57 protein-coding genes, 1 pseudogene and 1 other annotated feature (1 of these 59 running past the window's edge) are annotated in these 57,671 nt (G+C 35.5%); of the genes and pseudogenes, 7 read left to right on the top strand and 51 right to left on the bottom strand.

Features of this window, described 5'->3' with window-relative positions; all coding sequences use genetic code 11:
* The 30 genes from HNR52_RS06985 to HNR52_RS06840 form a co-directional block, all read right to left on the bottom strand.
* Window positions 1-405 carry the beginning of an iron-containing alcohol dehydrogenase family protein gene (locus HNR52_RS06985; RefSeq protein ID WP_435620100.1) on the bottom strand. Its footprint begins 711 nt before the window's first position, so only the first 405 of its 1,116 coding nucleotides appear in the window; its start codon is at window positions 403-405; the stop codon falls past the left edge of the window.
* A 335-nt stretch (window positions 406-740) separates the two neighbouring features.
* Window positions 741-2,135: an ABC transporter substrate-binding protein gene (locus tag HNR52_RS06980; RefSeq protein ID WP_435620099.1), complete on the bottom strand. Its 1,395-nt coding sequence runs from the start codon at window positions 2,133-2,135 to the stop codon at window positions 741-743.
* Window positions 2,136-2,224: 89 nt separating this feature from the next.
* Window positions 2,225-3,115 carry a dihydrodipicolinate synthase family protein gene (locus HNR52_RS06975; protein ID WP_435620098.1) on the bottom strand — a complete coding sequence of 297 codons (891 nt, stop codon included), beginning with the start codon at window positions 3,113-3,115 and terminating at the stop codon, window positions 2,225-2,227.
* A gap of 52 nt (window positions 3,116-3,167) precedes the next feature.
* Entirely contained in the window at window positions 3,168-4,079 is a 912-nt protein-coding gene (gene dapA, locus HNR52_RS06970) for a 4-hydroxy-tetrahydrodipicolinate synthase (protein WP_435620097.1), read from the bottom strand.
* Between the two features lie 111 nt (window positions 4,080-4,190).
* Complete coding sequence (locus HNR52_RS06965; RefSeq protein ID WP_435620096.1) at window positions 4,191-6,860, bottom strand: family 78 glycoside hydrolase catalytic domain; 2,670 nt, start codon at window positions 6,858-6,860, stop codon at window positions 4,191-4,193.
* Window positions 6,860-8,272 carry a rhamnulokinase gene (locus HNR52_RS06960; RefSeq protein ID WP_435620095.1) on the bottom strand — a complete coding sequence of 471 codons (1,413 nt, stop codon included), beginning with the start codon at window positions 8,270-8,272 and terminating at the stop codon, window positions 6,860-6,862. The genes HNR52_RS06965 and HNR52_RS06960 overlap by 1 nt, the downstream gene beginning before the upstream one ends.
* A gap of 28 nt (window positions 8,273-8,300) precedes the next feature.
* A complete protein-coding gene (locus HNR52_RS06955) occupies window positions 8,301-9,578 on the bottom strand; it encodes an L-rhamnose isomerase (RefSeq protein ID WP_435620094.1) in 1,278 nt (425 codons plus the stop codon).
* A 222-nt stretch (window positions 9,579-9,800) separates the two neighbouring features.
* Window positions 9,801-10,349, bottom strand: coding sequence for a BMC domain-containing protein (locus HNR52_RS06950; RefSeq protein ID WP_435620093.1), 549 nt, complete (start codon window positions 10,347-10,349; stop codon window positions 9,801-9,803).
* Window positions 10,324-11,691 (bottom strand): 4Fe-4S dicluster domain-containing protein, encoded by a 1,368-nt coding sequence (locus HNR52_RS06945; protein ID WP_435620092.1) that lies wholly within the window; start codon window positions 11,689-11,691, stop codon window positions 10,324-10,326. The genes HNR52_RS06950 and HNR52_RS06945 overlap by 26 nt, the downstream gene beginning before the upstream one ends.
* 18 nt (window positions 11,692-11,709) lie before the next feature.
* Window positions 11,710-11,988: a EutN/CcmL family microcompartment protein gene (locus tag HNR52_RS06940; RefSeq protein WP_435620091.1), complete on the bottom strand. Its 279-nt coding sequence runs from the start codon at window positions 11,986-11,988 to the stop codon at window positions 11,710-11,712.
* Window positions 11,989-11,993: 5 nt separating this feature from the next.
* Window positions 11,994-12,644 (bottom strand): phosphate propanoyltransferase, encoded by a 651-nt coding sequence (gene pduL, locus HNR52_RS06935; RefSeq protein ID WP_435620090.1) that lies wholly within the window; start codon window positions 12,642-12,644, stop codon window positions 11,994-11,996.
* A gap of 4 nt (window positions 12,645-12,648) precedes the next feature.
* A complete protein-coding gene (locus HNR52_RS06930; RefSeq protein ID WP_435620106.1) occupies window positions 12,649-12,927 on the bottom strand; it encodes a BMC domain-containing protein in 279 nt (92 codons plus the stop codon).
* A 94-nt stretch (window positions 12,928-13,021) separates the two neighbouring features.
* Complete coding sequence (locus HNR52_RS06925) at window positions 13,022-13,339, bottom strand: BMC domain-containing protein (protein ID WP_435620089.1); 318 nt, start codon at window positions 13,337-13,339, stop codon at window positions 13,022-13,024.
* 26 nt (window positions 13,340-13,365) lie between these two features.
* Complete coding sequence (gene pduA / locus HNR52_RS06920; RefSeq protein WP_435620088.1) at window positions 13,366-13,644, bottom strand: propanediol utilization microcompartment protein PduA; 279 nt, start codon at window positions 13,642-13,644, stop codon at window positions 13,366-13,368.
* Window positions 13,645-13,670: 26 nt separating this feature from the next.
* Complete coding sequence (locus HNR52_RS06915; protein WP_435620087.1) at window positions 13,671-13,976, bottom strand: BMC domain-containing protein; 306 nt, start codon at window positions 13,974-13,976, stop codon at window positions 13,671-13,673.
* A gap of 8 nt (window positions 13,977-13,984) precedes the next feature.
* Complete coding sequence (locus HNR52_RS06910; RefSeq protein ID WP_435620086.1) at window positions 13,985-15,196, bottom strand: zinc-dependent alcohol dehydrogenase; 1,212 nt, start codon at window positions 15,194-15,196, stop codon at window positions 13,985-13,987.
* Between the two features lie 11 nt (window positions 15,197-15,207).
* Window positions 15,208-16,611 carry an aldehyde dehydrogenase family protein gene (locus HNR52_RS06905; protein WP_435620085.1) on the bottom strand — a complete coding sequence of 468 codons (1,404 nt, stop codon included), beginning with the start codon at window positions 16,609-16,611 and terminating at the stop codon, window positions 15,208-15,210.
* Window positions 16,608-17,579: a cob(I)yrinic acid a,c-diamide adenosyltransferase gene (locus HNR52_RS06900; RefSeq protein ID WP_435620084.1), complete on the bottom strand. Its 972-nt coding sequence runs from the start codon at window positions 17,577-17,579 to the stop codon at window positions 16,608-16,610. Before HNR52_RS06900 ends, HNR52_RS06905 begins: the two co-directional genes overlap by 4 nt.
* Window positions 17,580-17,590: 11 nt before the next feature.
* Window positions 17,591-17,929 (bottom strand): glycerol dehydratase reactivase beta/small subunit family protein, encoded by a 339-nt coding sequence (locus HNR52_RS06895; RefSeq protein ID WP_435620083.1) that lies wholly within the window; start codon window positions 17,927-17,929, stop codon window positions 17,591-17,593.
* 4 nt (window positions 17,930-17,933) lie between these two features.
* Window positions 17,934-19,751, bottom strand: coding sequence for a diol dehydratase reactivase subunit alpha (locus HNR52_RS06890; protein ID WP_435620082.1), 1,818 nt, complete (start codon window positions 19,749-19,751; stop codon window positions 17,934-17,936).
* A gap of 13 nt (window positions 19,752-19,764) precedes the next feature.
* Window positions 19,765-20,169 carry a diol dehydratase small subunit gene (locus HNR52_RS06885; RefSeq protein ID WP_435620081.1) on the bottom strand — a complete coding sequence of 135 codons (405 nt, stop codon included), beginning with the start codon at window positions 20,167-20,169 and terminating at the stop codon, window positions 19,765-19,767.
* 10 nt (window positions 20,170-20,179) lie between these two features.
* Window positions 20,180-20,806, bottom strand: coding sequence for a propanediol/glycerol family dehydratase medium subunit (locus HNR52_RS06880; RefSeq protein WP_435620080.1), 627 nt, complete (start codon window positions 20,804-20,806; stop codon window positions 20,180-20,182).
* 13 nt (window positions 20,807-20,819) lie between these two features.
* Entirely contained in the window at window positions 20,820-22,484 is a 1,665-nt protein-coding gene (locus tag HNR52_RS06875; RefSeq protein ID WP_435620079.1) for a propanediol/glycerol family dehydratase large subunit, read from the bottom strand.
* A 32-nt stretch (window positions 22,485-22,516) separates the two neighbouring features.
* Window positions 22,517-23,299: a class II aldolase/adducin family protein gene (locus HNR52_RS06870; protein ID WP_013788842.1), complete on the bottom strand. Its 783-nt coding sequence runs from the start codon at window positions 23,297-23,299 to the stop codon at window positions 22,517-22,519.
* A gap of 185 nt (window positions 23,300-23,484) precedes the next feature.
* The gene (locus HNR52_RS06865) at window positions 23,485-24,246 is read right to left on the bottom strand and encodes a DeoR/GlpR family DNA-binding transcription regulator (RefSeq protein WP_013788843.1); all 762 of its coding nucleotides are present in this window, start codon (window positions 24,244-24,246) and stop codon (window positions 23,485-23,487) included.
* A gap of 181 nt (window positions 24,247-24,427) precedes the next feature.
* Window positions 24,428-25,294, bottom strand: coding sequence for an Rpn family recombination-promoting nuclease/putative transposase (locus HNR52_RS06860; protein ID WP_435620105.1), 867 nt, complete (start codon window positions 25,292-25,294; stop codon window positions 24,428-24,430).
* A gap of 304 nt (window positions 25,295-25,598) precedes the next feature.
* Window positions 25,599-25,742, bottom strand: a complete 144-nt coding sequence (locus HNR52_RS06855; RefSeq protein ID WP_013788845.1) for a nucleotidyltransferase domain-containing protein — start codon at window positions 25,740-25,742, stop codon at window positions 25,599-25,601.
* A gap of 41 nt (window positions 25,743-25,783) precedes the next feature.
* Window positions 25,784-27,037, bottom strand: coding sequence for a nickel-dependent malate racemase, LarAH6 family (gene larAH6, locus HNR52_RS06850; protein ID WP_435620078.1), 1,254 nt, complete (start codon window positions 27,035-27,037; stop codon window positions 25,784-25,786).
* A gap of 26 nt (window positions 27,038-27,063) precedes the next feature.
* Window positions 27,064-29,526 (bottom strand): MBL fold metallo-hydrolase, encoded by a 2,463-nt coding sequence (locus HNR52_RS06845; RefSeq protein WP_435620077.1) that lies wholly within the window; start codon window positions 29,524-29,526, stop codon window positions 27,064-27,066.
* An 11-nt stretch (window positions 29,527-29,537) separates the two neighbouring features.
* The gene (locus HNR52_RS06840) at window positions 29,538-30,266 is read right to left on the bottom strand and encodes a fumarylacetoacetate hydrolase family protein (RefSeq protein WP_435620076.1); all 729 of its coding nucleotides are present in this window, start codon (window positions 30,264-30,266) and stop codon (window positions 29,538-29,540) included.
* Window positions 30,267-30,406: 140 nt separating this feature from the next.
* Window positions 30,407-30,637: a binding site (T-box leader), on the top strand.
* A gap of 48 nt (window positions 30,638-30,685) precedes the next feature.
* On the opposite strand from HNR52_RS06840, the gene aroF reads away from it, so the two are divergent.
* Window positions 30,686-31,693, top strand: coding sequence for a 3-deoxy-7-phosphoheptulonate synthase (gene aroF / locus HNR52_RS06835; protein ID WP_435620075.1), 1,008 nt, complete (start codon window positions 30,686-30,688; stop codon window positions 31,691-31,693).
* A gap of 132 nt (window positions 31,694-31,825) precedes the next feature.
* Here aroF and HNR52_RS06830 read toward each other — a convergent pair whose 3' ends face one another.
* From HNR52_RS06830 to HNR52_RS06780, 11 genes are all read right to left on the bottom strand, one after another.
* Window positions 31,826-33,472 (bottom strand): hypothetical protein, encoded by a 1,647-nt coding sequence (locus tag HNR52_RS06830; RefSeq protein WP_435620074.1) that lies wholly within the window; start codon window positions 33,470-33,472, stop codon window positions 31,826-31,828.
* 353 nt (window positions 33,473-33,825) lie between these two features.
* Complete coding sequence (locus HNR52_RS06825; protein ID WP_435620073.1) at window positions 33,826-34,296, bottom strand: tRNA (cytidine(34)-2'-O)-methyltransferase; 471 nt, start codon at window positions 34,294-34,296, stop codon at window positions 33,826-33,828.
* Window positions 34,297-34,311: 15 nt separating this feature from the next.
* Window positions 34,312-34,818 carry a DUF6106 family protein gene (locus HNR52_RS06820; protein WP_435620072.1) on the bottom strand — a complete coding sequence of 169 codons (507 nt, stop codon included), beginning with the start codon at window positions 34,816-34,818 and terminating at the stop codon, window positions 34,312-34,314.
* 68 nt (window positions 34,819-34,886) lie between these two features.
* Complete coding sequence (locus tag HNR52_RS06815) at window positions 34,887-36,254, bottom strand: MATE family efflux transporter (protein ID WP_013788854.1); 1,368 nt, start codon at window positions 36,252-36,254, stop codon at window positions 34,887-34,889.
* 10 nt (window positions 36,255-36,264) lie between these two features.
* Window positions 36,265-37,404, bottom strand: a complete 1,140-nt coding sequence (locus tag HNR52_RS06810; RefSeq protein WP_013788855.1) for a DNA polymerase IV — start codon at window positions 37,402-37,404, stop codon at window positions 36,265-36,267.
* A gap of 314 nt (window positions 37,405-37,718) precedes the next feature.
* A complete protein-coding gene (locus tag HNR52_RS06805; RefSeq protein ID WP_013788856.1) occupies window positions 37,719-38,498 on the bottom strand; it encodes a serine hydrolase in 780 nt (259 codons plus the stop codon).
* A gap of 121 nt (window positions 38,499-38,619) precedes the next feature.
* Entirely contained in the window at window positions 38,620-39,249 is a 630-nt protein-coding gene (locus tag HNR52_RS06800; RefSeq protein ID WP_013788857.1) for a TetR/AcrR family transcriptional regulator, read from the bottom strand.
* An 18-nt stretch (window positions 39,250-39,267) separates the two neighbouring features.
* Window positions 39,268-40,068, bottom strand: a complete 801-nt coding sequence (locus HNR52_RS06795; protein WP_435620071.1) for an ABC transporter permease subunit — start codon at window positions 40,066-40,068, stop codon at window positions 39,268-39,270.
* A gap of 12 nt (window positions 40,069-40,080) precedes the next feature.
* The gene (locus HNR52_RS06790; protein ID WP_435620070.1) at window positions 40,081-40,878 is read right to left on the bottom strand and encodes an ABC transporter permease subunit; all 798 of its coding nucleotides are present in this window, start codon (window positions 40,876-40,878) and stop codon (window positions 40,081-40,083) included.
* A gap of 12 nt (window positions 40,879-40,890) precedes the next feature.
* The gene (locus HNR52_RS06785) at window positions 40,891-41,766 is read right to left on the bottom strand and encodes an ABC transporter ATP-binding protein (protein WP_435620069.1); all 876 of its coding nucleotides are present in this window, start codon (window positions 41,764-41,766) and stop codon (window positions 40,891-40,893) included.
* 96 nt (window positions 41,767-41,862) lie between these two features.
* Entirely contained in the window at window positions 41,863-44,346 is a 2,484-nt protein-coding gene (locus HNR52_RS06780) for an ASKHA domain-containing protein (protein WP_435620068.1), read from the bottom strand.
* A gap of 173 nt (window positions 44,347-44,519) precedes the next feature.
* On the opposite strand from HNR52_RS06780, the gene nikR reads away from it, so the two are divergent.
* From nikR to HNR52_RS06755, 5 genes are read left to right on the top strand one after another with little or no spacing between them, the layout of a single operon-like run.
* Window positions 44,520-44,945, top strand: a complete 426-nt coding sequence (gene nikR, locus HNR52_RS06775) for a nickel-responsive transcriptional regulator NikR (RefSeq protein WP_013788862.1) — start codon at window positions 44,520-44,522, stop codon at window positions 44,943-44,945.
* A gap of 12 nt (window positions 44,946-44,957) precedes the next feature.
* Window positions 44,958-45,650 carry a cobalt transporter CbiM gene (gene cbiM, locus HNR52_RS06770; protein WP_013788863.1) on the top strand — a complete coding sequence of 231 codons (693 nt, stop codon included), beginning with the start codon at window positions 44,958-44,960 and terminating at the stop codon, window positions 45,648-45,650.
* Window positions 45,647-45,964, top strand: a complete 318-nt coding sequence (locus HNR52_RS06765; protein ID WP_013788864.1) for a PDGLE domain-containing protein — start codon at window positions 45,647-45,649, stop codon at window positions 45,962-45,964. Before cbiM ends, HNR52_RS06765 begins: the two co-directional genes overlap by 4 nt.
* Entirely contained in the window at window positions 45,957-46,787 is an 831-nt protein-coding gene (gene cbiQ, locus HNR52_RS06760; protein ID WP_435620067.1) for a cobalt ECF transporter T component CbiQ, read from the top strand. Before HNR52_RS06765 ends, cbiQ begins: the two co-directional genes overlap by 8 nt.
* Entirely contained in the window at window positions 46,778-47,506 is a 729-nt protein-coding gene (locus HNR52_RS06755; RefSeq protein ID WP_435620066.1) for an energy-coupling factor ABC transporter ATP-binding protein, read from the top strand. The genes cbiQ and HNR52_RS06755 overlap by 10 nt, the downstream gene beginning before the upstream one ends.
* Window positions 47,507-47,532: 26 nt before the next feature.
* Here the strand turns inward: HNR52_RS06755 and HNR52_RS06750 are convergent, their stop codons facing one another.
* From HNR52_RS06750 to HNR52_RS06740, 3 genes are all read right to left on the bottom strand, one after another.
* A complete protein-coding gene (locus tag HNR52_RS06750) occupies window positions 47,533-48,678 on the bottom strand; it encodes an MFS transporter (protein ID WP_435620065.1) in 1,146 nt (381 codons plus the stop codon).
* A gap of 264 nt (window positions 48,679-48,942) precedes the next feature.
* Complete coding sequence (locus HNR52_RS06745) at window positions 48,943-49,533, bottom strand: TetR/AcrR family transcriptional regulator (RefSeq protein WP_013788868.1); 591 nt, start codon at window positions 49,531-49,533, stop codon at window positions 48,943-48,945.
* Between the two features lie 19 nt (window positions 49,534-49,552).
* Window positions 49,553-51,550 carry an oxidoreductase gene (locus HNR52_RS06740; RefSeq protein ID WP_435620064.1) on the bottom strand — a complete coding sequence of 666 codons (1,998 nt, stop codon included), beginning with the start codon at window positions 51,548-51,550 and terminating at the stop codon, window positions 49,553-49,555.
* A gap of 153 nt (window positions 51,551-51,703) precedes the next feature.
* On the opposite strand from HNR52_RS06740, the gene HNR52_RS06735 reads away from it, so the two are divergent.
* A complete protein-coding gene (locus HNR52_RS06735) occupies window positions 51,704-51,856 on the top strand; it encodes an anti sigma factor C-terminal domain-containing protein (RefSeq protein WP_268257773.1) in 153 nt (50 codons plus the stop codon).
* Window positions 51,857-51,910: 54 nt separating this feature from the next.
* Here the strand turns inward: HNR52_RS06735 and ulaA are convergent, their stop codons facing one another.
* The 7 genes and pseudogenes from ulaA to HNR52_RS06700 form a co-directional block, all read right to left on the bottom strand.
* Window positions 51,911-53,185 (bottom strand): PTS ascorbate transporter subunit IIC, encoded by a 1,275-nt coding sequence (ulaA, locus tag HNR52_RS06730; protein WP_435620063.1) that lies wholly within the window; start codon window positions 53,183-53,185, stop codon window positions 51,911-51,913.
* A 25-nt stretch (window positions 53,186-53,210) separates the two neighbouring features.
* Window positions 53,211-53,486, bottom strand: coding sequence for a PTS sugar transporter subunit IIB (locus HNR52_RS06725; RefSeq protein WP_435620062.1), 276 nt, complete (start codon window positions 53,484-53,486; stop codon window positions 53,211-53,213).
* A gap of 34 nt (window positions 53,487-53,520) precedes the next feature.
* Entirely contained in the window at window positions 53,521-54,255 is a 735-nt protein-coding gene (locus tag HNR52_RS06720; protein WP_435620061.1) for a sugar isomerase domain-containing protein, read from the bottom strand.
* Window positions 54,233-56,395, bottom strand: a complete 2,163-nt coding sequence (locus HNR52_RS06715) for a BglG family transcription antiterminator (RefSeq protein ID WP_435620060.1) — start codon at window positions 56,393-56,395, stop codon at window positions 54,233-54,235. Before HNR52_RS06715 ends, HNR52_RS06720 begins: the two co-directional genes overlap by 23 nt.
* A gap of 141 nt (window positions 56,396-56,536) precedes the next feature.
* Window positions 56,537-56,833: a colicin immunity domain-containing protein gene (locus tag HNR52_RS06710; protein ID WP_013788877.1), complete on the bottom strand. Its 297-nt coding sequence runs from the start codon at window positions 56,831-56,833 to the stop codon at window positions 56,537-56,539.
* A 70-nt stretch (window positions 56,834-56,903) separates the two neighbouring features.
* Entirely contained in the window at window positions 56,904-57,167 is a 264-nt protein-coding gene (locus tag HNR52_RS06705; protein WP_435620059.1) for a hypothetical protein, read from the bottom strand.
* A 171-nt stretch (window positions 57,168-57,338) separates the two neighbouring features.
* Window positions 57,339-57,671: pseudogene (locus HNR52_RS06700) on the bottom strand (hypothetical protein); the annotation flags it as partial.

Raw genomic sequence — 57,671 nt, 5'->3', positions numbered from 1 at the left:
ACACGTTGCAGCAGAAGTAGGTACAGTTATTATTCTTTTATCAAGTAGATTAGATACTGCCTTGGCTGTATCAATAGCTTTACCTCCACCTACTCCAACTATTACATCAGCATCGAATTTTCTTGCTTCTTCACTTAACCAGTTTATCTGATTCATTGAGCAAAAACCTTTAAAAATGTTAATCTTATAATTAATTCCTTCTTTTTCAATACTTTTCCTTATCTTTTCTAAAGATATTTCTAAAGCTGTTTTTCCACCAATTATATACGCTCTTTTACCTAATCTTAAAATTTCCTTACCTATAAAATCAAGTGCATTTTGAACCTGTATATAACGTCCTGCTCCAAGAAGTATTGGTTCTCCCTTTCTCAATATTATCACTTCTTCCTTTTTAATCTCATTCATTTCCAAATTCTCTTGATCCTCAAAGAAGTCCTCATATATATTAATAGTAATACTATTTATTCATTAACATTTTGGTTATACTTCATATCAGGTATCTCCTTGTTATTTAAGAATCGTATTCATGAACACTCGTCATCTTGTATTTTATGAGGAGGTACTTTTTATTTCAATTCAAATCTTACATTTTTTCATTTCAGGAATGCTCCTAGTTTATAATTAGATCCCAAGTTATTTTTTTCTGTTTTGCATATATATTCAATATCTTTATACTTCTTGTCGGTAGGCATATAAATTTATTATTACCTACCAACAAGAATGCTATCTCCAATTTTTAATTACTTATTTGTATTGTTATATTCATCTAACAACTGTTGACATTTTTGAGCAGCTTCATCTAGACCCTGTTTAGGTGGCAAATTACCAACAACTATTTGTGTAACATAAGTTGAAAGAGTCTTTTCAATTTGAGAAACTCCAGCATAAGTTTCTTTCGGAGACGCTCCAGCTGTAAGTGTTTTTTCATCATACTCTTTTACTAAATTAGGAAATACTTTTTCTGTTTCTGCTCTAAGTTTTGGATCAGTATATGATGCTATATCTACTGGAGTTCTTGCTTTTACATCTGTAACCCAATAATGCCAGTAATCATTGTCTACTAACCATGTAAGGAATTTTACAACAGCATCCTTTTTCTTACTTGAACTTATTATATGCAAATCACCATTTCCAATTATTAATTTAGATTTTACTTTATCAGGATGCACAATTAAATTTGGCTCAGGTTTTGGCATTGGCGCGTAAATAAAGTGAAAATTATTAGGAACATTTAAATCTTTCATAATTCCCGGTAAATAAGTGTAACCAATCGCGGTAGCTATTTTCCCACCAAAAAATAGTTCTAATCTATCCATATATGTTATATCAGGTGCATTGGGTAAAAATGTTTTATACTTTTTATTTAAGTCAACTAAAAATTGAATAGCATTTAAGCCCGCTTGATCATTAAATGTTATTTTCTTTTGATCATCCGACATTATACTTCCTCCAACTTGCCAAAGATACCATATGAATTCAGTTGCAGGATCAGCTTGATTCTTAATACTTAAATTTGATGTATATCCAGACACACCACCTGACGTCATTTTTTGTGCTGCTATTTCAAATTCATGCCATGTTTTGGGAGGATTATTCGGATCTAACCCTGCCTTTTTCATAATATCAGTATTATAAAGCATCCAAGGTGCAAGATCAACCCAGGATGGAATAGCCCATAACTTCCCGTCTCTTGTATCCATTTTTACTACATCAGGCAAAACATCTTTTCTTACTTTTTCTGCAAGTTGTGGTGATACATCATCAATAGGTGTTATTATTCCCATTCTCTTATATTCATCAATTGCGGGCCCCAATGATATTAAATCAGGTGCAACTCCGCTATTAAATGAAGTAATCATTTTCTCTTCCCTAGATGCCCAGTCTTGCAAAGTCAAATTTACATGAACTTCGTTTTGAGATTGATTAAATTCATATGTAAGTTTTTTCCAAAGAGCTTGTTCTTGTCCCAAACCTCCAAAAGCCCAAAATTCAATTGTTACCTTTTTATTAGCTGAACTAGAAGTAATCTGATTTTCTTCTTTTTGATTTTGGTTATTTGAATTACACCCTATAAGCAATAATCCAGAAATGACACAGATTAACATAACTGAAATTATCTTTTTGTAATTTTTCATTTAAAACTCTCCTTTCCAAAATATACTAACCATTTAATTTTTATGGCAGTATATTCATTAGTTTTCCATTAATAATTATTATAAATTTTTTATTCTGACTTAATGTATGAGGCTATAATCTCTTTTATTTCCTTAGCTTCATGTTCTGTACATCCAGAAACAGGGCTCCTAGGTATACCTACATTCCTTCCAATTATATTTAATGCTTCTTTAACTCCTCTGGGAAATCTTGCAGCCTTAATTTTGCTCCATATTGGGTAAAGTTTGTCTTGCAAAGCTCTCCCTGTTTTAAGATCACCTCTTGCTACTGCATCCCATATTCTTACACTTTCTTCTGGAAAAACAGTTAAAATTGCTGCAATTGCCCCGTCAGCTCCAAGCTCAAAACCAGTACATAGCATATCATCTGTTGCACAATATATGTTAGCTTTATCACCACATGCAAATTTCATATCCAACATTGCCTGTATGCCACCTACACTTTGCTTTATTCCTATCACATTTGGACATTCTTCTAGTATTTTAACAAAAATATGAGGTTTAATTTCATTTTGAGGTATAACATTATATATAATAATGGGCATTTCAGTTTCTTCAGACACTCTTTTGTAAAATTCTACATTGCCTTTATCATCAGTACCGCCTAAATAAGATATTGGTGTTACCATTAAAGCTGTTGCACCAGCTTTTTTAACTGCTAAACCAGCTTTAATAGCCGCTTTAGTAGAGTGTCTAATAATACCCACTACAACAGGAATTTGATTGGTATTCTCCTCTTGTATAATCTCTGTCATTTTGCAAAGTTCATCATCTGTTATAGCACATCCTTCACCCGTACTACCACCCGGACTTATTCCATGAATTCCAGTAGTTAATAAATATTTTACCTCCTCTCTAAAAATTTTCTCATTTAATTCTTCATTAGCATCAAAGGGTGTAACAACTGGTGCAATAATTCCTCTCAATTTATTATTTTTCAATTTCTATCACTCTTTCCTTATGAAAAATAAGTTATAAATGTTTTTACATCGCTTATAATAAACCTAATTTTTTCAGCACATCAACTAAAACTTTTCTCTCTTCTTCCGTAATACCATTAAGAGGTCTTCTAGGTTTTCCAATTTTTATTCCTGTAACTAATTCAATAGCTTCTCTTAACATTGGATTAGGATGTATTCTGTTGTTTATACCATTAGCTTTAAAAAGAATGAATATTTTTCTATAAATTTCAAGAGCTTCTTCTACTTTGCCTTCATAATATTTATCGAATACTGCTCTTATTTCTTTCGATACAAGATGTGCTCCACCACTTACAATACCAACTGCTCCTTGCGCTATAGTAGGCATCAGCATAAGATCATCACCATTAAATAATAAGAAATCAGGATTTATATCTTTTACTGCATAATAATAATCTGTAATTTGGATTGGATTCATTCCCGCTTCATCTTTAACACCTATAAATTTTTTGTTTTTAGCAAGACTTCGCAAAGTATCAGGTTCTATATTTACCCCTGTAAATATAGGTATATTGTATATTATAATATCCGTATCACAATTTTCCGCTACTGCTAAATAATGTTCTTTAATAGCCTCTTGTGTAGGTTTGCAATAATACGGAGCCACTATCATACATGTTTCTATACCTGCTGCTATTGCTTCTTTTGTTAATTCTATAGTTTCTTTAGTAGAGGCACAACCAGTACCTGCTATTATAGGTTTTTTATTACCTACAACTTTTACAGCAGTTTTATAAAGTTTTACTCTTTCATCAAAAGTTAATGTATTAAATTCTCCAGTAGTTCCTGTAACGATTAATGTATCAAAGCAATCATTCTTAAGCAAATACTTAATTAATTCTTCAAATGCTTCATAATTCACCTCCTCATTTTCATAAAATGGTGTAACAATAGGTAATAAGATTCTTCCAAATTTGTTTTCCATTTTATTTTCTCCTTTCTTTTCTATTTATTTATGTGAAGTATTTATTACTTCCTAACAAATTTATTTTATAGTAATCATTTTGTATATTTATTTCTATCTTAATTGTAAATTTCAATTTTTATATAGGTAAACAAACCTATAAGTTCCAGACCCTATTTCAGCTTCAGCATCATCATTACAATTTTCAAAATGAACATTTTCACCCTTTATTGTTTCAATAGCTTCACTTGATGCATGTGGCAGTATTATTTTAGCTTTTGTATTTGGTGGTATTGCGACATCAACAGTTATATCACCCCCTCTAATAGACCAACTAGCGAAAACTCTACCATAAGCACTTAAGTATTCGGCTTCAGCATAGGTCAAATCACCACCCGGTTTTGGTTTTATAATAATATGTTTAAAACCTGGTATTTCAGGATCTACATTCAATCCTGCAGTCTCACGATAGAACCAGCTGCCGATAGAACCATACGCATAATGATTAAATGAATTCATATCAGCACTCCACATTGAACCATCAGGTTTTATACCATCCCAATGTTCCCAAACGGTTGTAGCCCCTTTTTTAACTTGATATAGCCATGATGGATAATCTTCTTTAAGTAGCAAACTATAAGCTTCTTTAGTCTTGCCATTATTGCTCAGAACATGGCATATATACGGTGTGCCAAGAAAACCTGTAGTAAGATGACCATTATTTTCATTTATTAAATCAATTAATGTTTGTATAGTTCTGGCACGATATTTGTCAGGAACAAGATTGAACATTAATACTAATACATGCGCAGTTTGAGTTCTAACAGCTAATCTACCTGATGGTGTAAAAAACTCATCCCGAAATGCTTTTACAATTTCATCATGTAGATTTAAATACTCTTCGTAGTCTGACAAATTGCCAAGTATTTTAGCAGTTTTTGCGAGTATTTCTGTTGAATGCGCATAAAACGCAGTTGCAACTAAATCATTTGGAGTCGCACCAAAATAACTACCCTCTTTTGCATCAAGAGCTAACCAATCACCAAAATGAAAACCACTATCCCATATAACACCACCTTTGGCATTTGCTCTAATATACTCAATCCACGATTTCATACTTTCATATTGATCTTTTAAAATATTTACATCATCATAATATTGATAAATTGTCCAAGGACATATTACTGCAGCATCTCCCCAACCAGAAGAAGAATAATTTGGATGAGCTAATTTGTTTTTCCGTATATAATTTCCCAAAACATCAGGAACAACATGTGGAACACCTCCATTCTGAAGTTGATCTACTTTTAAATCATGCAGCCATTTTCTAAAAAAAGGAGCAGTATTCATGATGAAACATGACGTTTCAATAAATACCTGAGCATCACCTGTCCATCCAAGGCGTTCGTCACGCTGAGGGCAGTCAGTAGGCACATCAATAAAATTACTTTTCAGCCCCCATACTATATTGTGATACAATTGATTTAAAAGTTCATTTGAACATGTAAATTTACCAATTCGTTTCATATCAGAATGAATTACTACTGCTTCAAAATCGTCAATCGAAGGTTCACCAGGAAACTCTTCAATTTTTACATACCTAAATCCTTGAAATGTAAAATGTGGCTCAAATGTTTCAGCTTCATCCCCTTTAAGAATATATTCTATTCGTTGCTTTGCACTGCGAAGATTTTCAGTATAAAAATTGCCTTCTGAATCTAATACTTCAGCATGCTTTAAAACTACTTTATCACCACATTTACCTCTTACAGTAAATTTCGCCCATCCAGCTAAATTTTGGCCAAAATCTATTACTTTTTCACCTTTTGGAGTTATAATCATTGAAATAGGTTTAATAAATTCTTGCCTTCTAACAGGCAATCCTTCTTGTGGTATAAGCGTAGACATATCCCAATTTATAACATCAACTGCATACCAACTATTGTCGTCGAAATTTGGCAAACTCCAACCAGGTTGTTCCAATCTTGCATCATATATCTCACCATGATAAATTTCTGAATATAGTATTGGACTATCTGAAGCTTTCCACGTTTCATCAGTTACAATGATTTGCTCTCTACCATCAGCATAACGGATTAATATCTGAACTAATAAAGCTGTCCGACTACCATAAACATTGCGTCTACCAATCCATCCTGCAAGATCTCCTTTATACCATCCGGCTCCAACAATAGCCCCAACTGCATTTGCTCCATTTACCAACAAATCTGTTATGTCATACGTTTGATATTGTAATCTCTTTTTATAACTAGTCCATCCAGGTGTGAGTAAATCATCTCCTACACGTTCCCCATTAATATAGATTTCATACATTCCCAAAGCTGTAGCATATATTCGTGCAAAAGCTATTTCTCCATTCAAGGCAAACTCATACCTCAGATACTTGCCTTTTGATGAATTCCCCTCGTCTTCATTTTCTGGCGTTATAAATTTAGCTTTCCATTCTGAAACACCCATTAGCGCTGTTTCAAAATAACCAATTTCACTCCACATGCTTTCTTGCCCATAATTATCCATTATTCTGACTCTATAATAATATCTCGTAGATGATTTTAATGAAGGACCATCATATTCAACATGAACTGACTTAGATGAGTTCACAACACCTGTATCCCATATTATATTTTCAAATTTTTCATCTAAAGACACTTGTAATCTGTATGACATTTGTATTACGTTATACATATCTGATTCTATCATCCAACTAAATCTTGGTTTTTTAGTCCCTAATCCTATTGGATTTTTTTGATATTCGCATGTAATATCAGAAATTTTTAACATTAATACGCCCCCTCTATAGAATTCTTTATTATCTTTCTTCCCTCTTTTAAATCTTTGATGTATCCCAGCGCCATAAATTGAACTATCACATTGCCATAGATTGAAGCTTCTACAGGTCCTGTTATGACTTTTTTACCTGTAACATCCGCAGTTAACTTACACAGGAACTTATCCTGTATTCCTCCGCCAACCATATGGATAGTATCTATTTTTCGCCCTATAATGTCTTCTAAATTGTTTAAGCAATTTTTGTATTGTTCAACTATACCATTGTAAGCAGCTCTCGCTATATCACCAATATCCTGAGGCAAACCCTGCCCTGTTTCTACACAATATTGCTTTATTGCTTCAGCCATATCATCGGGAGCTATAAACAATTTGTCATCGGGATTAATTATAAACTCCTCATGCTCAGCTTTAGATGCCATCTGGCTGATCCCTGGAAATCCTATTTTTATACCATTTGAATTCCAGCTTTGTTTTAATTGTTGAATAATCCACAAGCCATTTATATTTTTAAGTAGCCTAATAAAGCCTTCTACTCCACCTTCATTTGTAAAGTTGTACTTTTTTGTATTTTCATTTATTATAGGACTTTCACTTTCAACACCTAATAGTGACCACGTACCACAAATCAAATAGGCACTTGAACCGTTTTCAATTGGTGTACCCGCAACTGCAGATGCCGTATCATGGCTTCCAACTGAAATCACAGGAATATCAGATAGTCCTGTTTCTTCTTGAATTTCTTTTGATAGATAGCCAATTATCTTCCCCGGCATCAATATTTTTTGAAAAATGCTTTCCGGTATATTTAACTTTTTTATAAGATCGATCGCCCAATCCCTTTTTTCAGGATCCAGCATCTGTGATGTTGATGCAACGGTGTATTCATTATATTTCTCATTGGTCAGATAAAAGTTCAACAAATCTGGAATAAATAACAATGTCTTCGCATTATCCAATAATTCTGGGCGTCTCATTAAATCACAATACAATTGAAATATTGTATTAAATTCCATAAACTGTATACCAGTAATATTATAAATCTCTTCCAATGGCAATACCTTTTCAACATTTTTCATTATCCCATTTGTTCTCTGATCTCTGTAATGAAAAGGATTTGAAATTAATTCATCATTTTTATCAAGCAAACCATAATCTACGCCCCAAGTATCTATACCAATGCCAGATATTTTGATTTTTCTTTTTGATACTAGTTTCAACCCATTTTTTAATTCGTGAAAAAGCCTCAAAAAATCCCAATAAAGTGATTGTCCTAGCTTGACTGGCTCATTTGGAAATCTATAAACTTCTTCGATATCGATTTTTTCACCAGCAAATTTCGATAGCATAAGACGTCCACTAGAAGCACCAAAATCGAAAGCTAAATTATACACAATATCTTTCATTGAAATACCATCCTTTAGCCTTAAATTTCTAAGTCCGATTTTTTATAATTTCTTTTTCATATTCTTTAATAACATCAATCCATGATGTACCAATAGGCACATTTTCGTCCAAACAGTATTTGTTCCAAACGGAGTAAAATGGCAATGTTTTAAATTCCTCCATCAAAGCAAGCCTTGCACCAAAATTCCCTTTATTCTCTTCTTCTAAAAGTAGATGAACAGGCTCTAATAGTGATATTAATATGGCTTTTAACGTCGCTCTTGCGCCTATTACCCACGCCATTATCCTGTTTATGCTTGCGTCAAAGAAATCTAAAGCAATATATACTTTATCATAAGCATTACATCTTCTTATTTCTTTTGCTAATGAGAGCAAATCTTCATTTAAAATGACTACATGATCGCTATCCCAGCGAACACCACGGCTTACATGAATCAATAAATCGTCATCGAATGTCAGTATTGACGATATCTTATCAGCTATATTCTCAGTAGGATGAAAATGTCCCATGTCAAGGCATAACATTACATCATTTCTTGAGGCATAGCTCATATAAAATTCATGTGAACCAACTACATAACTTTCTGACCCGATACCAAATAGTTTGCTTTCAACTGAATCGATGATGTTTGTTTTGTCGTATTTTACTGAAAATATTTCATCTAAAGATTCTTTAAGTATCTTTCTATGTTCAATTCGATTAGCAGGCAAATCTTTAGAGCCATCTGGAATCCAAATATTGTTTACACATTGTATTTTTAATTCTTTTCCCATTTCATTTGCAATTTCACGACATCTCTTGCCGTGTTCAATCCAAAATTTTCTAATATTATCATCTTTACTAGAAAGCGTATAGCCAGAGTTTGCTTTAGGATGTGAAAAAAACGTAGGGTTAAAATCTAGACCAAGCCTTTTTTCTTTTGCCCACTCTATCCATTTTCTAAAATGTTCTACGTTTATTTCGTCTCTGTCAACAAATTCACCATTTGTTTCCGCATAAATGGCATGCAAATTCACTTTGTGTTTGCCAGGTATAAGACTTAAGGCTTTTTCAATGTCTTGCCTCAATTCTTCACCATTCCTTGCTCTGCCAGGCCAGTTTCCCGTCGCCAAAATACCTCCACCGCTTAATCCATTGGCGCTTTTCTCAAATCCAGTTACATCATCGCCCTGCCAACAGTGAAGGGAAATACGAATCTTCTTCATTTTATCTAATATTTCATCAGTGTCTATGTCAAACTTTGCATAAACCTCTTTTGCATGATAATAATCATTTAAAATTTCATCTTTCTCTACTTCATACATAATAAACATCCTTTCGGGAAATCAAATAATAATTACATTTGGATTCTATTTAATAATAACTACTTTTATCTAAATTTTAAGTTACATATCTTTTATATTATATATATTCGACGTTTTTTGTTAAATTCCTTCTTGTTTTTAATAATTTTTTATTATTTTTTTGTTATTTTTTTGTTTTGTAGATATATGTATTGTGTTTTCTTTTATTGCCTGTTTTTGCATTTAGATTATCTTATCCCAAATAGCTCTATCTGGATTGGGTATTATAGACTTATTTAAAAGCATACCTGATTTCTCCAAAGCTTTGCATCCTGCATTAATTGATGCTTCAACAGCGGCAAGTTCGCCTGTAAGCAGCAAGTATGACTTGCCGCACATACCTTTGGCTATTCTTATCTCTACAAGATTTACTTTTGCAGCTTTTGCAGCCGTATCTGCTGCAAGTATTATTGATGCTGCAGAAAATGTTTCTATGATGCCAAGTGCTTCTACATCTTCAATTACAGACGTGCCATTCATAGCTTTATATATTGTTTCATGTGGATTTCCCAATATAAAGCTATCAATGACATTGTCTGAATACTGATTTATACCCTTTTCTATCGCCGAATTAACTGCACTTAATTTCCCAGCTAACAGAACAATGTATTTCCCCGGACATACTGTATATGCTTCTATTATTTCCACATCAGCAGTTTTAGCCATGTCATCAGCAGCAGTTATACCTGTAGCAACTGATTTGTATTCAACTAATCCTATCGCTTTGTCCATCAAAATCACCTCTTGGCTTGATAACAATACTGTCATCAGTTACATCTATTATAATGCCGTCAATACTGGCATGCAATTTAGCACCCAGCTTATTATTAGGCACATCGCCTATCAGATCTCCTTCTTTCACAATATCTCCAACCTTTACTACAGGCATCGCTTTAACACCAACATGCTGACTTAATTGCATGACGACATGATGTGAAGGAATAACAGTATCAAGATTCATCGGTGCATCTACATCGTATTTTTTAAGCGAAAGTCTTGATATAAGCCTTTCCATCGGTACTAATCTTTCATCTCTCATGACATTTGCTGTTTCTGGTCTTTTGTTGTGTGGATTTTTTACACCATTTTGCCTTAATTTTGTCTTTATTTGGCTTATTATTTTTCTCGGTGACAAACTTTGATGGCATGAATACATTTCACACAATCCACATTCAGAGCATAACATTGTCATCGTATATGCAGTGGTATCATCAATAATACTATTTGCAACTGCATTCATAACTTTATGCGGTTTTATAGAATGACCTAATAAATTTCTAGGACATAGATCTGTGCACATTTGACATTGAGAGCAAACAGACATTGCACGTTTTAACTCTATCCTTATGTTTGTCTTTCTCTTTGTTATCACAGGGTGGTCTTTTGGGAGAACGATAATAGCTTTTGTAGTTTTTGTTATTGGAGTCTTTACATCAACTATTTTCCCAGTCATAGGACCACCCATTATCACTTCACAATCTTTTTCTAAGCATCCTCCTGCCTTTTCAATAAGCCAAGCTGCTGGTGTGCCTACTTTTACTTTAAACGTGCTGGGATATTTGACATTTCCCGTTACAGTTACATACTTTTCTGTAACAGGATGTTTCAGATTAATTGCATTATAGATGTTTAAGACTGTTTCCACATTCATTACCAACGTACCAACAGAAATAGGTATAGAACCTTCTGGTACAATTCTGCCAGTCGTCTCGTATATTAATACAACTTCGTCACCAGCAGGATAGACGTCTGGCAATACCTTTAACTCCAAGTTTCTATAATTGCCAATCAAATTCTTAACTGAGCTGATGGCAGTCTTGTATGCTGATTTTATTGCTACAATGCCAAATTTGCCTCCTAAAGTATCAACTATAAATGATAAAGTCATCAATATTTCATCAGTATATACTGCAAGCAGCTGCCTATCAACTCTCAAAAGCGGTTCACATTCAGCGCCATTTAATATGATTGTATCTATACCTGTAGTAAGTTTTGCATGTGTAGGAAAACCAGCTCCGCCTGCACCGACTATTCCATTTTCAAATACGATATTTTTAAGTTCATCAATATTCATCATCTCACCCCAGATTAACTAATCATCGATGATAATATCTTTTATGCTATCAACGATTCCAACAATTGCCGCGTCTACAGGCGAATCTGGCATACCACAACCAATTCTTGCTGAACTTCCAAAGGTAACTAAGACTATTTCTCCTACACCTGCACCTACATTATCAATTGCAACAATCCTATTTTTATTGTCATAATTCATTTCGTTTACAGGTTCTACTATTAAAAATTTATTGCCTATTAAATTTTGATTCTTGCGGGTAGAAATAACAGTACCAACAACTTTAGCTATTATCAATTTTTTCAACTCCTATTATCTCTAACTATTTCAACAAAATCGCCGCTTTTTAGTCCCATGCAATTAGCTTCATCTGTGTCAATATGCATTTCAAGTGTATATTTTTCGTCAACTCTAACCTGTACATTTTCTAAAATTCCGCCTCGCTGACCGTTTACTTTTACTGATATTATATCGTCGTCTTTAACATTGAATCTTTTGGAATCCTCAGGCGACATGTGAACATGTCGTTTTGCTATTATGCATCCTTCTTTTAATGATATTGCGCCTTTCGGCCCTACAATTGTAATTGGCGATGAACCTTTTATGTCACCTGATTCCCGTATAGGAGGGTTTAATCCTAAACTTATTGCATCAGTCTTTGATATTTCTACCTGCGTCTTATCTCTTAAAGGACCCAAAACTCTCACTTTCTCAATAGCATTTAATTTAAATCCAATAATTGTCACACATTCCTCTGCTGCAAACTGTCCACCCATCAATTCCTTTTTCTTTTTTAAAACATAATCTTTCCCAAACAATATCTCCAAATGTTCTTTAGTCAAATGAACATGTCGGGCTGATACACCTACTGGTATCTTAAGCAAATTCCTTTCACTAAGCGTCTCCGCTATAGTTTTTGATATAATCTCTATCAATTTATCATTCACTGTCATCACACTACTTTATCATAGGCAATATTTTCTCTACATCTGCATGAGGTCTTGGTATTACATGAACAGCTACTAACTCGCCTAACTTTTTAGCTGCATTTGCACCAGTCTCTGTCGCTGCTTTTACTGCACCAACATCTCCTCTTACCATAACTGTTACAAGTCCTGAACCTATTTTTTCAGTTCCTATTAACGTGACATTAGCAGCCTTTACCATTGCATCTGCAGCTTCTATCGCTGCTACCAATCCTCTCGTCTCTACCATTCCCAATGCTTGTTGTTCCATAATCAATTCCTCCTTAAATTCTTTATTTGATATTTTCGTTAAATTGTTTTTCTGCTTTTCGCCTTTAACATCTTTTGCATTCGTGTCCTTTTCTTCAGAACTCACTTATTTCACCACCATCTACTTTAAATAGCTTTTCTGCACTAATATTTACCATCTTTATAGTTTCTGGATGTGGATTTGGTATTACCGCGTATGCTACTGTCCGTGTAATTTTATCAGCTTTATTTTTTCCATTTAAAATTGCTTCTTCAACTGCTGAAACATTTCCTTTAATAATAATTGTCACAAGTCTGCCTCCAAGTTTTTTCTCCCATGTTGCAAACTCTACATTCGCTGTTTTCAACATGGCATCCAGTGCTTCCACTGCAGCTACAAATCCATTTACTTCAATAAGTCCAATTGCATGCATTTATTGCACTCCCAAATGTGCCAAAATTATTTAATTGTCGGCAATATCTTTTCAACATCAGTGTGAGGCCTTGGTATTACATGAACAGCCACTAACTCTCCTAATTTTGAAGCAGCACTTGCGCCAACCTCTGTAGCCGCTTTTACTGCGCCAACATCTCCTCTTACCATGACAGTTACAAGTCCTGATCCTATTTTTTCAGTTCCTATCAAGGCGACATCCGCAGCCTTTACCATTGCATCTGCTGCTTCTATTGCTGCAACTAATCCTCTCGTTTCTACCATTCCCAATGCTTCCTGTACCATAATCAAAATCCTCCTCGATTCTATTTTTATTTAAGACAATTTAGCTTTAATAGCTTTTCGGTGTCTTCTTCTGGTTTTGCTATTATATTTGTGGTAACTACACCAGATATCTTATTAGCTGCATTAACTGCAGCATCTACCGCTATTTTCACATCTTCAAGATCTCCTCTAAGTTTAACAACTATTATCAATGGAACTGGCAATGATTCAGCGTTTAATGGCTTATTATTGTCAAAAGACTCTATTGCAACATTCGCTTTTTTGCATGCAGCATCTGCTGCTACAAATGCTGCTACCAACCCATAAACTTCGATCAATCCGACAGCCTGCATTATATCACCTAAAATCTGTCATTTATATACACTACTTTTATCCCTTCCTGTTTCATATTGACTTCCATTGCTTCATTCATTTTATTTAGTGAAAATCTATGTGTTATCAGTTCTTCAATGGGAAGTCCTATTTCTTTAGCTCTTTTGAGAAAATCAAAAGTTGTCAAATAATCTTGAGGGGTGTAAGTCCACGAGCCGACTGCTGTTATCTCCTTATTGCAAATATCGTAATGGGGGTTTATCTTACAATCGCCATTATTTACAAAGAATCCAACTTCGCACAAACCACCTCCCCGCCTTACAAACTTCCAAATATTAGACGCTGCAGAAGGAACACCTGTACATTGAAATGCGAAATCTGCGCCAATTCCATCGCTTGCTTTTTTAACAGCGCCAATAAGCTCATCAATATTGCTGTATTTAGTGAAATTAATGAGTGCTGTAGCACCTAATCTTTTAGCCATATTTAGTCTATTCTCATCGCCATCGACAGCTATGATATTTTCTACGCCAAGCGTCTTTACAACCGACAAAAGCAGTAATCCTATAGGACCACAACCTTGTACGAGAACTTTGCTGTTGAATCTCATAAGACCTGTGGATTTTGCACGCTCTACTGCATGTACGACTACTGCCGCCGGTTCTACCAAAAGCCTCAAATTAAGATTCATGTCATTGACCTTATAAAATGTTGAGCCTTTCCTTATGACGATGTACTCTGAGAACCAACCATTTAAATGGTAATTATCATCAGGTATTAAACCGTAAATCTTTGAGTTTTCACACAAATTCGTCTTACCTGGATGATTTAGACATATATCGCATTCACCGCATGGAACGACAGATGTAACGATCTTATCGCCTTCTTTGATTTCTTTACCAGCAGAATCTCGTCTTACGTTTTTCCCCAGCTTCACTATCTCCCCTGTGCCTTCGTGTCCTAAAACCAATGGTATGAGACCAAAAGGATCTCCTTTGTATTCATGAACATCAGTACCACAAACGCCACAGCCTTCCACCTTGACAAGCATTTCATCATCATTTATTTCTGGAATATTAAATTCTTTTACGTCTATTTTTTTAACATCTGTAAGTACAGCAGCTCTACAGGTAGATGGTATTTTTGAATTGCTCCCTTTAATGTTTTCTTTAGGCTCACTTTTTAAATCATTTAATATCTTTTTCACTATCTCCTCAATGTCTATCTGATTGACTTCCATATTATCCTCTCCTATCTTATTGATAATCCATCTGCCAAGACACATCTTCGACTTTTAGTGAAAGTCCTTGCAGATGTCAATCCTTCACCTGTCCTGCTTGCAATCGTGAATGTGCAATAACCTTCACCGCCATATCCTAACGCAGCATATGATGGAGCATTTTTTACAAATATAGCAGTGTCAATGATTTTTCCAAACTTTGTCAAATTATCTACGTTTTTGGAATGCATGTGTGCTGAATGCCTATTGCCATGTTCTAACTCTGTCGCAATCATTATAGCTTCATCTACATTTTTGGCTCTTACTATTCCTAAAATAGGCATCATCAGCTCTTCTACCACTAATGGATTGTCTTTTTCAGTCTCAAAAATTATACACCTTATGCTTTCATCAGCATCTATACCTATAGCTTTTAGTATTAAATGGGCATCTTTGCCGACCCATTTCCTATTTAAAGACGTTCTACCGTTTTTATTCTCCAATACAAGCTCTATAAGCTTTTCAATTTCTTCTCCTTCAATCTTGTAGCATCCATTCTTTTGCATGTAATAAATAAGCTCATCTGTTATTTTATCTACAGATACTACTTCTTTCTCAGCAATGCAAGGTAAATTGTTGTCAAATGTAGCACCATCAACGATATCTTTCGCAGCCTTTTTGATGTCTGCCGTTTCATCGACTACAACTGGTGGATTTCCTGCTCCTGCCCCTATTGCCCTTTTGCCAGATGAAAGGACTGATGTTACTACACCAGGTCCGCCTGTCGCTACTAATAGCGAAACATCAGGACTCTTGAACATAATATTTCCAGTTTCAAGTGTCGGTTTTTCAACAGATGCGACTAAATTTTCAGGTCCACCAGCCTCCATCACCGCTTCATTTACCAATCTGACAGCGTAATTAGATACATTTACCGCACCTGGATGTGGATTAAATACGACTGAATTACCTGCGGCTATCATACCTATGCTATTGCAAAGGACGGTTTCACTTGGATTTGTCGAAGGAGTTATAGCCCCTATTACACCAAATGGCCCCATTTCAACCAATGTCAGTCCCTTATCGCCAGACCATGCTGTTGTCACTATATCTTCTGTACCAGGTGTCTTAAGCGCTACAAGCTCATGTTTTATGATTTTGTGCTCTACTTTCCCCATGCCAGTCTCACTGACGCCCATCTCCGCAAGTATTTTTTTATTCTCCATAATCTTTTTTCTTATATTCTGTATAAACTTTTCTCTCGACTCTATGGGCATATTTCGCAATTTTTTCTGGGCATCTTTTGCAGCACGAATCGCTTCATTCATATCTTGAAATATACCGACATCACCATGCTTACTGGTAGTCTTTTCAAGATTAAATTCCGATAAGACTTTTTTGACGATCTCTTCGATATCTTCCTCTTTAACTTTCATGATATAACCTCCTCAAATACATCTGCACCATAAATAGAAAGTTCTATATCTTGTTCTACTGTACCGCCGCTAACTCCAATTCCACCGACTATTTCGCCTTGATGCTTTATAGGACATCCACCTCCAAACACTACGATTCTATTATCAGTTGTATTTATCCCATAAAGAGGCTGCCCTGGTTGTGCAAGTTTTGACAACTCATGCGTCGGCATTTTAAGCGCTACTGATGTATAAGCTTTATTTATTGCTAGATTCATGCTTTCAAGAAGTGTACCATCCATAAAATGAGCCGCTATCAAATTGCCATGCATGTCGACTATTGCAATAGCAACCGGTAGATTAATGCTTTCTGCCTTCTTTTCTACCTTCGCCATCAAATTTTTTGCTATATCTAAATTTAGCTTTATTTCGCCTTTGTTCTTTCTATAATGCTTTCTTATTATGTCTTCTACCTTTTCTTCTATTTCCATTCTTATTTCCATATACCTTGCTAAAACAAACAAATAGTCAGACAATCTATTGATGTAAACTTTCGAATTAATATTTACAGAATATTTCTTGTCGACTTCGATTAAGCTTCTCTCAGTTTTTCTCGTTATAGTCCTTACAACATCTAATAATGCTGAGATTTGGTTTTTACCAGGTATTACAAAACCATTTTTAATCTTTACCATGTTTTGATAATCGTCAATTAATCTTTCTATGTCAAAGACATCATTTTCTGATATATGCCATTTATCGCTTTTGCCATCTGCTATCTCTGAAAGTATTACTTTTACCTTTATCTGAATATTTTCTATCTCTTTTTTTATGGAATCATCATCTATTTGAGCTTTTGCAAAACCTAAATAACTTGTTAACTCATCCAAATTTCCTAACGTCTCTATTCTTAAATCGTCTTTTGGAATTCTTTCTCCATTTAATAGCGACGTGTAACCATCATCACCAGTTTTAGTATAAACACTCATTGTACCACCTGCTAATCTAAGTATTTAAGTGGCAAGCCCTTTACATATTTTGCAGCATTGCATCCAACGAGTCGTGGATCAAAGTTTTCACTTGTCTTTGAAAGAATCAAAGGTGTATTGATTTCCAAGTTTTTAGAGTGCAAACACACTAAATCTTCAGATATGCCTATGCCAATACCTAATACAGATGCTTTTGCTGCATCATAAGCCATCTTCACAACATCAACACATTCATTGTAAGATAATCTATACAATGCACCTTCTTCTTCAATGCCAGCTATAACCTCGTTTATTATATATTTGTTTTCTGTATTTGCAAAAATCACTATTTGAGGCTTTATAAATTCCATAAAATCACCCTAAATAAGACATCACGAGACCTGTTGCTACAGCGTTTCTTGGACCTTCAACTTTTCTTATATTTCCCCTACCTGCTATGATTTTATAGTTTGATAGCTCAGCCAAAATCATCTCCGGAATTTCAAAATCCAAAGCAGAACCTCCGACTAATACGACATTTGGTATTTGCCTTAAATTATTTCCCGGAGCAATTTTTGTCAAAGCTCTGAGAGCATTTTTTACAAAGACTTTATATTTTGCTTGCCTTCGTACGTAAATAATCTTTTCCATAGTCAAATCTTCTTTAAATATAGGAATCATATCATTTTCTTTTAAAATCACGATCCTCCCATAATATCGAGGATTTAAGGGTTTATCAAAAAACTTTATCTCCCTATTTTCCATTCTTATGTGAAATAAACTTTCAACTTTTCCAATCGGGTTCTTTTTTATTTCTTCTGACAAATATCTATCATTTAATCCTAATTCTGAATCAATAAGCATTGTGACTAATTCTCCAGCACCTGCCATGTGTATAGATTTTACAATGCCTTTTTCATCAATCACAGCTGCATCTGTAGAGCCTCCACCAATATCCAGTATTGCAAGTGGTAACTTTGTACCTGGCGTTGTCAATGCACCTAATGCAGCCATCACAGCTTCTACTCCAGCTATTTTTACATATACTCCTATCTTTCTTTGAAGTTTTTCTGCAATCTCTATCATAGGAAGCGCATCCGTCTTTACCATAGCTGCCAATACAACTGCTTTCTCCATTGAAGTCTCACTAGCAAGCCCACCCTCTACTTTAACAGGAACAGTTGTGTCAACCGCAAAAATGTCTTTAATCTTTACCTTGTCTATTTTTTGACCGGTAATACTTGACATTTTGCTTTTTAGATTTTTTATCATGTTTCCAACATTTGTATTTTTTTCGCCTTCTACATCATCAATTGTTCCAACTTCCTCAACTGATTCCATTATCATTTCAGCGCCAGAATCAACACTTACTTTTGATGACATATTAGACCCTATGATTAAGAGGTTTCCCGCTGGAATTATCCTCTCCTTTACTTGTCCTTTTGGCGTTTTTATAACCACTGCCGACTTTTTCCCAATCAAACTTTTCGAAATCGGTATGACGTACTTTGTCTCTTCTGGAGTAAGATCAAATATTGTTGCGATACCATAAGGATTTGATAGCGTGCTTATGGACTTGCCTTCCGGTGCTACCTCTACAGCCGCTACAACTCCTAATGGAATCTTCTCTATCTGTCTTACTTCGTCCACAATTGGTATAGTCTTTTTTAGTCTGTTGTTGATTAAAACTGCTTCATCATTTTGAACTATAGCAGCTTTTACATCAATATCGTTTTCAAATGACATGTTTATGATTCTTGAAGCTTCTTCATATCCAATTTCCTTAGGTATCACCACAATGTAACTTTTTTCTTTCGCAGCATCAGGTAAATCCTTTATATGTATTATCTCTCCTACTCCAAGTCCGACACCTCCCGGTGTGGATGGATTATGACCTATCATAGTGGAGCCTGTGATAACAGTTTCCGTTATTGTCTCCATAGCAGCACCACAGACAACTGGAGCAGCTTCATTTATTCTAATAAGGCTTAAATCACTGATATTTTTATCAATTTTTTTTAAAGCCTCAGTCAATCCATTAATAACCCCTGTCACATTGTCTACAGTGCCTTTTACACCTGTCGTTGCTGTCAATGAGCTGCTTAAAAACTCTAATGTATTGTCATCTTTAATAGCGGCTATACATACTTCTGTTGTAGAATTGCCAATATCAACACCTGCTATGAGTTTCATCTGAAAAGCCCCTTTAAGTTCTCAAAATGTTTCTTTTTTCATATACTTCCGCGGCCTCAAGTATCAAGTTTGCACAGTTAATGGCATTGTATTTGTCTCTTAATTCATAGGCAAGATTTATAAGTTCTGCCTTTGTGGATCTAAACGGCCTTAAGCTCTCATATATTTCCAGAATCTTTTCATCTGGAACATCTGTAAGCTCCGATGCCCTTGTAAAATTCTCTTTCATCTGGTGTCTGCCGTATTTTTCTGCAATTTTCCCTTGCATTAGAAGTACTTCTTTTGAAATCTTAATATCGTCAGGTTTTACGTTTCCCATCATTACATTTTTAATATTTATTTCATTTAAATGTTTACCTGTTTTTGTCACCAATTTATCAAAAGCACTTTTTGACAACGGATATTCGTCCATCTTCATCATCCCTACATTACAAATCTACCGCCAATTCAATTGATTGAGCATTTTTCAATATTCTTTCTGTCTCTTTTATATGCATTATTGCAGCTTTCACCTGATATTTAGGCCTTACCATGTAATCATTTTGAATTAATATAGGTTTTACCATCATGCCTTTGGCATATCTTGCTGCATTTTTGCCTATTTCCCTGTATAATTCTAAATTTAACAGTGGAGCTTGTGGAAATAGCTCTAGATTGCTTAAAGGATATAGATCTTTTTGATGAATCACTGTCGTACCTTTTGACTGTAAGCCTATACCTATTCCTGACCCACTCAACAAAGCAGCTTCTTTGCCTATAAACGCAACATCAGATGTCTTTAGAACTCTTACAATCCTAGGAACCATACCTTCTTCTTCGATACCTGCAATTATTTCTTTTATTACATCTTTATGATCAAGTCCATTTATAGTCTTTTTTATATGCTTTCCAAATGCAGGCCCAATACCTATAACGACTTCCTTTATATTCTTACCCTTATGAGCAACTCCATTTTCGATAAAATACGAAGGCAGGTCATCAGTTTTATGTTTCTTATTTATTTCTTCTATAACACGTTTAGTTATTTCTTTTAATAGCTCTTCATCCACGTACATTTTTTCACCATCTTTACAAATTGTCAGGATTAATGGTGTAAGGAATATTCTTTATCTCTTCCCATCTATCTTTGTCAATCCTATATCCTGTTCCAGGTCCTAAGTAATCATTGGGACAATTTATAGCGCTTATAACATTAAAATCCTCGTCGAGAATAGCTGATGTTTGCAGATAGTCTCCAGACACGCGCTGTTTTAACATATTTAAGATATTTTCTGCTATGTCCTCATGTCCAGATCTATATAAAGCTTTCACAATGTCAATGCCTGTAATCCCTCTTTTCATCATTTCATCTATAGATTCAAGGTCAGACAAAACATCTCTTTCAGGCATATCCTTGCTGCCATGGGCGTATGCTGCTGCTTCTACTTCTTCATCTGTAACTACTCCAAGATTTAACTCTCTAAAAACGTCTTGCAAAGCTTTAGCAGCTTTTCTCCTGACTGCTATTACATCCTCTTCTTTTACAGGCTTTAAGCCTCCATCCACCATCAAATCTCTTTGCAATACATTGTAATCATCAAAATCTTCTGCATCAAAATTGGAACCAGCAAACATGTTGTCGTAATTAGGTGTTCCACTGTAGCCTGAAAATATGAAGTCCGTACCGGGTAAAAACTGCATCATAGTCCTTGCTGTCCTTCTTATGTCTGAATGTGTAAAAGTCTGATCATTGCCCGATGCTACCTCTAAATCAAGCATTGATGCTATAAGGTTTTCAGCCAGCACTGCTCTTATACCTGAAGGAACTGAACTGGTTATGCCTATACAGCTTATTGCACCGTTTTGAAGCCCCTGTACTCCTGCACCCTTTGTAACCATGATACATCTAATTTCCAGGTACAGCATTGACTTACCTTCTGCATTTCCCATAAGAACTTCTGAACCTGTTCCAGATGTAAACCTCATTTTCAATCCTCTTGACGCATAGGCAGAAGCGAGAAAAGCTTTCGAGTAAGGTGTATCGTCACCATCTATAAAAACACTTTCAGTACCATAAACAGATATAGTCTCAGCGTACGTAGTAAATCCTCTCATGCCTAATTCAAGCTCCGTCGCCTCTTCAACAGCACACTGAGTAAGCACACCTCTTTTTAATGCTTGAGATCCTATCAATAATGCTATTGCGTTAAAAGGAGCATATTTTGTGACTCCTACGGTTGTCTCTTCCTCCCTAAAGCCTCTTAAGGCACATTCGGCAGCATCTGCTGCAATCTGTACAGGATTATCTTTAAGATTTGTGATATGTGCTTGATTAGCTGGTATTTTTCTTGCTCGCATTTTCTGCATAGCCATCATCATTTCCACGACATTAAGATGATTTACGACTTCCATTATTTTAGCGGCTGTGAGCCCTGACACAATCTTTATGATGGTCTTCCTTTCTACATTTATATCAACAAGCATTCTGGCTATATCAAGTGAATTCATTTTCATTGATTTTTCAGCTTGTCTTATGTTAATAGTGTGATCAGCTATAAATATATCTATAAAGTCAAAATCCTCTCTTCTTTTTCCATCCATCTCTACTATCTTATCATTTTCAATCTTTATTGATGGCTTAGGATCATTGGGACTAGATATTGCTATAAAGCCTTTCTCTGGCCATTCATTTATAAATCCATCCTGATTAACAGGTCTTTTGCTGAGAACCTCAAATCGCTTAGAATGTTTCATAGAGAATTCCTCTTTTTATTCGAAATGTGTTTTTAATTGTATTTCAATTGTTCTAATACTTTCTTAGTAATAACATTCACAAGTTCAGAAATGTCACCGTCATCATTCGATTTTGAAGAATTTGTGCTGCATCCCAATGTGCTACACAAATCGCCTGGATGTCTTCCTTTTAGCCCAAACTTTCTTCTGATCTCATAAAGCTTTTCTACCTGGCTATCTGATAACTCTTTGGGGCCACCTAGAAGTGTAGAAATGAAGGTTAATTTCGCGTAAAATTCAAGTGATTCCATTTTGTAATACGCACTTATTAAATCTGGACCATATGTCAATGCACCGTGATTTTCTAAAAGCAGCGCATCGTAATTTTGTAAATATTTAGAAACAGCATCTGGCAGCTCTTCTGTTGAAGGCGTCCCGTATTCAGCTATTGGAACACAACCTAAAGATATCACTGCTTCTGGCATTATCGGCTTTGTAAGGGGAATCCCTACAATGGCAAAGCCTGTGCCAAATGGCGGATGTGCATGTATAACCGACTTAACATCCGGTCTTTCTCTGTAAACTCTAAGATGCATTTTTATTTCTGTAGACGGTTTATAATCTCCTGATGATTTTAATACTTCGCCGTTTAAATTAATATTCAATAGCATGTCTGGAGTCATGAAACCTTTGCTTACACCTGTAGGTGTCGTTATTATTTCATTTTCACCTATTCTAACGGTAATATTGCCGTCATTCGCTGCCACAAATCCATTCATGTAAATTCTTTTCCCTATTTCGCAAATCTGTTTTTTTACCTCATATTCAGAATACACTTTTTGCCCTCCTTTAAATAAAGTTAATTTTTCTTGAATTTATTTTGATTTATGTCTGTTTTATTTTGTTTATCTTTATTATATCAGTATTTAATAAAATGTCAATAGCATTTTGCATAATTAACAAAACTAAAAACAATATTTCTTTAAAATTAAAAAAACATCCCACAAAACGTGGGATTTAGCTAACAATAGATTAAATCAATATTGTGTTTTTTCAGGAATTCTTCCCATTCTAAAGACAACTTTCTATCTGTAAATAGATAATCGATTTTATCTAAATCAAACATCTTGACGAACGATGATTTATCAAATTTGTTGTGATCAAGCAGCAAAAATACTTTTTCTGCCGAATTAGCCATGGCTTTTTTTATTTCAGCTTCCATTTCGTTTGACTCCGTAATACCATTTGTCATATCAAATCCTTTTGATGATATTATGGCTTTGTCTACACAGAAATTTTTTATCATATCTTCCGCAAAATTCCCGATTAGCGACATGGAATTTTGCTTCAATACTCCTCCTGTTGAGATTACTTTGCAGTCTTTCGCATTTGCCAACTCTAATATTATCTTTTCCGAATTTGTTATGACAGTAAGCTTTTTCTTAAATTTTATCTGCTTTGCTACCTGAAGAACTGTAGAGCTTGAATCAAGCAAGAGAGTGTCACCATCTTCAATGTATTCAGCAACTTTCATACTTATGGCCTGTTTGCTTTCTATATTCGTTATTTCCCTTATATTTAGGGGAATATCCGCACTTGAATTTTCATTTATAACCGCTCCACCATAAGTCCTCTTTAAAAGTCCTTCTGCTTCAAGTTTCTCCAAGTCCCTCCTTATTGTCTCCTCTGTCACATTAAACAGCTTACTCAGCTCCGGCACTAAAACGCTTTGGTTTTCCTGTATAAGCCTCATTATCCTCTTCCTTCGTTCTATTGCAAGCATACACTTTCCTCCAGTTTTTAAATTTTAATTAAATTATATACTAAAAGTCAACAATAAACAACATATTGTCAAATAACACAATAGAAAATAAATAAAAGCATGATAAAAACATCGATTTTTTGCATAAAAATAAGGCGGATTTAAAAACCACCTTTGCATATACCACAGCTTATTAACTTTTTTAATGCTGAATTAATTTTTTTACCTCATCTTTGCTAAGCTCAGTGATGTCTGCTACTTTATCAACGTCCATACCTTCCTTTAATAATTTTCTTGCTATTGAAATTTTTTCTTGTTGTGCCCCTTTTTCTATACCTTTTTCTATACCTTTTTCGATTCCCTTCTCAATACCTTTTTGCATACCTTTTTCGATTATCATTTTGTACGTTTCAGATTCTTCAATCCTAAACATCCTTATCACCTCCGAAAAAACTCTCTCAATAACTTCTTTTTTATAAATTATGCCCGATAATATTTCTGCCTTAAAAACTATGTCTTTCTTTTTGTTTATGTCTAATGGAATATCTTTTATAGCTTCAACACATCTTTCTAGATATTTTTCTCCTTCTTCTTTCCTTCTATTTTGATCCATCAATGGTAGAAGCGAATACAAGTCATAATAGTCTGTTCCTACAACATCAGTATATTTTATGTCACTGACATTTATTATCCTGTATTTATAGTTTAATGTATTTTGTTCTCCAAAGTTATAATTTAAGCTATTTGCCATTTTCACATTATCTTTGCCTATATAAACAACTATCTGATATGGTAAGAGATTATGCTTTTCCATTATCTCCAGGGAATATCTCAGCATCCTGTAAGGCATCTTTTCGTCATTTTCTGATTGAAATTCTATGTGTACAGCGACATTTCCTTTGTCTGTTGTGCATTTGAATATCATGTCGCTGTCTCTTCGTTCTACTCTTGCAAATTCTATATTAAGTTCATCAATCTTTGTGTATTGTAGTCCTAAAAAATAACTCATTATGTCATCGGCCATATCAGAAAAAATATTTTTCATCGTTATATCGTATTTTTGCGCCATTTTTCTTCCTTCCATTCCTCTTCATCTTATATTTATTATACCATATGCAGCTATAGAAAACCAGTTTTTGTACACACTAAATATACTAAAAATCAACAATAAACAACATATTATCAAATAACACAATAGAAAATAAATAAAAGCATGATAAAAACATCGATTTTTTGCATAAAAATAAGGCGGTTTTAAAGACCACCTTTGCATATGCATCTCTGCTATTTTAAGGAATGCATAATTTCCGTTTTATTAATTACAACATCACTCATTGTAAATCCGTCCCCTTTTTAATATTTTATCAATTATTTCAACTTAAATATGCGATATCAATATCACTATCGCTTCTAAAGATGCCATTTACAGCCGAACCAAACAGATATATTACATACGGCTTTACTTTATTTATAAGAAAATTCTTTATTACATTGACTTGTTCGTCGTTAATATTCATCGTCATCACCACCATTCATCATGATACACATGACATTATTATCAATTCTCCACATATGGCAGCGTGGAATTTGCGTATGGAAGTACAAGTACTTTGGGATCGTGATATTTTTTAATAGCTTCATCAAGTGCATCCTGCGGAGTCTTTGCATATTTAAAGAATATCTTTTCAGTAAAGCTGCGGTCAAAAGACGATATAAGATAGATATCAGCCCTTTTCAATACTTCGCAAATTACAGCGGCTTTGTGTGCTCCAAGCCTGAATTCTTCTTTTATCCATTTTAATGGTTCATCTACAGATGATGAGTTTACCATCCAGTCTGAAAAAAGCTTTTCTCCAAGCCCTTCTCTGCATTCCGCCACTAATATTATAGTACCGCCGTCTTTTACAGAATATTGGGCATTGTCAAGACCTTTCTGTGCTTGATATAGGTTAATGTCTTTTGGGTATCCTCCACATGACGCAACAACAATATCAGCTTTTTCCGGTATAATTCTTTTGTACATTTTATCGATGTATTTAGCACCTTCTCTGTGTGCTTTTATGGGATCACCTGACACTACTTTCACTATCTCTTTGTGGCTATTTAAGACTGCATTGACTATGAAATCGACACCTGCCAGCTTGCCGCCCTCTTCAATGTCTTCTCTCATAGGGTTTCCATCGATTCTACCTGGCATCGCTCCTTCTGAAAACATGAGGACGTGATTTTTTTCTATCGTATTTTTGCTGCACACACCTGGAAGCAGTGCTTTATGTCCTCCGCTGTACCCTGCCTTATAGTGAAGCTCTAAATTACCTGTAGCTATGATGAAATCTGCATTGTATACTTCACGAAAGACTTCAACAGGCGTACCTCTTTTTGTAGTACCAACGTACACGCAGTCATCTATATCATGGTCGATGCACTTTATCCTATTAAACACTTCTTCACCAACAAGCGTCTTCTTCTCATCATCTGTATGCTTCCTGTGGTATCCAAGACCAAAAACGATTTTTATGCTATCATCGCTTATACCAGCTTTGTTTAATTCATCGATTATAGGTGGTATTAAAATGTGAGATGGCGATGGACGTGTTATGTCGCTGGCAAGTATGACTATATTTTTTTTGCCTTTAACTAAGTCAGATAAAGGTGACTTGCCTATAGGATTTTTAAGCGATCTTGAAATTTCCGTCATAGGATCTTCGATACCTGACATATCTTCAGGATAAAGCACTGTACACATCTTCTCATCTATTTTTACATCTACCGCACCTTTCCCGTATTTTAAGGAGATCTCTTTATAACCCATCGCAAACCTTCCTTTTCAATTTATATTTACCTAAGTCTTAAACCTGTCATGTCATATAGCATGTCATCTATTTTTTTAATAATTTCATCATCTGCATCGCCATCTATTGATATGCCAATCGTCATATCGTCTAAATACACGCTTGGATTTTTCTTAAGTTTAACGCCCATTTCCCCAAATATTCTCTTAGCGATATTTATGACTTCTATCTGATTGCACCCATTCCCTACAACTATCGGCCAGCCAGTCTTCTTTATAAGCTCGTCTATTTTTTCTTTGTACCTTTCGCCAACTATCTTAGATATAAATGACAGCTCAATGTACTTGATGCCATTTGACGTCTTTATGCTTTTTTTATAAGGCTTATGTGGCAAATCTTTAAACACCTCATCTATGATTTTAAGTGCTTCATTTTGCTCAAGTTTATCATCACCTGTATCAACAACAGCAACCGTATCAACTGATGTACCTTGCCCATTAACAACGAGCTTAAGTCCCGTCTCATTGTAAAATTTATCTTTCACTTCTTCAATATTTTCAATTTCTCTGTCAATCTTTACAGATACTAATTTGTCAGAGCTTTTGTAGGACACTTTGTTTATAGTAAAATCCGGCAATAGCTTATATATGACGTCATTTATGGCCGATGCATTTACATTTTCGTTTATTTCAACTTTCCAACCTGTCCTTTCTTCAAATTCTTTAAATAGATTGGAATATCTATCTTTTGCTATGTCAGGAAAATCAAAGTACAAAAGAGCTATCTTCTCATCAAATCTGGCGCCTTTTTTATAGAGCCCTGTTTCTCTTGTAAAGTACTCATCAACTAATGACAGCATCTGATTCACTTCCATAGGGCCTTCATCTTTTCCCGCTTCCAATTCTTCTTCTAAAACAGCATGATACAAAAACATTCTCCTTTTGTCAGGCTGAAAGTACACTGAGTTATTTAGTAAATCTTTTAAAGCATCAGTATCTTCCACACAGCCCCAGATTTCCGCTATATCTTCTACAGATAATGCAGCATCTGTACCGATTTCATCCAACACAAATCTCCAAAGCTTTTCTATATTACCTTCGTTTAAAGTTTCTCCCATGTTCATTGAAGGATATGGTTCTCTTCTAAGCTGCTTTCGCGGATTTTGTATGTCAATATCGTACACATCACCATTCTGTGGCACGTATACATCTGTATTTATATCCTTCTGTATCTCTTTCCCTAAAAAATTTATCGTGTCTGGATCGCCATGGATCAAAAATACCTTTTTAGGATGAAGGATATTGGCAAGTGACAGTATCTCGCTCATGTCAGCATGTGCTGAAAGTCCAAACTTGTCAACTGCACATTTTATTGGTATTTCTTTATCCGCCAATTTAAGCTTTTTATCATCGTCTTTTTCATCCGTAAGCTCCAAAAGCTTTCTTCCAGGTGACTCCTCGTCTTGATACCCTGTTATAGCTATCAGATTTTTTTCATCTCCTGCCAGTTTTTCAGCATACCACTGGCTGGGACCACCTGTAAGCATTCCTGAACTTGATACTATCACGCATGGCTCTTTTATGATTTCTTCCCTCATTTCTGATTTGTCAACTGGCATTATATTGTCATCAAAAAATATTTCTCCGCCTTTAAAAATCTTCTTAGCCAAGCTTTCCCTTAGGTAGTTTGGATTTAATTTATAAATCCTGCATATGTCTTTCACCATGCCATCAACGTACACTTTTGTTTCTATCATGCCTTTATTTATAGCTTTTTTAAGTATAAGTATTATTTCCTGCGCTCTCCCCAGTGCAAAAGCAGGTATCAAAACTTTTCCACCATTTTTAATTACATATCCTATCTTCTCAACAAGCCTTGATTCTTCTAATTCTCTATTTGCATGAAGCTTATCTCCATACGTAGATTCAAAGAAAGCTACATCAGGTCTTAATTTTGGTATTGACGCACCTTCTATCGTATTCTGCCTAAATCTTGAGAAGTCACCTGAGTAAAAAAAGCTTCCCTCATTTCCAACTATGTATGTTGATGCTGCACCTGCTATATGTCCGGCGCTGTAGAAAGTCACCTTTAAATCAGAATCTAAAAAAGGTGAAAATGTATGACCCGGTGTATGGCATATTATCCTGTTTAGCATTTCCTTTACATGTATCTCGGCATAAGCGGGTATCTCCGCTTCTCTTTCCATTATCTTTAAGCTGTCGTATAATAGTACCCTTGTCAAATCTTTTGCAGCATGTGTCATGTATATCTTGGCATCAGGGTAGATCCTTGATATTATAGGCAATGCGCCAATGTGATCCATATGAGCATGGCTTATCAATATCACATCTACTCCGCCATTTTCCTGAATAAGCTGAAAATCAGGAAGATTGTCCTTACCTGATGCCATCCTTATTCCACAATCTAATAAAATATTTTTTCCGTCTATGTTCACCAAATAGCACGATGCACCTACTTCGCTTGCTCCACCGCAAAAATAAAATTTCATGTGTATCCCCTTTACTTGACTTTATTTATAAGCTTGCCTATTCCTTCAATTTCAATTGTGACCACATCACCCGGCTTTATCGGCCCTACTCCAGATGGAGTCCCTGTAAGTATTACATCGCCAGGATTTAACGTCATCACATGTGATATGAATGATACAAGCTTAGGTACATTAAATATAAGATGCTTTGTGTTGCTGTGCTGCTTTAATACACCATTTACGTATGTTTTTATCTCTAAGTTTGATGGATCTAAATCTGTCTCAATCCATGGTCCTATAGGCAAAAACGTGTCAAATGATTTTGCCCTCGTCCATTGCCCGTCTTTTGACTGCAGATCTCTGGCTGTGACATCATTGGCAATGGTGTATCCAAGGACATAGTCTAGTGCCTCATCTTCTGAAACATCCTTTGCCATCTTCTTTATGACGACAGCCAATTCACCTTCGTAGTCAACCCTCTCTGACATTTCAGGAATCACTATGTAATCATTATATCCTATCGCTGCAGTTGCAGGCTTTATAAATAGAGTAGGCTCATCAGGACGCTTGTCTCCCATCTCCTCAATGTGGTCTCCAAAATTCAAGCCAACACATACGGCTTTTGTCATATCGCATGGCGGCAAAAGCTTCACGTCGTCAATCTTTAAACTTTTCATCAAACCTCCATCTATTGTGAAAATATTTTCACCATCTACTACTCCATACTTCTTTCCTTCATCATCTATTCTCACAATTCTCATGTATACCGCTCCTTTTTATATCTTTTTATAGATATTTTAGCATAATATAAAAGAGGTGTAAAAACATTTTAGCAATTTAAAGTAAAAAATTTTATTGACACAAGGGTATTTTTGTTGTATTATTATTACAATAATTTGAGTAAAAGACGATGAAAGAGGAAAGTAGGTATGTAGAGGATTATAGAGAGTCCGGGATGGTGGAAGCCGGATGTCTTAAGCATATTGAAGTTCCCTCTTAAGTTGCGATCTGAAATTAAAGTAGGTGATGCCGGGGTCTTCTACCGTTAAAAAGAAGGGAGTATGATTGTACTCTTAGAGTGAACCTTTCATGGTTAATAAAGGTGGTACCGCGGAAAATCTCCGTCCTTTGGGATGAGAGATTTTTTTTATAAGATAATATGTTAAAAGGGGTTGATTTGATGGTTATTATAATGAAAGAAAATGCAACAGAAGAAAATATAAAAACCGTCTGCGAATACGTAAATAAATTCAATCTATCAACACATGTAGTAAATGGTGCTGAAAGGTCCATAATCGGCGTCATCGGAAATGTGGAAGTCCTCGAAGATAAGCCTATATCCTCGATGGAAGGCGTGTACGACGTCGTCAGGATTTCTTCTCCGTATAAGCTTGTATCAAGGTCTGCAAAGCCTGACAGCACTGTGGTAAAAGTCAAAGATGTAGACATCGGCGGAGGCAGTTTTGTCATGATGGCAGGACCATGTGCTGTAGAAAGCTATGAGCAAATGCTTGAAGCTGCCAAAGCAGTCAAGAAATCTGGTGCAAAAGTCTTAAGAGGTGGTGCATACAAGCCAAGGTCATCACCATATTCTTTCCAAGGATTAGAAGAGGAAGGACTTAAGATACTAAATGCTGTCGGACGGGAAACAGGCATGGTCACTATCACAGAGATCGTCAGCAGCTCTCACATAGAGAAAGTATCGCAATACGCAGATATACTGCAAGTTGGTTCAAGAAACATGCAGAATTTCGAGCTTCTAAAAGAGATAGGCAAGTCAAACATGCCAGTTCTATTGAAACGGGGCTTATCGTCAACTATAGAAGAATGGCTTAATGCAGCGGAATACATCATGAAAGAAGGAAATCCAAATGTCATACTTTGCGAAAGAGGCATACGCACATTTGAAACGTACACCAGAAATACTCTTGATTTAAATGCTGTCGCTGCAGTAAAAAATTTATCCCACCTTCCTGTAATAGTCGATCCAAGTCATGGTACAGGAAGGCGTGACCTTATAGCGCCACTATCAAGGGCTGCTGTAGCAGTAGGAGCTGACGGACTTATCATAGAAGTGCACCCACATCCAGACATGGCACTTTCAGACGGTGGGCAGTCACTTACGCCTGAAGAATTTGACAAAGTTTCAAAAGAAGTAAATAAAATTCTTTTGGCTTTAAAAGACTAAGACTAAAGCTGGATTATCATACGATAGCCCAGCTTTTTTTATCGGCATACATTATTCCATTTTCATTAAGATATTTTTTTGCATCATCTTCAAAACCATTAAGCGAATAATATATAAAGTAACCTTTTATGCCTAAAGTCTTCTATCTTCTACCGTTTTTACAAACTTCTCAGTATCACTTTTGCTAATAGACCTCTCCCAGCTTTTTACCTCTATGAAAAGGTCTTTTCCTTCTTCATAGCTTTTTGCCCAAATATCTACTTCGTGTTCTCGCCCGCCTTCCAACATAACCTTGTATGGCTTTACTTCTTGATATCTTGCAAATTCAGCTCCTTGTACCGGATTATATACTTTGTCCTTGAGCATTGCATTTTCTTTTTTATATTGTTCAAATTTTAGGTACTTCATCAATACGTATTCTAATATATGCCCTTTATAATATTTTTCCCTGCCTTTTAAGCTCTTTATCTCTTTTTGCAATGACTCTATCTCCATAAGCTGCTTTTCCCGTTCTTCATCTAATATTTTCTCTAGCGGAAAATTATCTATTTCTTCCTCGTATTTGTATCTAAAAACTTTATAAAATATGTCATCTGTCATTCCTTTATACCTTATGCTTGTGCTTCCTTCACTTATGAGATCTCCCTTTAATAGCATTTGTAGTTTGTTCTCGGCTTCCCTGTCATCGTACGGTAAATTACACTTAGCTATTATCTCCTGCCGCGTCCACTCTTTTTCTCTATTTTTTGATAAAAACAGGACTATTTTTTTGGCATTTTTATCATTTACTGTGCTTAATGTGCGGCTTATATACTCCATCCATGTTCCGTATATGCTGCCACGCCTTAATTCAAAATCAAGTGTTTTAATAAGTCCATCAACAGTAGTTAAATCTTTATCTTTGTATATGCTTCGTATTATAGCACTTATATAAAATGGATCTGAATTTACTAATTTGTTTAGATATAGAGCTACATCGTCTGACACAGGAACCCCTGTTATTATGCTGTAATTGTATATTGCTTCAAGTCCTTCTTCCTCTTTTAAATTATTAAGCTCTGTTTCTATAAATCTTCCTGGCAATTGACCTCTTATTATGTTCTTAAGCCAGCTTACCCAGCTTCCTGTTACAAGCATTGGCGCGACTTTTGATTCTGCCAATGATAAATATGATCCTGCAAGGTCATTAGCTACTCTTGTTCTTCCCATATCCCAGTATATTTCGCTATTAATAAACTGAAATTCATCGATTATTTGAACTATGTAATCACCTGTCACGCTTGCGATTCTATGCGGTGCCAATTGAGCATTATTCCAAATCGTATCAACCATGTCTTTATCTTTTAATGCATCTTTAAATAGTTTTATGTTATCAGAAACAGCTTTATATCCATTTTTCGATGCAATTTCATTTAATTCATCAAGGCTTTTTATTGTACGGCATAAGTTTACATCTCTTAGTTTAAAACCCAGATATTGTGATATGAAAGACGCATAAAAGTTTAAAGCAAAGTCAACGATCCATTTGCTGCCTTCTTTTACTTCGAAGTAAAACGGCACTAAAGGACCATTTTTTGTGTATATAATATTGTAAAGCCTTTCCACAAGCGCTGTTTTCCCTTTTTTTCTTCTTGATAGCAGTGCTGTTGATCTTGATAATTTCACAGGTATTTCGTCTGCCCATCTTTCAAAATAAGACAGCTCCTCCTTTCTTCCAGTAAATAAATCAGGCTGTCCTATTCTTTCTTCAATTGCGTATATCAATTTATTATCATCCATTATAGCACCACCTTGTAATTGGTATCTCCTATTATGAGTATACCGCAACAAACAGTAATTAACAACAAACTTTTACAATGACTTTAAATACCTACAATCGAATATCTTTTTAAGCTTTTTCCTATACGATTGTTGCAAGTGAAATCGGCATATATTAGTATTTCTCAATTTAGAGCTAAAAACATTTCTACTCTACTAATAGCAGCAGGAATATCATGACAAACTTGAATTCGCAAGTGATAATTCTATTATCCATAAATGAAAAGCATAAAAAATAAATAGCAGCTAAAACATTTCTTTTAGTATTTTGCGAGCACTTACCAAAGAAAAACTGATTTTAGCTGCACTTTATATCAATACATATTAGGAAAACCCAATTGTTTTAAAGCTTCATAGACTACAATTACCACAGAATTTGACAAATTTAAAGACCTTTCCGCCTTTACCTCGTTCATAGGTATCCTTATGCAATCATCTTCGTACTTCTCTCTAAGCCACTGAGGAAGGCCTGCTGATTCTTTCCCGAAAAGGATGTAAGACTCATCTTCGTACTTTACTTCGTGATAAAAGTGTTTGCCTTTTGTGGTAGCTAAATAATATTTACAGCCTTTCGTAGACTCTAAAAATTCCTCTAAGTTTTCGTACACCTTTAAGTCAAGGTATGGCCAATAGTCAAGTCCAGACCTTTTTAAATACTTCTCACTTAGAGAAAAACCAAGCGGTTTTACTAAGTGAAGCTTAGATCCTGTAAGGACACAAGTCCTTGCTATATTACCTGTATTTTGCGGTATCTCCGGCTCAACCAATACTACATTTATGGGCATTTGCATTCCTCCAGTTTATTTAAAGAACTTCCTTGGTATGTACTTCCACATGGCTTCTATCATCTTATCATTAGGTTCAAAGTAGAGAATAGTCCTTTTGCCGGCATTTTCAAAGACAGCGAAGTACACATCAGGTGATGTCATTGAACTTACCGCTTCCACCTTGTTTGGTATCTTTCTGTACTCATCTGAATACTTGTCGCTTGACACCTTTGCTACGATTTCAAAGTCTTTGCAGTCAATACTTAAAAGTCTTTTCCTTCTGCTTTCAGCTACTATCCTATCTACATCCAGCTCACCGTTGGTATATGCGTACTCGTATTCAACGTTTTGCGATTTAATCACGTAATAGGCAAAAAAAGGTATTGCAACGATAAAAAAGATGAGAAATCCCTTCACAAAAGGTATAAGAGGTACTATGAAAAAAACAATTACCAATGAAGCTAAAATAAGTCCTATAGCTTTCAGCATGTCCTTAGATGTCTTTTGTTTTTTTACAAGTTTTTCAATAAATATATCCACAAAATCAACTCCCAGCTTAATTATACTTTTATAATAAATTTATTTTATCAAAATTGCAACATCATTATTTATACCATGAGGTATTTCCACTTTCCCTGCTTGAATCTGTATGTGTACATGAAAGAACGAACAACAAAGTCAAAGCATATTCCTATCCATATGCCATATATGCCCATGCCCATCCACTTGCCTAAAGCGTATCCTATGGCAATCCTAAAAAGCCAAAGCCCTATAAATGCCGTCACAACTATATACACCAGATCTCCCGCTGCTCTTAAAACGCCAGACAATACATTCATTATAGCCAACATCGGTTCGATTGCAGCAAATATCCTTATGACTACAGCACCCATCCTTATGACTTCAGGATCTGTAGAATAAAGTGCGGCAAGTTGACGTGCAAATATAAACATGATGACTCCTATGACTGTTATTATCCGCACCGCTATTTTATTTGACAGTTTCCCGTACGTCTCCGCCAGCATCATCTTTCTAGCCCCCAAGCTTCTTCCAACCAAAGAAGTAGCTGCCAGTTGAAATCCGAATATAGGCATAAATGCAAGGCCATTGGCATTCATGCCTATTTGGTACACTGCAATAGACGCAGTACCCATTGTAGAAACTATAACCTGCATTATTAAAAATCCGCCTTGCATTATAAGCTGCTCTAAGGACGCAGGGACGCCAACCTTCACAATCCTCAACATCATAGGAAAATTAAGCTTCACTCCGTCTTTTATGCTTAAATTGATCCTTCTCTTTCCAAAGTAAAGAACATAAAGCTGTATAAAACCACCTATAACCCTGGCTATAGTGACAGACATAGCAGAACCTTTTACTCCAAAAGCAGGTATAAGCTGGTGTCCGCCGATATTTACGCCAAACACCGTAAGAGAGTTTAAGATGAGGCTTATCAAGTTTATGGTAGCCGTAATGTACATGGGCGTCCTTGTATCACCTGCACCCCTTAGTGCACCGCCTAATACAATATCTATTATCACAAATGGCATGCCCAAAAGAATGATCTTGTAATACATAAGCCCCAGCTCAAATACATCTTTTGCTACAGAACCAAAAAACAATTTTATCAGCGGGACAGCAAAGATATATCCGAAAACGGTAAACAAAATAAAAATGATTATGCACATTACAAGCGCCTGCATTACAGCAAGCTTTGCATTGTCATCGTCATTTTCTCCTATTAGCCTTGCAACGATTACCGTGCACCCTGTTGACAGCCCTGCAAAGATAGATTGAAAGAAAAACACCAAAGTATTTATCATGCCTACTGCCGCTATAGCAGCTGTGCTTATGTGGCCCACAAATATGGTTGACACCATACCGACCATCATTATAAGCATTTGTTCAGTTATAGAAGGCCATGCCAGCTCTAATATTTCCTTCTGAAGACTAAATCGCTGTTCAGCTTTCTCCATTTTGACCCCCCTATATATCGCTTCCTCTTTTTACAAAATGTCCTCCAAGTTTTTTATTCACATCATATAATATCTTGTCGATCTTTAAATTTCTCTTGACATCCAAATCAAAAAGTGACAACTGCTTTATCTTTGTTGCACTTAAGTTTGACACAGAAAGCCCTATAAGCCTTACAGGCTGCGTCATTTTAGCCTCTTTAAATATGGCCTCGGCAACAGAATAAATATCATCTGACGAATCTATGTATTCATTTAATGTGCGGCTTCTTGTATGAAGTGTGAAATTTGAGGTCTTTATCTTTACAGTTACAGTCCTGCAGTAAAGTCTCTCACCCTTAAGCTCTGATGATACTATGTCAGCAAATCCTCTTAAATACTTTAAAAGCAAGTCTGCATCGCTGGTGTCTTTTTTTAGCGTCGTCTCTTTCCCTATTGATTTCGTTTCCCTGTACGTTTCAACAGGTCTTGAATCAATTCCTCTTATCCTGTCGTATATCTCTTTGCCGTACTTCCCAAATATATTCGTAAGCTCATCTTGGCTTAATTTTAGCAAATCATCCACTTTCTCTACGCCTATTTTTTTAAGCCTTTCAGAAGATTTTTTCCCAATACCGTAAACTTTCGACACGCTTAAAGGCCTCAATATATCAGGCACCATATCTTCAGTTATGATCATGAGTCCATCAGGTTTATTCCAATCCGACGCAATCTTGGCAAGAAATTTGTTGTATGAAACGCCTGCAGACACAGTAAGCCCTGTCACCATGTGCACTTTCTCTTTTATTTCCTTGGCAATATCTTCTGGATTTTTGTCGATATCAGTCACATCCAGGTATGCTTCATCAATCGACAGCGGCTCCACAATATCAGTAACTTCATATAAAATATCAAATACTTTTTCAGACACCTCTCTGTACCGCTGAAATCTTACTGGCAAAAAAATACCGTGTGGACATAAAGTCTTCGCCATGTACATAGGCATAGCTGAATGAACACCATATTTTCTCGCTTCATAAGAGCATGTAGATACAACACCTCTACCAGATAGCCCACCTACTATGACAGGTTTTCCTCTAAGTTTTGGATTGTCATGTTGCTCAATAGAGGCAAAAAAAGCATCCATATCAACATGGATTATCTTGCGCATCATTTTTTATCCCTCATAACTGAATTACTAAAATATATTATAGCACAGCATCTTGTTTGCAGCAAAAATGGAATATACTATAAAAAAAGATAGATAGAATATGTTTTGAGAAGCTGTGCAGCAATACTGATTTAAAAGGCAAAGTAGCTTTTGTTGGAGATGGGATAATGTTCCCGCTTTAACAAGAGCAGACATCGGAATTGCAATGGGAAGAATCGGCACTGGTGCAGCTATAGAAGCGGCAGACGTGGTGCTGATGGCAAACTAACCTCACAAATTGGTTGATGCAATAAAAATAGCAGCAAGTCTTGCTGCTTTTATGCATTTACGTATTCGTCGTAAACCATCTTTGATATTTTCCCTATGGCCATTTTCCCATCAAGATTCGTATTCATGTTGTTTGTCATCACGCTTATTATGTAGTCACAATCTTTTAAAAACACTATCCCTACATCATGCTCTAATGACTTAAGTTCCCCAGGCTTATGAGCAATCAATACATCATCTGGCAAGTACATATCAAGCCTGCCTAAATCTTGCTGCTTCTTTAAGATTTCTATCATCTTGATGCTGTACTCCTCATCTACAACTTTTCCAGAGTACATCTGCTCTAAAAGGCGTGTCATATCCTTTGGACATGTATAATTGTCTTTCCCAGATTTTATAGCTTCAAAATCCATCATCTTTCTCTGGATTTTAGTATGAAACAAACCTAAATCCTCTGCCATCTTATTTATGTTTTTCATATCTGCTATATCGATCAAAACATTTGCGGCAGTGTTGTCACTTATAATGATCATCAATGTTATAAGTTCTTCTATAGTGAATTTGTGCTTGCTATTTAACTGGTACAAAACCCCGCTGCCTGCAGTTTTCATAAAGTCAGATAAAACAATATTGTCAGTCAGTCTTATGTACCCTTCTTTAGCCATCTTATATATCTGTGCCATGATAAGTATTTTTATCGTGCTGGCAGATGGAAACATCATTTCTTCATTTACGCCTATCATTTCTCCAGTCTTCAGATTTTTTACAGAAACACCTATATCTCCACCAGCATTACTGACGAAATTCATTATGTCATCATGTAAACTCATAATTAAGCACTTCCTTTTCTCATAATTCCGTACGTCTTAATAGTATCACTTTTGAAGAAAAAATCCAGTACCTATTTAAAGGCAAAAAAATCAGGTGTATTAAACACCCAATTTTATTTACTCACTTATCATATATACCATACTTAAGCATGTTTATGCAACTTTTTAAATCATCAATGATTTTATCTTTATCTGCAATAAGTCTGTCAATGTCGTGATTATACATCTTTATATAATTGTTGCCAATCGCTTCAATAGAAGTCATGATAAAGCTTAAGGACCTATTAATATCTACATCTTTTCGAAATCGCGACAAATCTAAATTTTCCATAAATTTCTTCATGACTTCACTGCTTATTCTCTCATATCTTTTCAATATGTCATCTTTTATTTCTTCTGGCGAATCATAAATAGATACTGTCAAAAATCTGTACTCCAAGGGCTTTCTGTAATACAATCTGAATTTAACCATTGTCCAGCTCATGAGCCTGTCAAATATATCTGAAGACGAATCATCTATGAATTCATAAAAAGCAGCAACAAACTCATCTACAATGCGATCAAAAAGATACAAAAATAAATTCTTTTTGCTCTTAAAGTAGTGGAAAAGAAGGCCTTTTGATATTCCAGCATTCTTGACAATTTCATTTGTAGAAGCCCTCATATAGCCTTTTTCGGAAAACTCCCTTAGGCTTGCTTCAATTATTCTGTTCCTCTTTTCATCGCTTAGATTTTCAAAGCTTTCGTACAAAAAGATCCCTTCCTAAAACTAAATTCTCAAATCCCTCTTTTGATAGAAAACATAAGTCCCGCCAATACAAAATACCACAATCAAAGCAGATATTACAACGTATATTATCTCAAATCCTTTTCCATTCATCAAATTCTTTGCGTCAAAATACTTAAAAGGCGTAAGGTACTTTAAGCGAGAAAGATGATTGTCTATATCTATGGCAAGAGATAAAATATACGTTGCCAGCATCACACCTATAGTAATAGGCGAAGACAATCTGGGATTTTTTAAAAAACCTGAAAAATACAATCCCAATGAAACATATATAAGCTGCAGTGCAAATACCCCCAACATCAATTTTAACACATCACCGCTAATGTTTTCACCCTTGCTGTAGTATCCCACAAAGTACAAAGACGAAATGAAAGTAACAGCATTGAAAATGATTATATTTGTAAGCGCAGCAAAAAGCTTTGACGTAATAACATTTGCTCTCGGTACAGGTTTTGACATCAAAAATTCCGCAGTCTTATCATCTTCCTCTTTAGAAAGTATATTAGAGCCAATCAGTGAAGCGTGCAAAGCAGCCATCAATACGATGTATATAAACATGGCGCCGTAAAAACCTATAGCCTTCGATAAGTCAAAATTTCCACTGCCAAACATGGATTTTAGCGCGTCAGGCATCTTTGAAATCATGTCGTTAAGAGATTGACCAGATATAGACGAGCTGGCAGCGTACTTTCCCATCGACGAAGCTACAAAGGCAATCATCACCAAACACCATATAATCAACGACTTAACGCTGGATTTCATCTCTTTAATGTAAATATTCACTCATATCCCCCCTTACATTGCGTAAATGTCTCTTTTTTGGAAAAAGACATAGCTTAAAAAAATCGACACAACGACTATAATCAAAGATATGATGGAAAAATGAACGTCGTAAGAAGAATTCTTCATAATGTAGTTTAAATCGAAATATTTAAAAGGCGTCAAATATTTCATGTTGTCGTCGTTTAAAATAGCCTGAATCATGCCAATTACATAAAATGCAAATACCACTCCTAAAGATATAGAAGTTGTAGACTTGATCTTCTTCACAACTGATGACAACAAAACCCCCAGCGATAAAAATATCATCTCTACAAACAAAAGTGTGACAGAAATCATGAAAAAGAGTTTGATGTTAAAGGGCCCTTTCGTCACTGATTTTGCCATGATAAATGCAGATAAAAAGTAAACGGCATCTGTAATCAGAAGTATGACGATGGATGACAAAATCTTTGACGTCAAAATAGATCCTCGCTTTACAGGTTTTGCCATGAGAAAATCAGCCGTCTTAAGCTTAATCTCCTTTGATATTGCAGCAACACCGTAATTCATGGCTTGTATAGCACCTAAAAGCACCACATAAGAAAATACATAAGAATAATAGCCTAAAAACTCAATTATGTCGTCTATGGAAATGCCAAAAGCCTTCCTCACGGCCACAGGATAGCCTTCTAATACATCCTTAAACAAAGACGCATTCTTGTAAAACGTAGGATACATGGAAAGTAAAAAAACTGCCACAAAAGCTAATGATATAGACCATACGGCTAAAGACTTTGTTTTTGATTTCAACTCGTACAAAAATACGTTCATATTGACACCCCCTTAAGTGTAGTAGTGCATGAAGATTTCTTCTAAGCTAGGTTCTTCAATGGCAATATCTGATATGCTTATCTCCGCTATCTTCTTCGTTATATTGTTTATATCACCTTTAAATAAAAAGCTGACTGTCCTGTCTTTTACCTGAAGATCGCTTACACCATCCATATTAAAATACTCAGCCTTTAAAGGAGCATTTATCTCAACATAGACTTTCTTATAGCTGTTTTCCCTCAATGTGCTTATCTTCTCAAGGCTCACTATTTTGCCTTCCTTTATGATGGCAACTCTATCGCACAATTTTTGGACTTCGCTTAGTATATGGGATGAAAATAAAATTGTAACACCTTTCTTGTTTTCCTCTTTTAAAAGATTGAAAAATCTTTGCTGCATAAGTGGGTCAAGTCCGCTTGTCGGCTCATCTAATATAAGCAGTTTAGGCTCATGCAAAAGCCCCTGGACTATGCCTATTTTCTTTCTGTTGCCATATGAAAGGTCGTCGATCCTTTTGTCCGAATCCAAATCCATAAGTTCGGAAAGCTCTTTTATCCTCTTGCTGCAGTCCTTTTTATAAAAACTTGCAGAATACTTTAAAAGGTCTATCACCTTCATGTTGTCGTAGTAGAATACTTCTGATGGCAGATATCCTATATCCTTTTTTATATCTGGGCCGTACTTTATGCAGTCCTTGCCAAAAATCTTGGCACTGCCAGATGTGGGATAAATAAGTGATAAAAGTATCCTTATTGTGGTGGATTTCCCTGCTCCATTAGGCCCTATAAAGCCGAAGATTTCACCTTCTTCCACATCAAAGCTTACATCGATTATGCCTCTCGATTTCCCGTAATACTTGGTCAAGTTATTAACTTCAATGATTTTCATAAAAGCGCCTCCTTTTGACCATTTGGTCAATTTACAATTTGATTATAACTCTAATTGACCATGTAGTCAATGCACTTTTAAAAAATAAAAGGGATTTTAAAAGTACAGGGATTTTAAAAATTCCTCTTGAAAATATGGGTTATTGGAAAGTTCAATGTACTTAACCTTATCTCTTATCGCTTTAGATTTCTCAAGCATCTCATCAGAAAGAAGCGCAAAAGATGCTCCTAACCCTGCTGCGTTCCCTATCTGAACTGCCTTTTCTTTTAATCCCTTTGGTATAAGCCCTATTTCTGCAGCGCTTTCTACGCTTATGTAACTGCCAAACCCTCCTGCTAAGTAAACTTTTTTTATATCTTTTTCAACAATATTCATCTCTTTCATAAGAATATTGATTCCAGCCTGTATGGCTCCCTTTGCCAATTGTACCTGCCTTATATCCTTTTGTGTAAGGTATATGCCACCTGCCTCGTCTATTAAAAATGATGGCATATGGTCATATTGCACAATGCGATCTAAAAACTTTTTGCCAACTACGCTTGTCACTTCACCTTTATCCAATATCCTTCCAGTGGTATCAATTATCCCATGCTTAAAAAGTTCTGCCACCACATCGACGATACCTGAACCGCATATACCTTTTGCTGCCTTTCCTCCAATTGTAGTAAATACGGGATCTCTTTCAAAATCCACATGATCTATAGCCCCTTCTACACCACTTAATCCGAAAGTAATGCCAGCTCCTTCAAAAGCAGGCCCTGCAGCGGCAGAACAAGATATGAGAAAGTCTTTATTTCCCAACACTATCTCGCCATTTGTGCCTATATCTACCAGCAAAATGATATCATCGCTTTCACTGATTCGACTTGATAGTACAGCCGCCACCGTATCTGCTCCAACGTATGAAGCGACCATAGGAAGCGTCACAACGTATCCTTCTTTGTTTATATCTATTTCTAAATCTCTCGACTTTACCTCAATCGATGACGTAAATGAAGGTATATAAGGCGAATTAGCGATATTTTTAGCAGGTACTCCTAAAGCCAAGTGGATCATGACGGTATTGCCAACCATCACTATTTCATATATATTTTCATTTGAAATTCCTTGTCTTTCACAAAAATAATCTACTATCCTATTGATTTCTTCAATTATAGCCACATGCAATCTATAAAGTCCATCTTCTTTAGCGATTGTGTAATTTATCCTCGATATGACATCAGCACCATAAGATCTTTGTGGATTTACACCTGAAAAAACGTCTATCATTTTACCTGTATCAATGTCGTACAAATATGCAGCGATTGTAGTAGTGCCTATATCCAAAGATACGCCGTATAAACTACCAACAAAGTCAACGCCTTCAACGGATATGACCTCATTCCTTCTCAATACGCAAATGGCATTGTAACCATTTTTCTCTAAGACGCCTGGAAGCCCCTTTAATACACTTAGTGGAATTTTTGCGTCAAATCCTAATGCACCGCATATCCTCTTAAAATCATCTCTCTGGTCATCCAGTGTAGGAATATCAAGCTTTATGCGGATTTTTTTAACTCTCGGGTTTACATTGCCAACTTCAAATAGACCCATGCTTCCAGTCAAGACTGATATTTTTCCTTCATCTAAAACTGTAATAGAAAGATCTCTATCAACATTTACAAAGCATGAAAGCCTTACACCTTTTTTAAGCTCTTCATCACTTAAATTTTTCATCTCGTCGGAAGTCACAGGAAGTTTTTCACTTACTATGACTTTACACTTTCCGCAGGTATGATAACCGCCACAAGAATTAGGCACTGGCACACCGTTTTCTATCAATGTTTTAAAAAGGTTTGAACCATCTTCTGCTAAAATTTCCTTGTATTCATCTTTATATTTAACTTTCAGTGTGTGATGTATATTTTTCTCATTGCGGTAAATACACTGAAAAAAATCGCATTTGCTGCAATTGTGATGCGAAAATGACGACTTTACGCCTTTGCCAACGCCTAATACGAAGGACAAAGATTTTACAGGATGCATCATGTTATTTTCGTCCAGTATGACACCTATTTTTGACGCATCGAGATTTTTAAAAATGAGCTTCTGTGATGCTATATCCCACTTGTCATCACCGGGGAATATCATCTCAGTCACTTCAAACCCCTCTTTTAATGCATCATTTGCCATATCACTGTAAAACTTCTCGCAAAGCTTATCTAATGCTGCATTTCCAACGGCATCGTATATCATCCCATCCATATACTTTCCATCGTCAAAAAATCTTGATGATGCATTTTCAATGCCGTCTTTAATTGTGACAACAGCCATGACGACATATTCTGCACTTTTTAATCTTTCTACTATGTGTTTTTCATTTATCGTATCGCCGCTTAAAAATTTTATGGCATCATTTTCATGGTCATACTCAAAAGAATCCCTGTCAAAACAGACTAAAGGCTCAATGAGATCATAAGCATCGTGTATGGCATTTCTTATCTTGTCTAATAAACCTTTATAAGGCTCAGAATCTTTATATCCCAAATACCTTAAAACAGACTTCTCATCTATCTCTATTTCATAAGACCTTATATCCATCTTCTCCTCCTCATATATTTAATTAAGAATACTGAAATCTTTTTTATATATCATATATTAAGGAAAATTGAATTTCAATAATTTAAATTAATACAGTATTCTAAATTTCTAAATCGCTATTGATTATCAATCGATTTAGTGCTATTATTTTTATAAAAGTAGCACAAAAGGAGATGATACATCTGGAAGAAATTACACGTTTCGGAGTCTCGATGGAAGCGAATTTACTTTCACAGTTTGATAAATTGATTGAGTCAAAAAACTACAAAAACAGGTCTGAGGCAATAAGAGATTTGATCAGAGATTACATAGTGGAAAACCATTGCGAATCAGACGATGCCGAATCAATTGGCACTGTCACATACGTTTATAACCATGAAGTAAGGGAAATAAGCGACAAACTCGTGGACATTCAGCATGGACACCATGAAAACATAATATCCAGCATGCACGTTCACCTTGATGAACACAACTGCCTTGAAGTAATGGTTGTAAAAGGCACTTCAAGGATTATATCATCAATAGCTGATGAGATAATCAGCACAAAAGGTGTAAAGCACGGAAAGCTTGTCATGACGACGACAGGAAAGAATTTATAAGGGGGAGTTTTTATGCATATACCAGACGGCTATTTAAGTCCTGCCACATGTGCCGTAATGGGTGCGGCAATGGTGCCTGTATTAGCTGTGGCAACAAAGAAAGTAAATGAAACTTTTGATAAGAAGGATGTACCAACAATGGCGATAGGTTCAGCCTTTGCCTTCACCATAATGATGTTCAATGTGCCTATACCTGGTGGTACGACAGCACACGCTGTTGGTGCTACGCTTTTGGCCATCGCATTAGGTCCATGGGGAGCCAGTATTTCTATTACAGTCGCACTTCTTATACAATCGTTGTTCTTCGGAGACGGCGGCATCTTGGCATTGGGAGCGAATAGCTTTAACATGGCATTCATAGCACCTTTTGTCGGATACGGTGTATACATGCTTCTTCAAAAGCTTAATGTAGGAAAAGTAATATCATCTGCCATAGGTGCATACATTGGAATAAACGCTGCAGCACTTGCAGCATCAATAGAATTAGGACTTCAACCTGTACTTTTTCACACAGCAGATGGTCGTGCCTTATACTTCCCATACGGGCTTAGTCAGTCTATACCTGCCATGATGTTGGCGCACCTTACAGTAGCCGGGTTAGTAGAGGCAGCAGTAACTGGACTTGTAGTTTACTACCTTATTAAAGCTGGTGAAGGTAACATACTCTATAAATTTGCTTACAGACTAAGAGGTGAAAATAAATGAAGAAACTTTTGATAGCTGCAGTAGTGATAATACTGCTTACACCAATTGGACTTTTAGCACCAGGATCTGCTTGGGGTGAATGGGGAATAGATGAGATAAAAAACATGGTAGGATATGTACCAAGTGGAATGAAACATTTTTCAAATACGGTGAAGGCTTTATTTCCTGATTACGGCATACCAGGCTTTGACAAAAACTTTTTCCAACAATCCATAGGCTACATATTTTCAGCTATTGTAGGAATCGCATTAATTGCCATAGTGTTTTTTATCCTTAGCAAAATAATTGGTAGACAAGAGGGGAAAAATGAGTAATTTTATTGAGAAGACTGTATTGAGTATACAAAGTACATTTCAAGATATGTTTGAATCAGATGAAATTGCCAACAGACAAGGGCTTATGCAGTCACTGGATACAAGAGTGCGGCTTGTATCCATTTTGCTTTTGATTATCTTATGCAATATAAGCAGTTCATGGCAATTTTTGTGCTTAATGATTGTATACTCTATCTTTGTTGCTGTACTTTCAAAAGTACCAATAAAGTCCTATATATTCAGAGTTTCATCAGTCTCTGTGGTCTTTACAGGGATTGTATTAATACCATCCTTGTTTAACATCGTAAAACCTGGAAGTCCACTTATATACATTGGAAGAAACTTGTATATAACGAGCAATGGGGCTTTAAGCGCATCGATTTTTATAATGCGCTCTTTTGTCTCCCTTTCCTTCATATACATTTTGATACTGTCTACAAAGTGGGTGGAAATTTTAAAAGCTTTTAGGTATTTCAAACTGCCGAAAATTTTCTCTGCCACCCTCGATATGTCATTCAGGTATATAACTCTCTTTCTCGATGTAACATCAAATATGTTTCTTGCAAGAAAAAGTAGAAACGTAGGGCAGTCTAAAGGCAAAAGCGAGAGAAGATTTGTAGCGTCGTCAATGGGAAATCTCTTAATAAGATCAGAACATCTAAGCAGCGAAGTCTACAGTGCCATGATTTCTCGCGGATACAAAGGCGAGTACAAGACAATGAATGACTTCAAATTCGGCATTTTTGACGTAGTCTGGATATTGTTCAACATATCATTTTTCACGGCAATTTTTCTTATAAAAGGAGGCAGACTTTGGATATAGTATTTGAACTTAAAAACATTTCATACTCATATATAAAGTCACAACCCGCGCTTATTAATGTGAACTTTAGCGTATTAAAAGGAGAAAGTCTAATAATTTTGGGTGCCAACGGCTCTGGAAAATCTACGCTATTAAAATTAATGGACGGGTTAATAAAACCAGATAGCGGAGATATATTAGCATTCGGCAAATCCATATTGAACATGAAAAGCGACTACGAATACCAATTTAGGAGAAAAGTAGGTTACCTATTTCAGGACTCTGACGTCCAGCTTTTTAATACGTGTGTATTTGATGAAGTAGCATTTACTCCACTGCAGATGGGATTAAATCCTGACAAAGTAAAAACAATGGTAGAAAAGACTCTTGAGTCGTTCGGCATTGCAAAATTACAAGATAGACCGCCTCACAGATTAAGTGGCGGCGAAAAAAAGAAGGTTGCTCTAGCATCAATAATGGTGATAAATCCAGATGTGTTGCTTTTAGATGAGCCCACAAACGGCCTCGATCCAAGATCGAGAAAGTGGCTTTACAAAATGTTAAGCGACCTAAAAGATGAGGAAAAGACGCTTGTAATATCTACCCACGATTTGGATTTAGCCAGAATCATTGCTGATAGAATCGTCGTGATGAATGAATCACACTCGATAGAGGCTGTAGGGAGAACCGATGAAATACTTGATAACAGCACACTACTTGAAAATGTGAATCTGATATGAATTTAGCTCCCACAATCGGGAGCTTTCTATTTAGAATACAGTTTAAGCGATGACTGAAGAACATTAAGCATCACAATCACCAGCACCATAAAAACTACGATAAATGAAAATCCCACAAACACGCCAAATACATCACTTAGTTTACCTATTATAAAATTGGCTATCATGTTTATAGATGAACTTACAGTTACAATGACACTTATGAATACGCCCGTATTTTCTTTGAAGCTCTTCATTGCCAAAGCCATAGTCGTAGGATAAATTATAGAGTAAAATAAGCCTGCCATGGACAGAAGAATCGATAAATTCTGACTTGCCATGCTTAAGGCGACAAAAGATGCTGCTAATGATGCAAAAATAAAAATGCTCTTTACATAACCTATTTTTTCAACCACAAACCCACCTAAAAGCCTGCCTATTGTAAAAGCAGCAAAGAAAAGCGACAAGTACATAGAGCTTTTTACACTGTTCATGCCGTAAGATCCTTTAAGGTACGTCACAGCCCAATTTCCTATGCCGACTTCTGATGCAATGTAAAATCCTAACATGACTGAAAATAAAATGACATGCCTATCTTTTAATACATCCAAATATTTTACTTTACCACCATCTACATATTTAGCTGTACCAGGAAATCTTGTAAACAAAATTACAATAAGCATTAAAAGAGCTATAATGCCACCAAAAAGATATATGCTTTGCCATGAATACTTTAAAGCCACAAGCCTTCCCGCCGCATTTGGCGAAATTGTAGCACCTAAACCGTAAAAGAAATGCAAAAGGTTCATCATTATGGCTTGATTAACCAAAAATGCAACTGCAGCAGTGGCATTTATGCCTATCTCCAGCATCCCTATACCAAAATTCATGCAGAAGAAGAAAATCAAAAACACAAAGAAAACCGGAGATGCAAAATACCCCAAGATTCCTATGATGATAAAGACAAGTCCTAAGGACAATGCCATCTTACTACCATATCTATTTACAATCATCCCACCAATAAACGAAGCTATGATAAAACCAAGGCTTCCTATAAACAGAAGAAGCCCAATGTACGTATAATCAACATTGTAAAACGACTTAATTGACGATAATACAGGACCTTTTATGTTATCGACAAGACCTATTAAAAGCATCAAAAGGTAATTTAAAACGACAATAAATATCTGCATTTTTTCCTCCCTTGTCAGTAATGCCATACTTCATTATATAGCATTAAAGAGAATAATACAATGAAATATCATCTTGGACTTATAGTCACAACCTCCAAAGGAAAGGAGGTGAAGCTAATGTCCACCAACAAAAAAAGGCGGAAACAAAACCGCCAAATAGATTTGTACAAAATTTTTAAGTTACTGCTTAAACTGTTAGAAATAATATTTGCTTTTATTATAACACAAATTCATGACTTGTAAACCAAAAGAAATATTTTTATTCTACTTTTCAATATAGCTTTCTACCATTCTGGATATTATGTCTTGCATTTCAGCAAAAAGGTCGGTTTTTCCGTCTTTTAAGCACCAATCAAAAATGACGCCCCTCGCTACAATAAATAGCTTCTCTGTAATTTCTTCACAGTCCAGAGTGTTGGGTATCTTGCCTTTTTCTTGCTCATTTTTTAATATTTGAATAAGCATATTCTGCATTGAACGTCCATGCGTTAAAAACATCTTATTCGTCGGAATATACAGATTTTTAGCCATATCTATTCCATCATTTATTGCAAGCTTGGCATATACGAGAAAATACTGAACTAATATATCCTTGCAGTCTGTATAAGCCTCTATAATTTTCGGCACTTCAGCCTCAAAAAATTCGTCACCATGCTTAAATATCTCCACTAAAAGGTCATATTTGGATCTAAAGTAGTGATAATAATTTCCTATCGAAACATTGGCCTTTTCTGCTATGTCTTTTACAGTTATGTTGTCATACCCGTGTTTTTTTATGAGCTCTACACCGCAACTGTAAATCCTCTTTTTAGTAGCAATAGCCTGCTTTTCTCTGGAAGTTAAACTTTCTGGCACCAATCTCTCTCCTGTTCTTCTAATCTATATTTTTAGCAACCTCAAAGGCATTCCATATTGCATACATGATGTTTGAAACATTGCCAGCATCGCCAATCAGATAGACATTTGGAATTTCGTCTTTCACCTCTTTATACAGAGAATCAGACGGAGCATATCCAACTGCAAGAATAACTGTATCTGCTGCGATGTCTATATCACCATCAGGCGTATTCACTTTAAGCACCTTTCCGTCATATGCAGTAGCTTTTGCAGATGTTATAGTCTTTATTCCTTTAAAAGGTATCAATTCTTTTAACATCTCGCTATTTGCATGGCACAATGGACCATTTACCGCCAAAAGCTTTGGAAGTGCCTCAACTATCGTCACATTCTTGCCCATATCTTTAAGCCACAGTGCCGTCTCACATCCTACAAGTCCACCGCCAATTATGACAACATCATTTCCTATATCAACTTTTCCTAACAATGCATCTTGTGCAGTGTATAAAGGTCCTTCTCCCAGTGAAAATACTTTTGGCTTTGAACCTGTCGCAACTATCACTACATCTGCATCAAAATTAATGACATCATGGGCATCTAATTCTGTATTTAGATGAACTTCTACGTTTAACTTCTTTAACTCATTCTCATACCAAGCCACCAGCGCATGATCATCTTCTTTAAATGATGGCACGCCGCCTGGAATCAGGTTTCCGCCTAACCTACCAGTTTTTTCATACACGATTGGCTCATGTCCGCGAAGTGCTAAAACGCGGGCTGCCTCACAGCCTGCTACACCGCCACCTACAATTAAGACTTTCTTTTTGTGCTGGGTGGGTATAAGACGCTCAGCGCTTTCACGGCATGCCTGTGGATTTACTGCGCAGTTTAGAGCAGAATACTCCTGTATGCGTCCCATACATCCTTCATGACATGATAAACATGGACGTATAGAAGCGGTATCACCTGCCTTAAGCTTATTTACATAATCAGGATCAGCCAAAAGTGGACGACCTAATGAAACTATGTCACATGCTCCATCTCTTACAGCATCTGACGCAAGGTCTGGGTTATCCATGCGTCCTGCACATATGACAGGTACATTTACAGCTTCTTTCACCATCTTTGCATATGGGATGTAAAGCCCCTTTTCTTGGTACATTGGCGGATGGCTCCACCACCATGCGTCGTAACTTCCTACATCTACGTCCAAAGCATCGTATCCATATTCAACCAAAAGCTTAGCTGCCTCAATCCCTTCTTCAATATCTCTTCCCTTTTCTTCAAATTCCTCTCCTGGAAGACCGCCTTTACGCCAATCTTTGATGAAGCTTTTTACACTGTACCTTAGCGTAACCGGAAAATCACTGCCACATGTGTTTTTTATCTCCTCCAAGACTTCCCTTGCAAAGCGCAGTCTGTTTTCAAGGCTTCCGCCGTATTCATCTGTTCGATTGTTAAACATAGATATGGCAAATTGGTCTAAAAGGTATCCTTCATGTACCGCGTGTATCTGTACGCCGTCAAATCCTGCTCGCTTTGCATTGTAAGCGCCCTTGCCAAACTGCACAACTATCCTGCGAATTTCCTCTTTTGTAAGAGGACGGCATGTCTTGTCAAGCCAACGGTGTGGGATAGGTGATGGCGCAACAGGCGGATGTTCTCCTAAATTTGTAGGAATTGTAACCCTTCCAAATCCACCAGATAATTGTAAAAATACCTTAGAACCATAAGCATGTATTTTCTCCGTCATCTCACGAGCAGTCCTAATGAAGTGAACTGGAGTATGTGTAGAACATGGACAATTAGGCATGTCATGCTTTTCTATATCGTTGTCAACAAAAGTGACGCCAGTGATGATAAGTCCTGTACCACCTTTAGCTCTTTCAACATAGTAATCAATTCCTCTTTGATTGAAACCACCTTCGGAATCGCCAAGGCCTAATGGTCCCATAGGAGCCATTGCAAAGCGGTTTTTGATGACACAGCTTCCGATAGACACTTCATCAAAGAGAATGCTGTACTTTTTATCCATAAAAAGTCCCCTTCTTTTCTTAATTTTATTGAACATGTTCACCGAATGCATTCTACGAAAATTATATCAGTATGTTAATTAATTGTCAATAAGGTAAAATATTATTTAGTCATTATTATTTATAGTTTGCTTAATAAAATAAATTTTAAAAGTTTGTATACATTTGTTTATCTGTTTTGTTATATTAATGAAAACTTAAAGATACAAGGCGTCGTTGTGACGGGTACTGCGGAAACTTTAAAATCTCTTAGAGGTTTACCTTTTATAAAGGCATCATCATTAGGTGTTGTCACGGATAAGTATTGAATATTAAAAGCTGCTGACTTGTAATCAGCAGCTTCATTTTGTTACTTTCACATATTATATTCCAAAAATTTTCAAAATCCATCCAAGAATAGAACCAAGTGTTACCATATCGGTATCACCAGCCCATCTCATAAAATCAGTAATTGTATGTGCAACAACAGGTAATACAAATGCTTGACCAAATATGATTATTAATCCTGCAATTATTCCACCAACAATTGCACCTCTTAAACCACCAGTCGAATTTCCAAAGACACCGGCAGGACCACCATCAAAAAAGAATGGAATCATAGCGGGTAAGACAACCCATGGATATCCAGTAAAGCCTAATATGAAAATTGATATTATCCCTACTATCAAGCTTGTTATAAACCCAATCATAACCGCAGTCGGTGCATAAGGAAAAATCATTGGACAATCAAGAGCTGGAATCGCGTTTGGTATCCATTTCATTGTAATTCCTCTAAATGCAGGAACGATTTCTGCTATAAACATTCTAACACCAGTAAGTAAAATTGTAATTCCTGCGCCAAATGTTAATCCTTGGATAAGTGCGTAAATTATAAAATTTTGACCATTGCTTATTTTTTGCTCAACAAAAACAGGTCCCGCAATTAAAACTGCTATTAAATAAACTACAGTCATTACCAGTCCTGTTGATATTGTCACATCTCTAAAAAAATCCAAACTATCAGATATTTTTATATTTTCAGTATCATTCTTTTTATTGCCTACTAAACCACCAATATATCCACCTAAAACAGCACCAATAGTAGACGTGTGACCATACGCAAATGTATTTCCACCTGTAATTTTTCTGATAAATGGTTGCGCTAAAGCTGGCATGAAAGTAATATATAACCCCATTAATATAATACCAAATACTATTAAAGCAGCTCCCTTTACACCAGCATCAACCAAAACTGCTACCCATACAAAAGACATCCAAAAAAGTAAATGTCCTGTTAGCCAAACATATTTCAATCTTGTAAATTTAGCAACTAATATATTTATGATAAATGCCCCAAGCATAACTAAACCAATAACACTACCATACTTTGTAATAACTTCATTTGTGCCTATACCTGTATTATTTACCTGATTTATACCATAAATATGGTTGAATATCGTTGCTAGAGGATTTACTGTATTTGTTATAATGCCGGCCGCAGATGTCATAATCAATAAGCCAATGGCTGTTTTCAATGTCCCTTTAAGTATGTCACTAAAACTCTTTTTCTGCAAAATCAAACCAATAAATGCTATTAAAGCCATGAAGATCGCTGGTTGCTGGAAAATCTGGGTAACAACAAAATTTAGAACTTGCATACATTTACTCCTCTCCTCATTAAAATTATTTAATAAATGGCATCAATTTGCCACTTATCTCATTTTTATTTATAAAATTGTCTATGATCACCACAGGAACATCATCTCTTCTGATAATTTTAGCTATTTCCTTAGATGTCAAAATTAAATCACAGGGCTCACTTACAGCCGTTCCAGCATCACATGCACTAACATCCGCCTTTATTCCGTTTTCATTCAAAATATCTTCAACCGTCATCCTCAATATTAAGCTAGTCCCTGAACCAACACCACAAACTGTCAATATTTTTAATTTATTCATATTCAACACCTCTTGAGAACGTATTAAACAAAAACTATAACATTTTGATTAATGGCCTATATTTATTTATTAAATTTTTATTAAATTCATCCGAACCGTCTATATTTCCACTCATGAATACAGGAACATCAACACCCTTTGTTACTAATCTTTCAGCCACATCAATAAAAATACTATTTATGATCGCTGCTCCAATTATGGTTGATGTTGGACCTATTTTGACTTTTAACCCGTCTATGCTAATTGAGGCATCCCCAACATCACACATATTATCGATATAATAATCAACAACTTCATATAATTTTTTCCCACTAACATGCTTAGAAGAATATGCATTTGAATATTTTAGTGATGTTATAGCCACAGTAGTCAAACCATTATTTTTGGCTTTTATAGCAAAGTCAATACTGACAGGATTTCTGCCGGAAGTCGAAAACACAAAAAGCACATCGCCTTTTCTTAAGTTAAAGTTATCATAAATTATCTCTCCAAGGTAATTCATACGCTCTAACTTACTGCTTTTTTCTGCACCTTCGTGTAACATTAATACTGGTTCTAATATAGGATTTACACATGCTAATCCTCCAGCTCTATAAAAAGTTTCTTCTGCAAATATATGAGAATGTCCACAACCAAATATGTCTACAGTATATCCTTTTGAAATACTATCAGCGACAATATCTTCAATCTTATTCAATATTTCTCTTTGTTCTATAAAAATTTTATCTATTTTATTCTTAATGACTTCAATATATTCTAAACTTTTCATGCTTCTCACCTTTTAACTCACAATCTTTGATATAATCTAAAATATTTTTAGAATCAACACATTTTAGCATGTATTTAACTTTCTCATCATCCCCCAGCAGTTCCACCAGCTCCGACAACGCTTTTAAGTGCGAGGAATGGTCTATGGCACAAAGGCATACGACTATTTTTACAGGATCATTTTCTTTATTTCCGAAATTTACTGGATTTTTAAGAGTGATGAGGCTCATGCCTATTTTTTTAGCTCCTGATTCTGGTCTTGCATGAGGCATTGCTATACCCGGTGCAATGACAATATATGGTCCTATCTCTTTCACAGAATCTATCATTGCGTCTATATACCTATGCTCTATGGCGCCATCTTTTTCTAAAAGCTCACCTCCAATCCTTACTGCTTCTTCCCAATCCTTCACTTCAACATTCAGCCTAATAGTCTTTTCTGTCAAAAGGTCTTTTAACAATGGTTCTGCAACTCCTCTCTCTTCGTTTACATCTTCTATATCTAAGAATTCTTTAAGTTCTTCGATCAGTTTTTGCCTGTTTAAAATACTGCAATGCTTCTCAATAATTTCAATTAGATCGTCTAACTTGATTGCGTATGTCCTGTCATTTTTTATAAACAATTTCAACTTCTCAATGTCATTTTCAGTTAACAAAGGATTTACAACTACAGTTTTAATTCCTTCCGCATCCACTGGAACAGTAGACACTATCAAATCAACATGTTTTTTCTTTAATTCGTCTTTTACTTGATGGTATGCTACAGTTCCTTTTATATTTACATTGAAAACCGATTGAAGCCTTGATGACAGCATCTTTGCCGTTCCAATTCCTGTGCCACATACAACAAGCACATCCATTCTATTTATTACCAGTGATTTTTGCCTCTCTATAGCAGCACCGAAATGCATCACAAAATAACCGATTTCTTCATCATTAAGCTTATTTCCTGCATATTCTTCTAAGGGCTTTAAACATCCTTTCACTACTTCAAAAAGCCTGCTGTAATTCCTTTTTATTTCATCCAATACTGGATTCTTCAGCTCTAAGCCATGGCTTAATCTGTATACCGTAGGCCTTACATGCTCTAAAAGGCCTTCAAAAAGCTGCACATCTCTGGATAAGTCTATATTTACTTCTCTTTCTACATTGCTTATAATTTTTTTCGTAATAAGCTCCAGTTCAAGCCAATTTTTATCTTTGTTGCTTTTCTTATTCGTTACATTACTCCCTAAAAGATGGACAGTCATATAGCCAATCTCGTCTATAGGTATGTTGACATTAAAATGCTTTTCAAGCATCTTAGCTATATTTGAAGCGACACTGAATTCCTTTGTCATTTCCAGCGATTTTAATTCTTCTGTAGGCATTATGATGTCTCTTCCAAGCTCTATCCTTTTTATAGCGATTGCAATATGAGCAACTAACCCTGTAAAGGCTGCATCGGAAAATACCGTCTCTAATTCATTTTCCGCAATTCTTATACATTCTTCAATGTACGATATATCAATATCTTGAAAGAGCCTTTTTATTTCGTTGTCCATGCCTACATTTATCTTCGTGTACATAGGCGATTTCACGATGTCAAGCACTTTTTCTATATCTACCGTTTCAGTAAGAAGTTCTATAGCAGCTTTTCTGACTCTTTTCTCATCTCCTATGACTTTCAATCCATACTTTGGCACTGACTTAAGCTCAAGCCCATGCTCTAAAAGCCATTTTCTCACATTTTCAAGGTCATTTATTATAGTGCTTCTTGATACCAATAATTTGTCTGCCAATGTATTTATCGTCGTATAATCTTTCTGCCCCATCAAATTGCTTAAAATTATATTAACCCTTTCTTTTTGCGAAAGTGCATAATGGTAAATGCTTACGTCGTCTAAAATATCTAATGCCTTTTTTCTATCTTCCAATGATTCAGAAAATTTCACACCTACATTTGGTTTTCTCATTAATTGTGGCAAATTGTTGTACTTTAAAAATTCATCAATTGCATCAAGGTCGTATCTTATCGTCCTTGAGCTCACTTTAAATGAACTGGCCAGTTCAGTGATCTTGACCGGGAGGCTTGAATTAACAAGCTTTATCAGTATATGTGTGCACCTTTCATTGAGTATGATAATTATCACCTCTTTCATTATAAATTATATTACCTTTTATCTTTCTTGAAAAGCTTAACATTTTTCAAATCAATTATGGCAAAATTGTACTATATATTATACTGCATTTTACAAAACAAAAATACCGCCTCGACTTTTAGTCTTGACGGTATAGTTTATCTATGCAGTTTTAATGCTAATATTTTTAAGTTTTTCAAGATTTATTTTGACTTTATGATTTAATTCATCATCATCGATTAAATACTTGGTTTTTTCTCTGATGTTCTCATCCGACTCATAATATGCTATTGCTTCCCGTATATTATCTAATACATTATAAATTTTTTTATCATAATCATAGATAGCTTCTTCTGCTTCATAGAAATATGACTCGAACTTCTCAGAAAATGATTTTGCATCTATCTCACCTATTAAATATTTATTAGCTAATTCGACTAAATACTCTACTGCTTTCATTCAATCTCCCTCCAATCTAGTTTAGGTCTTTTTCTCGCTATTACGGTTTTAATATCTCCATTATCCTTCGCTATATGCACTGATAAATTATTCTTAAATCTAACAATCGTGCCATCAGGTTCTTAATATTTTTTCCATTTGTTAAAGTATCTAAAACATCCTCTATTGAAAATATTTTACCTTGTCCCATACGACCTAATATTCTATTTAAAGCATGTTCAGTAAAATTATATCCATTTTCTTTAAAATAATTATATGTCTCAACTAATTTCGCCTTATATTCCTCCGAATAATTCTTCCCTCTTAACATTATACCACCGTTTTGCTTCTCCATAAGTTCATTATACTGCTTTAATATGCTTGCGTCAATTTCTAAGCATCACCTGTTTGTGTCAAGTAGTTGTTGGCAAATTTTTTTCTTTAAATTTTATCCGCATAATGTTTAATATGTTGTGAATTTTCATGCAATTGTTTTTACTCCATTTTTATCTTCATATTACACCTTTTATATGACTTTTAATTCACTTAAACATTTGTATCTGAGTATTTCTCTTATTGCTTTTCGACTATTTGTCATTGCACAACCTTCAAACGGCATACCGCCTCTTTGCATGTGATATGTTTTTGCTTTTTTCTGCTTTTTGTTTACATCCGCTGCTGATAATTTTATTTCTTCTTTTATCTCTGCTAATTTTTCTCCTGATATTATCACATTATAGTATGTTTCTACTACACTATAAAGTTTACCACTTGTCTTTAAGGCTAATATCTTTGCTAAATTGTTTGCACCTTTTTCTGTCCAACTCATTTTTCCCGCATTCATTCTGCTTGCTAATGT

The organism is Thermoanaerobacterium thermosulfurigenes (assembly GCF_051201035.1).
GTDB lineage: Bacteria > Bacillota > Thermoanaerobacteria > Thermoanaerobacterales > Thermoanaerobacteraceae > Thermoanaerobacterium > Thermoanaerobacterium thermosulfurigenes.
This window is presented reverse-complemented; position numbering and strand designations above follow the sequence as displayed.

What these genes read in the sequence shown, in the direction of transcription:
- HNR52_RS06980 (WP_435620099.1), bottom strand. Translation starts at nt 2,135, where the DNA reads ATGAAAAATTACAAAAAGATAATTTCAGTTATGTTAATCTGTGTCATT.
- dapA (WP_435620097.1), bottom strand. Translation starts at nt 4,079, where the DNA reads ATGGAAAACAAATTTGGAAGAATCTTATTACCTATTGTTACACCATTT.
- HNR52_RS06965 (WP_435620096.1), bottom strand. Translation starts at nt 6,860, where the DNA reads ATGTTAAAAATTTCTGATATTACATGCGAATATCAAAAAAATCCAATA.
- HNR52_RS06960 (WP_435620095.1), bottom strand. Translation starts at nt 8,272, where the DNA reads ATGAAAGATATTGTGTATAATTTAGCTTTCGATTTTGGTGCTTCTAGT.
- HNR52_RS06955 (WP_435620094.1), bottom strand. Translation starts at nt 9,578, where the DNA reads ATGTATGAAGTAGAGAAAGATGAAATTTTAAATGATTATTATCATGCA.
- HNR52_RS06950 (WP_435620093.1), bottom strand. Translation starts at nt 10,349, where the DNA reads ATGGACAAAGCGATAGGATTAGTTGAATACAAATCAGTTGCTACAGGT.
- HNR52_RS06945 (WP_435620092.1), bottom strand. Translation starts at nt 11,691, where the DNA reads ATGAATATTGATGAACTTAAAAATATCGTATTTGAAAATGGAATAGTC.
- pduL (WP_435620090.1), bottom strand. Translation starts at nt 12,644, where the DNA reads ATGACAGTGAATGATAAATTGATAGAGATTATATCAAAAACTATAGCG.
- HNR52_RS06930 (WP_435620106.1), bottom strand. Translation starts at nt 12,927, where the DNA reads ATGGAACAACAAGCATTGGGAATGGTAGAGACGAGAGGATTGGTAGCA.
- HNR52_RS06925 (WP_435620089.1), bottom strand. Translation starts at nt 13,339, where the DNA reads ATGCATGCAATTGGACTTATTGAAGTAAATGGATTTGTAGCTGCAGTG.
- pduA (WP_435620088.1), bottom strand. Translation starts at nt 13,644, where the DNA reads ATGGTACAGGAAGCATTGGGAATGGTAGAAACGAGAGGATTAGTTGCA.
- HNR52_RS06915 (WP_435620087.1), bottom strand. Translation starts at nt 13,976, where the DNA reads ATGCAGGCTGTCGGATTGATCGAAGTTTATGGGTTGGTAGCAGCATTT.
- HNR52_RS06910 (WP_435620086.1), bottom strand. Translation starts at nt 15,196, where the DNA reads ATGGAAGTCAATCAGATAGACATTGAGGAGATAGTGAAAAAGATATTA.
- HNR52_RS06905 (WP_435620085.1), bottom strand. Translation starts at nt 16,611, where the DNA reads ATGAAAGTTAAAGAGGAAGATATCGAAGAGATCGTCAAAAAAGTCTTA.
- HNR52_RS06900 (WP_435620084.1), bottom strand. Translation starts at nt 17,579, where the DNA reads ATGAGTGTTTATACTAAAACTGGTGATGATGGTTACACGTCGCTATTA.
- HNR52_RS06895 (WP_435620083.1), bottom strand. Translation starts at nt 17,929, where the DNA reads ATGGAATTTATAAAGCCTCAAATAGTGATTTTTGCAAATACAGAAAAC.
- HNR52_RS06890 (WP_435620082.1), bottom strand. Translation starts at nt 19,751, where the DNA reads ATGAAACTCATAGCAGGTGTTGATATTGGCAATTCTACAACAGAAGTA.
- HNR52_RS06885 (WP_435620081.1), bottom strand. Translation starts at nt 20,169, where the DNA reads ATGAAGATGGACGAATATCCGTTGTCAAAAAGTGCTTTTGATAAATTG.
- HNR52_RS06880 (WP_435620080.1), bottom strand. Translation starts at nt 20,806, where the DNA reads ATGTACGTGGATGAAGAGCTATTAAAAGAAATAACTAAACGTGTTATA.
- HNR52_RS06875 (WP_435620079.1), bottom strand. Translation starts at nt 22,484, where the DNA reads ATGAAACATTCTAAGCGATTTGAGGTTCTCAGCAAAAGACCTGTTAAT.
- HNR52_RS06865 (WP_013788843.1), bottom strand. Translation starts at nt 24,246, where the DNA reads ATGCTTGCAATAGAACGAAGGAAGAGGATAATGAGGCTTATACAGGAA.
- HNR52_RS06860 (WP_435620105.1), bottom strand. Translation starts at nt 25,294, where the DNA reads ATGGCGCAAAAATACGATATAACGATGAAAAATATTTTTTCTGATATG.
- HNR52_RS06855 (WP_013788845.1), bottom strand. Translation starts at nt 25,742, where the DNA reads ATGAATATTAACGACGAACAAGTCAATGTAATAAAGAATTTTCTTATA.
- larAH6 (WP_435620078.1), bottom strand. Translation starts at nt 27,037, where the DNA reads ATGGGTTATAAAGAGATCTCCTTAAAATACGGGAAAGGTGCGGTAGAT.
- HNR52_RS06845 (WP_435620077.1), bottom strand. Translation starts at nt 29,526, where the DNA reads ATGAAATTTTATTTTTGCGGTGGAGCAAGCGAAGTAGGTGCATCGTGC.
- HNR52_RS06840 (WP_435620076.1), bottom strand. Translation starts at nt 30,266, where the DNA reads ATGAGAATTGTGAGAATAGATGATGAAGGAAAGAAGTATGGAGTAGTA.
- aroF (WP_435620075.1), top strand. Translation starts at nt 30,686, where the DNA reads ATGGTTATTATAATGAAAGAAAATGCAACAGAAGAAAATATAAAAACC.
- HNR52_RS06830 (WP_435620074.1), bottom strand. Translation starts at nt 33,472, where the DNA reads ATGGATGATAATAAATTGATATACGCAATTGAAGAAAGAATAGGACAG.
- HNR52_RS06825 (WP_435620073.1), bottom strand. Translation starts at nt 34,296, where the DNA reads ATGCCCATAAATGTAGTATTGGTTGAGCCGGAGATACCGCAAAATACA.
- HNR52_RS06815 (WP_013788854.1), bottom strand. Translation starts at nt 36,254, where the DNA reads ATGGAGAAAGCTGAACAGCGATTTAGTCTTCAGAAGGAAATATTAGAG.
- HNR52_RS06810 (WP_013788855.1), bottom strand. Translation starts at nt 37,404, where the DNA reads ATGATGCGCAAGATAATCCATGTTGATATGGATGCTTTTTTTGCCTCT.
- HNR52_RS06805 (WP_013788856.1), bottom strand. Translation starts at nt 38,498, where the DNA reads ATGAGTTTACATGATGACATAATGAATTTCGTCAGTAATGCTGGTGGA.
- HNR52_RS06790 (WP_435620070.1), bottom strand. Translation starts at nt 40,878, where the DNA reads ATGAACGTATTTTTGTACGAGTTGAAATCAAAAACAAAGTCTTTAGCC.
- HNR52_RS06785 (WP_435620069.1), bottom strand. Translation starts at nt 41,766, where the DNA reads ATGAAAATCATTGAAGTTAATAACTTGACCAAGTATTACGGGAAATCG.
- HNR52_RS06780 (WP_435620068.1), bottom strand. Translation starts at nt 44,346, where the DNA reads ATGGATATAAGGTCTTATGAAATAGAGATAGATGAGAAGTCTGTTTTA.
- nikR (WP_013788862.1), top strand. Translation starts at nt 44,520, where the DNA reads ATGATACATCTGGAAGAAATTACACGTTTCGGAGTCTCGATGGAAGCG.
- cbiM (WP_013788863.1), top strand. Translation starts at nt 44,958, where the DNA reads ATGCATATACCAGACGGCTATTTAAGTCCTGCCACATGTGCCGTAATG.
- HNR52_RS06765 (WP_013788864.1), top strand. Translation starts at nt 45,647, where the DNA reads ATGAAGAAACTTTTGATAGCTGCAGTAGTGATAATACTGCTTACACCA.
- cbiQ (WP_435620067.1), top strand. Translation starts at nt 45,957, where the DNA reads ATGAGTAATTTTATTGAGAAGACTGTATTGAGTATACAAAGTACATTT.
- HNR52_RS06750 (WP_435620065.1), bottom strand. Translation starts at nt 48,678, where the DNA reads ATGCAGATATTTATTGTCGTTTTAAATTACCTTTTGATGCTTTTAATA.
- HNR52_RS06740 (WP_435620064.1), bottom strand. Translation starts at nt 51,550, where the DNA reads ATGGATAAAAAGTACAGCATTCTCTTTGATGAAGTGTCTATCGGAAGC.
- ulaA (WP_435620063.1), bottom strand. Translation starts at nt 53,185, where the DNA reads ATGCAAGTTCTAAATTTTGTTGTTACCCAGATTTTCCAGCAACCAGCG.
- HNR52_RS06725 (WP_435620062.1), bottom strand. Translation starts at nt 53,486, where the DNA reads ATGAATAAATTAAAAATATTGACAGTTTGTGGTGTTGGTTCAGGGACT.
- HNR52_RS06720 (WP_435620061.1), bottom strand. Translation starts at nt 54,255, where the DNA reads ATGAAAAGTTTAGAATATATTGAAGTCATTAAGAATAAAATAGATAAA.
- HNR52_RS06715 (WP_435620060.1), bottom strand. Translation starts at nt 56,395, where the DNA reads ATGAAAGAGGTGATAATTATCATACTCAATGAAAGGTGCACACATATA.
- HNR52_RS06710 (WP_013788877.1), bottom strand. Translation starts at nt 56,833, where the DNA reads ATGAAAGCAGTAGAGTATTTAGTCGAATTAGCTAATAAATATTTAATA.
- HNR52_RS06705 (WP_435620059.1), bottom strand. Translation starts at nt 57,167, where the DNA reads ATGGAGAAGCAAAACGGTGGTATAATGTTAAGAGGGAAGAATTATTCG.